The organism is Acidovorax sp. Root217, from assembly GCF_001428645.1.
Taxonomy (GTDB): domain Bacteria; phylum Pseudomonadota; class Gammaproteobacteria; order Burkholderiales; family Burkholderiaceae_C; genus Acidovorax.
This window is the reverse complement of sequence record NZ_LMIH01000023.1, coordinates 297,456-353,817: the sequence shown is the minus strand read 5'-3', so window position 1 is coordinate 353,817 and position 56,362 is coordinate 297,456. Positions and strand designations below refer to the sequence as shown.

Below are 56,362 nucleotides of genomic sequence, written 5' to 3'. Positions count from 1 at the left end.
GCCGTGGGCCTGCAGTTCGGCGTGGACTTCGGTGCGCGCGGTTCGGCCCAGGTGGGCGGGGCCGTGTCCACCAATGCTGGCGGCAACGGCGTGCTGCAGCACGGCATGGTGCGCGAGCAGGTGCTGGGCCTGGAGGTGGTGCTGGCCGACGGCACGCTGCTGCCCATGCTGCGGCCCATGCTCAAGAACAACACGGGCTACGACCTCAAGCAGTGGTTCATCGGCGCCGAGGGCACGCTGGGCGTGGTCACGCGCGCGCTGCTGCGCCTGCGGCCGCTGCCGCGCGCCAAGGCGACCGCGCTGGTGGCCTTGTCTGATTTCGATGCGGCGCTGGCGCTGCTGGCCCGGCTGCAGGGGCGCTTTCCGGGTGCGCTGTCGGCCTTCGAGCTCATGTGGCGCGATTTCGTCGAGGCCTCGCTGCGCTGGCAGACGCTGCGCGAGCCGTTCGAGGCGCCGCACCCGTTTGCTGCGCTCATCGACGTCGGCGGCCAGGACGAAGCCGGCCTGCGCGACGCGCTGGAAGAAGTGTTGGGCGAGGCCATGGAGGCCGGTGAGGCCATCGATGCCGCCATCGCCCAGTCGCAGTCCCAGGCGCAAGCCTTGTGGAAGATCCGCGAGGCCACGGCAGAGCTGCCCGCGCACATGCACCCCCCGATCAACTTCGACGTGAGCCTGCCGCAGGCCGATATCGGCCGTTTCGCCGAGGAATGCCGCACCGCGCTGTCTGCTCGCTGGCCCGGGCACCTCACGGTGTTCTTCGGCCATATCGGCGATGGCAACCTGCACCTGTCCACCGACGCCTCCACCGTGGGCGGTGACGAGGCTGCGGTCGAGGCACTGGTGTACGCCCAGGTGGCGGCCTTTGGCGGCAGCGTCTCGGCCGAGCATGGCATCGGCCTGCACAAGAAGCCCTACCTCCACGCCAGCCGCACCCCGGCGGAGCTGGCCGCCATGCGCGCCATCAAGCAGGCGCTGGACCCCCTCCATCTCATGAACCCCGGCAAGGTATTCGACCTATGAACGCTGCTGCATCTGCCACCCTGGCCTTGGCCCGCCCCGAGGTGCCCCCGCTGCCCGCCTACAACGCCGGCCTGTCGTCCGATGCCGTGCGCCAGCGCTACGGCGTGACCGAGATCGCGCGCCTGGCCAGCAACGAGAACCCCTTTGGCGCCAGCCCCGCCGTGGCGCGCGCGCTGGTGGGCCTGGCGGCGCGCGTGGGCACCTACCCCGATGCGAACTGCACGGCGCTGCGCGCCGCCATCGCGGCGCGCAGGGGTGTGGCGCCCGAGGGCATCGTCGTCGGCAATGGCTCCGAAGACATTCTGCAGATGCTGTGCCAGGCCTTTCTGTCGCAGGGTGATCACGTGCTCACCCAACGCCCGGCCTTCGGCCTGCACGAGATATACCCGCGCATGATGGGTGCGCAGGTCGAGCTGCTGGCGCTCACGCCCGAACTCGGCTTCGACGTGGATGCCTGGTGCGAAGCGCTGGCGCGCGGCCCCAAGATCGCCATGCTGGCCAACCCCTCCAACCCCGTGGGCTGCATGTTCACGGCGCAGGAATTCGAGCGCCTGCTGGCGTCCACGCCCGCGCACACCCTGCTCGTGGTGGACGAGGCGTACTACGAGTACGCCTGCCATGCGCCCGACTACCCCGATGTACTCGCCTTGCTGCGCACCCGCGCTGCGCCGTGGATCCTGCTGCGCACCTTCTCCAAGGCCTGGGGCCTGGCGGGTCTGCGCGTGGGCTATGGCCTGGCCAGCGACGCGGCCCTGGTGCAATTGCTCGACCGCGTGCGCACCCCGTTCAACGTGAACCATGCGGCCCAGGCTGCGGCACTGGCCGCCTGGGGCGACGAGGCCTTCATGCGCCAGAGCGTGGCCGAGACCGTGCGCCTGCGCGGAGTGTTGCTGGGGCGCCTGCAGGCCTTGGCGGGCGTTCGCATTGCGCCTTCGGCCACCAACTTCCTGTTCCTGGACATCGGCCGGCCCAATGGCCCGGTGAACGAGGCTCTGCTGGCCCGGGGCCTCATCGTCAAGCCCTGGAAGGAGCCGGGTTTCGAGACATTCATCCGCGTCTCGGTGGGCACCGAGGCCGAGAACGAGCGCTTTGCGCAGGCGCTGGCAGACATTTTGGGGGCGGCTGCATGAGCACTAATACGCTGTTTGTCGAACACGCACTGCTGCCCGGCGGCTGGGCCCGCGACGTGCTGCTGCAGTGGGACGCCACGGGCCGGCTGCAGTCCGTGACACCGGGCAGTGCGGCCGGCGCCGCACCGCGTGCGCTGGGGCCTGTGGTGCCAGGCATGCCCAACCTGCATTCGCACGCCTTCCAGCGCGCCTTCGCGGGCCTCACCGAGTACCGCGGAGAAAGCCAGGACAGCTTCTGGAGCTGGCGCAACCTGATGTACCGCTTTGCGGCGCAGATCACGCCCGAGTCGCTGGAGGCCATTGCCACCTGGCTCTACGTAGAGATGCTGGAGGCCGGTTACACCTCGGTTTGCGAATTCCACTACGTGCACCACGACCAGGACGGCCGGCCCTATGCCGACGATGCCACGCTGTCGCTCGCGCTGCTGCGCGCGGCGCGCAATGCGGGCATCGGCATCACGCTGCTGCCGGTGCTCTACCAGACCAGCGGCTTTGGCGCCAGGCCACCGCGTGCGGACCAGGCACGCTTCATCCGCAGCACCGACAACATGCTGGCTCTGCTGGAGCGCCTTGCGCCCCTGGCGAAGGCGCAGGGTGCTGGCCTGGGCCTGGCACCGCACTCGCTGCGCGCCGTGCCGCCCGACAGCCTGGCTGCCGCCGTGCAGGGCCTCACCGCCATCGATGCCCACGCCCCCATCCACATCCACATCGCCGAGCAGACCCAGGAGGTGGACGACTGCGTGGCCTGGAGCGGCCAGCGCCCCGTGCAGTGGCTGCTGGAGCACATGGCCGTGGACGCGCGCTGGTGCTTGGTGCACGCCACGCACATGACACCGCAGGAGTATGCCGATGCCGCGCGCAGCGGTGCCGTGGCCGGCATCTGCCCCACCACCGAGGCCAACCTGGGCGACGGCATCTTCGACATGCCGCAGTGGCTGGGCCATGGCGGTGCCTGGGGCGTGGGCTCGGACAGCCATGCCTGCGTGAACGCGGCCGAGGAATTGCTGATGCTGGAGTACAGCCAGCGCCTGTCGCTGCGCCAGCGCAATGTGCTGGCAAGCGCGGTGCAGCCCCAGGTAGGCACCGCCATGTGGCTCGCGTCCGTGCAGGGTGGGGCGCAGGCATCGGGCCGCCCTGTGGCGGGCCTGGCCGTGGGCCAGCAGGCCGATTTCGCGGTGCTGGACCCGGCGCACATTGCGCTGGCCGGGCTGCCTGTGGAATCCATGCTCTCGGCCCATGTGTTCGGCAGCCACCGCACGAGTGCGCTGCAGCAGTTGTGGGTGGGCGGCGTGCAGCGGGTTGCCGCCGGCCGCCATGCCTTGCATGAGAGTGCGGCTGCTGCCTTTGCCAAGGCCCGTGCGGCAACCATCGCGCCACAATGAAGAATTCTGAAAAGCGTCCCTTGAAACCCACGCCATGACCGTCACCACCCAACCCGCCTTCACCTTCCACCAGGGCACCGCGCCGCTGCTGATTTCCATGCCGCATGTGGGCACCTATGTGCCACCGGCCATCGCCGCGCGCTTCACCGACGAATGCCGCCAGGTGCCCGACACCGACTGGCACCTGGAGCGCCTGTACGATTTTGCCAAGGACATGGGCGCATCCATCCTCGTGGCCACGCATTCGCGCTACGTGGTGGACCTGAACCGCCCGCCCGATGGCGCCAGCCTCTACCCGGGCCAGAGCGTCACCGGCCTGTGCCCGGTGGACACCTTCGACGACACGCCCATCTACACCCGGGGCGACGTGCCCGACGACACCGAGGTGGCGGCGCGCCGCGATGCCATCTGGGCGCCGTACCACGCGCAGCTGCGCGCCGAACTCGATCGCATCCGTGCTGCCCATGGCGTGGCCGTGCTGTGGGATGCGCATTCGATCCGCTCGGTGCTGCCGCGCTTCTTCGAAGGCAAGCTGCCCGACCTGAACCTGGGCACGGCCAATGGCGAGAGCTGCGACCCAGCGCTGGCGCAGGAGCTGCTGGCCATTGCGCAGGCCGCACCCGGCTACGCCGCCGTGCTCAACGGCCGCTTCAAGGGCGGACACATCACGCGCCACTACGGCCAGCCCGCGCAGAACGTGCATGCGGTGCAGCTGGAGATGACGCAGTGCAGCTACATGCAGGAAGCCCTGCCTTTCGACTACCTGCCCGAGGTGGCGGCCGGCGTGCAGCCGCACCTGAAACGTATGCTCGAAGCCGCTCTGGCCTTTGCCCAGGCGCGGGCCAAAGGCTGAGGCCGCACAGGCTTTACCGTCGCTGCGGCCGTTGGGCCGGGGCTATCGGTGCTATCGGTGCTAGTATGGGCCGAGCGGTCCTCGCAGGGCCGCAGGTGCGCCCCTTGGCCACCATTGCGGAAGGAGCCGCACCCTCGTGGACCCAGCGGCCTATTACTACATGCCCTTGTTCAAGCCCGGCGCCTTCGTGCACCTGGGGTTGAGCCGCGAGACGGTGAGCCACATCGTGGTGCGCCGCGACGCCATGATGGTCTACCTTGTGGGGCACGAATCGCCTGTGCATCCCGATGCACTTCGGCTGGCGCCCACGGCCTTCCATCTCGCGCGCGTTCCAGACAGGATCTGAAAAGCACTGCCCGGATTGCTTTGCGTCCCGGTGCAGCCGCAGGAGGCGGCAGCTCTGGGGGCAAGCCAGGCACGCCTGCGCGGAGGCATTATTCCATTGGGTACTGCGCCATGGCCTCGCCCAGGCGCACGGGACGCGCCGGAGCCCATTCGGCGTTGAACTGGAACGGCCCCTTGGGGAACAGCATCACCACGGTGGAGCCGAGCAGGAAACGGCCCATTTCCTCGCCCTTTTGCAGCGACACCTGGCCGGCCGGGTAGTCCCAGTGGCGCAGCACGCCGGTGCGCGGCGGGTTCACCTGGCCATGCCAGACGGTGGCCATGCTGCCCACGATGGTCGCGCCCACCAGCACCAGCACGAAGGGCCCGTGCGCCGAATCGAAGAAGCACACCACGCGCTCGTTGCGCGCGAACAGGCCGGGCACGCCGCGCGCCGTGGTCGGGTTCACCGAAAACAGGTCGCCGGGCACATGCACCATGCGCGTGAGCTGGCCTGCGCAGGGCATGTGGATGCGGTGGTAATCGCGCGGGCTCAGGTACAGGGTGGCGAAGTAGCCATCGTCAAAGCGCGCAGCCAGCGACGAATCGCCGCCCACCAGTGCCGTGGTGGAGTACGAATGGCCCTTGGCCTGGAAGATCTGGTCCTTCTGGATGGGGCCGAACTGGCTGATGGCACCGTCCACGGGGCAGACCAGGTCGGCATCGGCCAGGGGTCGCGCGCCGGGCTGCAGGGCCCTGGTGAAGAAGTCGTTGAACGAGGCATAGGCCGCGATGTCCGGATTGGCCGCCTCCGCCATGTTCACCTGGTAGTGGGACACGAAGCCGCGGATGACTGCGGTGGTCAGTCCCCCCAGGCGGGCCGAGGCGAATTTTCCCGCCAGGGCGGTCATGGCCTGCTTGGGCATCAGGTACTGGGGGAGAACGGCGAGGCTGTCAGACACTGTGGGAACATCCTTGGAAAGGGGTGCGGGCCATTCTACTGATGGCGGGCGCTCAAAAATGTAGGTATGCAGCCTGTTGTGCGGGCTGTGTTGGCCAAGTAGCGGGGCGCGGTGCCCAGTCCTCGGATGCCTGCACCAGGGCGCCGACGAAACTGCCCAGGTCGATGCCCAGTGCGCTGGCCGCAGCCTCGGCGCCTGCATCGCCGCGGCGGGCGCTGGTTGCGAACCGGCTGAATGCGGGCCAGTCGCGCGCCAACTGCTCTACCGCGATGCGGGCGAGGTCATACGACAGCGCGTTGCCATCGTCCGTGCGGTGGAACGAGTCGCCCGACCAGAACTCCTGCACGCGCTCGGCATTCCAGAATGCCAGGTGGCGCTGGTGCATGGCCTGCGGCGTCTGGGCAGGGCGGCGCGCGCCTGTCAGGCGGTGCTCGGTGTTCACGGCCAAGCCTTCATCGAGCCAGGTGGGCAGGCGCAGGTACGACAGGGCGCTGTGCGTGAGCTCGTGCGCGATCACGGGCTCGATGGTGGACAGGTCGGCCTGCACCACCACGAAGTGCGGGCAGCCGTTGTGGATGAACATGCCGCCGCTGAAGGCGAACTCCCCGCCATCGGGGTAGAACTGGCCCACGTAGTGGTAGTAGAGCTCTTCGCTCTCGAGCACCAGCAGCACGCTTTTCTCGCCTGGGTTGAAGCGGGCCACGCCATCGAGCACGCGCGCGATGCGCTGGCGCGTTTTGGTGACGTAGCCCGCCATGGCCTGTGCCACTGGCGGCTCCAGAGGGGACAGGATGTGCACGTCCGCGCTCTCGTGCAGGTGCATGTGCGGGCCAATCGCATCGCGCAGGTGCAGCAGCCAGGCGCGGCGGCCCAGGGCGATGGCCTCTGTGGTGGCTTCGGGGGTGGGGGCTTGTCCGGCCCAGTGGTCGAGTGCCTGCCAGTCCATCAGGGGCAGGCCGGCGGGGGCGCTCAGGTGGTCCCGCACGGTGAAGGGTTCGAGGCCGGCCATGCGCAGCACCTGCGGCGCCGGGGGCTGTTCGCCGCCCTGGACCGGCAAGGCCAATGCTGCAGGCCGTGAATCCTCTGGCGGCGCAAACTGGTAGCGCGCCATGAACGCGCCGAGGAAGGGCAGGATCCAGATGCCCATCACCATCAGCGCCTTGCGGTTGCCGAACTCGTGGCTGCGCAGCACGCGCCGCGTGGCCCAGACGTTGGTCAGCACCAGGGCGGCAAGGAGCAACAGGAAGACGGCGAGGGCAGGGGACATGGACAGCTTGGCGGGGCGGGTGGACCGCCGGATGCTAAGGCAAGACGAGACGGGTCCCGCGCACCGGGAGAGGGCGGTTGTGTCAAACGCCCAGGTGCTGCTCCAGCAACTGCGGCTGGGAGCACAGGGTCTCTGAGCTGCCCTCGAACACCACCTGGCCCTTGACCAGGATGACGTTGCGGTCGGTGATCTGGGTGACGTGCTTCCAGTTCTTGTCGACGATCACGCTGCTGATGCCGCTGGCCTTGATGAGGCTGCAGATGCGCCAGATCTCGCGCGCGATCAGCGGGGCCAGGCCCTCGGTGGCCTCGTCGAGGATGAGCACGTCGGGATTCGTCATCAGCGCGCGGCCGATGGTCAGCATCTGCTGCTCGCCGCCGCTGAGCTGCTGGCCGCCATGGCCCAGGCGTTCCTTGAGGCGCGGAAAGGTCTCCAGCACACGCTCATAGGTCCAGTCGCGCTGGCCGCGCGTGCCGGCGCGGGCGGCCATCTGCAGATTTTCGACCACGCTCAGGTTGCCGAAGATGCCGCGCCCCTCGGGCACATAGGCAATTCCCAGGCGCGCCACCTCGTAGGGCGGGCGGCCCGTGGTGTCGCGTCCGGCCACGGCCACGCTGCCCGAGCGCGGCTTCACGAGGCCCATGAGCGACTTCAGCAGGGTGCTCTTGCCCATGCCGTTGCGGCCCATGAGGCCGATGGTCTCGGCCTGGCCCACGGTGAAGTCCACCCCGTGCAGGATGTGGCTGGCGCCGTAGAAGGTGTTGAGGCCCCGGGCCTCGATGAGGGGCGTGTTTTGCTGCGGTGCCATGTCAGTGTTCCTCACCCAGGTAGGCGGCCTGCACATTGGCGTCGGCGCGCACTTCGGGCGGCGTGCCGCTGGCGATGGCCTCGCCGTTGACCATCACCGTCAGGTGGTCGGCCAGGGCGAACACGGCATCCATGTCGTGCTCCACCAGCATCATCGCGTGGCCTGGCTTGATGCGCAGCAGCAGTTGCACCATGCGCTCGGCCTCGGCCACGCCCATGCCGGCCAGGGGCTCGTCGAGCAGCAGCACCTGGGGTTCGGTGGCCAGGGTCATGGCGATCTCGAGCTGGCGCTGCTCGCCGTGGCTCATGGTGCCGGCCACGGCATCGCGCCGCGCCTGCAGGCCCGCCAGTTCGATGGCCCGGTCCACACGCTCGCTGCTGGCGCGGTTGTGCGGGCCCTGGTCGCGCGTGTCACGCCACCAGCGCAGCGGGTTCCAGGGCTGCTGCGGGTCGCGCGACTGGGCGGCCAGGCGCACGTTCTCGTGCACGGTGAAGGGCAGAAAGATGTTGGTCTTTTGGTAGCTGCGGCCCAGGCCCTGGCGCGAGATGCGCTCGGGCGCCCAGCCCGTCACCTCGGTGGCGCCCAGCCGTATCTCACCGGCCGTGGGGGGCAGGTCGCCCGAGAGCAGATTGGTCAGCGTGGACTTGCCCGCGCCGTTGGGCCCGATCACCGCATGGATGCGCCCGCGCCACAGGTCCACCGAGACGCCGTTGACGGCAGCCAGGCCGCCAAAGCGCTTGGTGATCTTGTGGGCCGACAGCAGGACTTCGTGTTCAGCCATGGTCCGTGCCTCCCTTGGCGGCGCGCAGGCGCACCAGCATGCCCAGCAGCCCGCGCGGCGCCACCAGCACCACCAGCACGATGAAGCTGCCCATGAGCAGTTGCCAGTGCTTGGTGATGTCCTTGAACACATGCAGCAGGTACTCGAAGGCGAAGGCGCCGACGATGGCCCCTGCGAAGTTGCCCATGCCGCCCAGGATGACCATCATGATTGCGTGCGCGCTCATGTGAAAGCCCATGAGCTCGGGGTTCACGTAGCCCGTCTGCGCGCCCCACAGGTAGCCCGCCAGGCCGGCCAGGGCGCCGGCCACGGTGAAGGCCGTGAGCTTGTAGCCCTGGGTGGAAAAGCCCATGGCACGCATGCGGTGCTCGTTGACGCGGATGCCCGCCAGCGCCCGGCCCAGGGGGCTCCACAGCAGCCGGCGCAGCCCCGCGTAGACCAGCACCACCAGCGCCAGCGTGAAGTAGTAGAAGGTGCGCCGCCCTTCGAGGTCGAACAGCATCCAGCCGAACACCGAGGCATCAGGGCGCAGGTTGATGTAGATGCCGTCCGAGCCGCCCAGGATCTTGTTGTCGAAGAACAGGTAGAACACCATCTGCGCGAACGCCATGGTCACCATGATGAAGTAGATGCCGTGCGTGCGCACCACGAAGAAGCCGATGAACAGCGCCACCAGGGCCGAGCCCGCCACGGCGGCCGGCAGCGACCACCACAGGCTCACCGGGGCATCGGCCGGGGTGAGAAAGGCCAGCGCATAGCCTGCCACGCCGAAGTAGGCCGCGTGGCCCAGCGAGACCAGGCCGGTCACGCCCTGCAGCAGATCGAGGCTCATCGCGAAGATGGCCATGATCATCATGCGCGTGACCATCTGCACATAGAAATCGCTGCCCACGAACGGAAACGCCAGCAGCGCGACGAGGCCGAGCACGAGCACGAACTGCACGCTGCGCGGCAGCACCTCCAGGTTGGTGCGGGGTGTGCTCATGCGGGCCTCCGCGGGGCTGGCAGGGCAAGGATCACAGGAACGACTGTCATTGTTTGAAAAGACCTTCGGGTTTCCACAGCAGCACGGCCGCCATCAGCATGTAGACCAGCATGCCGGCCACGGAGGGCAGCAGCACCTTGCCGAAGGTGTCCACCAGGCCCACCAGCAGCGCCGAGATCAGGGCCCCGCGCACCGAGCCGATTCCGCCGATGACCACCACCACGAAGCACATGATCAGCACCGAGGAGCCCATGTTGGGGTAGACGCTGGAGACGGGGGCTGCCACCATGCCGGCCATGGCCGCCAGGCCCACGCCCAGCGCGAACACGATGGCGTGGATGAACTTGATGTTCACGCCCAGCGACTCGGCCATGTCGCGGTTGAAGGCACCGGCGCGGATCTTCATGCCCAAGCGGGTCTTGGAGATCAGCAGGTACAGGCCGATGGCCAGCACGATGCACACGCCCGAGATGAACAGGCGGTACACCGGGTAGGAAAGGGTGTCGGTGAGCGGGATCGACCAGTCCAGCAGCTTCGGGATGGCCACTCCGTGCACATCGTCGCCCCAGAGGATGGAGCGCAGCTCCTCGAAGATGTAGATCAGCCCGAAGGTGAGCAGCACCTGGTCCAGATGGTCGCGGTGGTAGAAGTGGCGAAACAGCAGCCACTCAAGCGCCAGCCCGAAGGCCACGGCCAGCACCGCACCGCCCAGTATGGCCAGCGTGAGGCTGCCGAAATACCCCGACAGCGAGTACGCCAGGTAGGCACCCAGCATGTAGAAACTGCCGTGCGCCAGGTTCACCACGCCCATGATCCCGAAGATCAGCGTGAGGCCGGCCGCCAGCATGAACAGCAAGAGGCCGTACTGCACGCCGTTGAGCAACTGGATCAGGAAGGTAGCGAAGTCCATGGCGTGCGGCAGGTGGATGTAGCGGGGTCAGGCCGCGCGGCGCGTGGCCAGCAGCAGCGAGCCCATCAGGGTGAACAGGCCACCCGAGACGCGGTTGAACCAGCGCATGCGGTTGCCCGAGCGCAGGGCTGGGGCCAGCCGGGCCACGCCCAAGGCGCACAGCGTGAGCACCGTGAACTCGAACGCTACGAAGGTGGCGGCCAGGATGGCGAACTGCGGCGCAAAGGACAGCGTGGGGTTCAGGAACTGCGGAAAGAAGGCCGTGAAGAACAGGATGGCCTTGGGGTTGCTGCCGCCCACGATCAGGCCCTGCAGGTACAGCCGGTGCGCGGGCACGGCGGGTGCCGCAGTGGCGCCCTCGGGCATCTGGTCGAACACGCTGCCCTGGCTGCGGAAGGTCTTGATACCGAGCCAGATCAGGTAGGCAGCGCCCGCTGCCTTGAGCACCCAGAACGCGGTCTCGGACGCGGCCAGCAGCGCGCCCAGGCCCAGGGCCGACAGCAGCATGGTGCCGAGCACGGCCGTCACACTGCCGGCGGCCGCCACGACGGCCTTGCGCGGGCCGTGCTGCAGCGAGGCGGTCATGCACATGAGCATGGTCGGGCCGGGCGAGAGCACCAGCAGGGCCACGGCGGCCAGGTAGAGCAGGTAGGTACTGAGGGTCATGGAAGAGGGTGATCCAAGGGGGTGGCCGCAAAGTCCGGGCGCACGGAGGACTGGCCTGCCGAGTTGGCAGGCGCTGCCATTGTGTCAAAACCCGCAGGGCCAGCGCTCCGCACGGCAGGCCGAGGCCCGCCGCTGCGCCAGGTGTGCGGTGGTGCTTAGGCCATGCGGCAGCCGGCGCCGCTGTCGGACAGGGCTTTTGCCGCAATGCCGACGACCTTGTTTTCCTTGTTCTCGACCACGCGCAGGTAGATGTCCTGCACCGGGTTGTGGGCCTTGCTCATGGTCCACTTGCCGCGCGGGCTGTCGATGACAGCGCTCTCCATCGCCTTGTACAGCGCGGGCTTGGCGGCCAGATCGCCCTTGACGGCGTTGGCACCCTGCACCAGCAGCAGGCCGGTGTCGTAGCCCTGCACGGCATACACGTCGGGCTGGCTGCGGAAGGCCTTGGCGTATTCCAGGCGGAACTGCTTGTTGCGCGGCGTGTCCAGCGAGTCGCTGTAGTGCATGGTGGTGATGATGCCGTCGGCTGCGGGGCCGGCCGCATCGAGCACGCCTTCGGTCAGGAAGCCCGAGCCGTACAGCGGAATCTTGTCCTTGAGGCCGGCGGCCGCGTAGTCCTTGATGAACTTGGCCGCACCGCCACCGGCGAAGAAGCAGGCCACGGCATCGGGCTTGAGGGCCGCGATCTCGGTCAGCAGCGCCTGGAACTCCACGTTCGGGAAGGGCAGGCCCAGCTCCTTGACGATGGTGCCGCCGGCTGCGGTGTAGCTTTGCTTGAAGCCTTCGAAGGCTTCCTCGCCTGCGGCGTACTTCCAGGTGATCCACACGGCCTTCTTGTGGCCCTTGTCCATCATCGCCTTGCCCAGGGCCAGCGTGGGCTGGGAGTTGCTGAACGAGGTGCGGAACACGTTGGGCGCGCACAGCCCCCGGGTGGCGGCATGCACGCCGGCGTTGGGGATCAGGTTGAGCACACCGGTGTCGCGCGCCACCTTCTGGATGCCCATCTGCACGCCCGAGTGCACGGTGCCGATCAACACGTCCACCTTGTCGCGCTGCACCAGCTTGCTGGCGTTTTCCACGCCCTTGCTGGGCTCGGACTCATCGTCCACCTTGAACCATTCGATCTCGCGCCCGCCGAGCTTGCCGCCCTGCTGGTCGATGGCCATGCGCACGCCGTTCTCGATGGCCACGCCCAGTTGGGCGAAGGTGCCCGTGTAGGGGAGCATGAAACCCACGCGCACCTTGCCGCTCTGGGCCCGCACGATGGAGGGCAGCAGCAGGCCCGTGGAAGCGGCGCCGACGAGGGCTGCGCTGCGGCTGATGACGAGGCGGCGAGTGGTCATGGGGAGTGTCTCCTTTGTTTAGGCTTAAAGTAATTTAACTCCAAGCCCTGTGGTGAAAACCTATGGCTTACCCGTACCGTTGCTGGCATGCCGGTGTCCTTCATGGCGCTCTGGGGCCTCGCTCCTGGCCTGTGGCCCGGGCAACATCAACGTGAAGTAAACTGCATTCATTGCGGTGTGCATGCAGTATAGAGCATGTTTTTCGGGCCGTGTGCCGCTGTTTACCTAGTGGAGATAGGTAGTTTCGAGCATGTGCCGGGCCTTTTGCCCACCTTGCCATGGCTGGGTTTGCACCCTGTTGGTGCATTGCATGCCGCCACCCGGCAAAATGGCGGCTGCATGCGGCCTGGCATGTGCCCCCATTGTCCTGCGGGGCATGGGCCGTGACCTTGTCCATCCCTATGTCCGAGCCGTCTTCGTTTTCCACTTCCCCGACCCCCGCTCCAGAGCCTGAGCCGCCCCCATCGCCCGCCCCGCGTGTGGCGGTGGCGAGATTGCCGACAAGGATGCGCATCGTGCGCTGGCTGTGCCATTTCTGGCCGGCCCCGCTGGGAATCGATGGCCGCGAACGCCTGCGCTTCATCGTGGGAGCCGTGCTGGGCATCTTCCTGACGGCGGTGCTCAGCCGCTGGTGGGCGGGCGGCGGCCATGCCCATGGGCCCTGGATGCTGGGCGCGCTGGGGGCCAGTGCCGTACTGGTGTTCGGCATGCCGTCGAGCCCTCTGGCCCAGCCCTGGCCGGTGCTGGGCGGCAGCACCTTGTCGGCGATGGTGGGGGCGGTGTGTGCCGCACTGGTGCCCGACCCGGCGCTGGCCGGTGCGCTGGCGGTGGGCCTTGCCATTGCGCTCATGGTGCCGCTGCGCTGCCTGCACCCGCCCGGTGGTTCCATGGCGCTGTACGTGGTGCTCACGGCGGGCGACGGCCTGCACCTGGCGGCGTTTCCTGTTCTCTTCAATGTGCTGGTGCTGTTGTTGGCGGGTGTGGTCTACAACAGCCTCACCGGGCGCAGCTACCCGCATCCGCAGCAATCGCCTGCGCGCACCGCCGTGGCCAAGGGCGCCTTTGCCGCATCGGACGTGGATGCGGCGCTGGCGCACTACAACCAGGTGCTGGACGTGAGCCGCGCCGACCTGGAAGGCCTGCTGCAACTGGCGGGCCGCGCGGCCTTCCAGCGCACGCTGGGCGAGGTGCGCTGCGCGGACATCATGTCCCGGCCGGCCATGGCGGTGGAGCAGGGCATCTCCCTCAAGGATGCGTGGACCCTGATGCGCAGCGAGAAGATCAAGGCCCTGCCCGTGGTGGATGCGGGCCGGCAGGTGCTTGGCATCGTCACGGTGGCCGATTTCATGCGCCTGGCCAACCTCGACCTGCACGAGGGCCTGGGCCAGCGCCTGCGCGCCCTCGTCAAGGGCCGCAGCGGCCAGCCCGCCAGCGTGGGCGAGATCATGTCGCACCCCGTGCAGGTGGCCCGGGTGGGCCAGCATGCCATGGACCTGGTGCCCCTGTTCTCGCAGGGCGGGCACCACCACATCCCCATCGTCGACGAGGGCGGGTACCTGGTGGGCATCATCACCCAGACCGACCTGGTGCGCACCCTGGCGGTGGCCGTGCAGGGCCAGGATACGGCTGCTTGAAGGGGCTCTGGGGGCCGCTGGAGAGGCTCTGGTGCCGTCCCGCGACACCGCTGCGCCACGTCCCATAGGCAAGCCCGGGTACATCGCGGTACAATCGACAGGCTATGCACAGCGCTCTGCCTGTCCATTGATACGGATTTGCCTTTAACCGTGTAGCGTCGTTGGTTCGCCTTGCCGTGCTACAGCACTGTCTGCGGCTCCCGCTTGACTACACGGTCAAATGCAAATCCGTATGAAGCCGTCTCCCCGGCCCTCTGCCTGATCTGCGCCCCGGGTGCAGCGACTCCCACCGCCCGCAATGCACCGTGTGTCGAGCCCGACCACGCTGCATAGGCCGTGGTGGATGCCCCAGCGTTCAGGCGCCGATCACCAGATTTTTTGATTTTTGAAAAGACAAGAGAACATGGCCAAAGAAGAACTGATTGAAATGCAAGGCTCCGTGACCGAAGTGCTGCCCGACTCGCGCTTTCGCGTGACGCTGGACAACGGTCACCAGCTGATTGCCTACACCGGCGGCAAGATGCGCAAGCACCACATCCGCATCCTGGCGGGCGACAAGGTCTCCCTGGAAATGTCGCCTTACGACCTCTCCAAGGGCCGCATCACCTTCCGCCACCTGGCCGGCCGCGGCCCAGGCCCGTCGAGCCGTTGATTGCCTGCCGCCATGCGGCCACGCAGGTGGCCGTGCGCTGGTGGCTGCTGGTTCGCCTTTGTGAGTTTCCCGTTGGTTGTTGATTGAGTTTCCCCCATCGCCGCAGTTTGCATCGCCCTGGATGCATGACAGCACTGCCGATGGAACCCTGGTCCGATGCAGTCGCTGCAAAAAATTCAAAAAAAGCGCGCATTTGGTCAGAACCCGAAATTTCCCGGGTTAGAATACGAGCTGTCGGAGCGTAGCGCAGCCTGGTAGCGCATCTGCTTTGGGAGCAGAGGGTCGCGAGTTCGAATCCCGCCGCTCCGACCATTATTGGCAAGGCCTGCAGAAGCAATTCTGCAGGCCTTTTGTCATTTCCGGGCCGCCATTGCACGCAAGCGTGTTCGCGCTGACGCTGCAAGCGAGGGTGCAACGGCTTGCCATTGCTTATCTCCCCCGCATCATCCTTTCCCCCGAGTTTTCTGCCGTGGTGGGCCATGAAGCCCGCGCAGCCTGGGCCAGAGCTCTGGCGGGTGCCAATGACCTGCAGGAATGCTCTGAAAAGCCACCACGTGGCCCGGAATCGGGTACGATAACTGGATGAAAACACAGTATTCGGCTTTCATCCCGGGCTCCATGCACAGGCATGCCCTGACCAGGGCCCTGGTGCGTCCGCAGCGGTTTTCCGCCGTCGCCTGACCTCTGCGCATGTCCCTCATTTGCCCCTCTCATGTCCGCCGTCCCCCTCCGTTCCCTGGCTGCCAGCGCACCGCCGCGCCTGGCAGGCGTGTGGCTGGCCGACCAACTGGGCACGTCCAGTGCGGCGCGGGTGCAGTCCACGGGGCATGCAGGGCTCGATGCGCAGTTGCCGGGCGGGGGCTGGCCTGTGGGCGCCATGACCGAGGTGCTGCAGCCGGCGGCGGGCCTGCATGTGTGGCGACTGGTGCTGCCAGCCCTGGCCCAGGCCACGGCCGCGCGGCCGGGGGCCGTGGTGCTGGTGGCGCCGCCCTATGAACCGTTTGCACCGGCCCTGCGTGCGGGTGGGTTGGATGCGGCGCGGCTGTGCCGCGTGCAGACCACTTCGGCCGCGCAGGCGCTGTGGGCGGCAGAGCAGGCGCTGCGCTGCCGCGACGTGCAGGCGGTGCTGGCCTGGCTGCCCCAGGCGGCACCCGAATCGCTGAGGCGGCTGCAGCTGGCGGCTGCGCAGATGGGGCAGCTGCTGTGGGTGTTCCGCCCGGCCAGGGCGCGCCAGCAGGCATCGCCCGCGCCGCTGAGGCTATGGGTCGAGGCCGTCGATGGCTCGGGTGGCGCGCAGATGCAGGTGCAGGTGCTCAAGCGCCGTGGGCCGCCCATGGAGCAGCCCCTGGCGCTGCCTGCCAGCCATGCGGCGCTGGCCCGTGTGCTGGCCGCGTCGGCAGCGCGCGGGGAGGGGCGGCGCGCCCCACAGCAGCCAGCACGGAATGCCGTGGTGCTGCCATTGGCGGCGTGGCGGGATCGCCTGCCAGGAGGAGGTGTTCAGCATGCACTGGATCGCATGGCCGTTGCCGCCAACCCCCACTGACAGCCATACCGACCCTGGCGTGGCATTGCTGTCGGCCACAGCCGGGCCGCGCCAGCCCTTGCCGCAGGCCCCGCACGAGCACTGGTGGGCGCTGCAGTTCACGCCGCGCGTGGCGAGCGTGGAGGGCGAGGCTTTGTTGCTGGAGGTCTCGGCCACCGAACGCCTCTGGGGCGGGCGCGAGGCATTGTTGGCACAACTGCAGCTGCGCAGCCCGCCATGGCCCGCCGAACCGCCCGCGGCAGCGGGCAATCCATCGCAAGGACCTGTACCGCAGGAATGCCCTGCTGCCAGATACCCAACCCCTTTTGCCGAGGCGCCCACCTCGCTGCAGGCCCTGGCCCTGCTGCGCCTGCAGCTGGCAGGCCAGCCCCTGCCCAGGCACCTGCCCGATGGCCTGCCGCTGCATACCCTGACGGCGCTGCACCCGCACCTGCCGAGCCTGGCACGCATGGGCTGCCGCACCTGGGGCGCCTTGCGCGCGCTGCCGCGCGACGGCGTGGCCCGGCGTCTGGGCGCGGCCGTGCTGCTGGCGCTGGACCGGGCTTACGGCCATATCGCCCACAACCACGCCTGGGTGGAGTTGCCCGAGCGTTTCGAGCTGACGGCCGAGCTGCCCGCGCTGGCCACCTCGGCCGATGCCTTGCTGTGGTCTGCCAGCCGCCTGCTCTCGGCCCTGCAGGCCTGGCTGCAGGCGCGCCAGCAGGGCGTGCTGGCGCTGGAGCTGGCCTGGCGGCACGACCTGCGCCGGGTCGATGGCGTGCCCATCGCCCCATGGCACGCTCTGCCCGTGCGCACGGCCCAGCCCACGCACGAGCTGGCCCACCTGCGCCGCCTGCTGGCCGAGAACCTGGCGCGTACGCCCCTGGCTGCGCCGGCCAACCAGATCACGCTGCGCGCGCTGGAGACCGCACCGCTGCCCCATGCCAGCGCCCACCTGCTGCCGCCCGACGGATCGTCGGCCGCCGGTGACCAGGAGGGCGAGGCCTGGCACCAGTTGGTCGAGCGCCTCTCCGCCCGCCTGGGGGCCGGGCAGGTGCAGTCCGTCACCCTGCTCGCAGACCACCGGCCCGAATGCATGCAGCGCTGGCAGCCCATGGCAGAAGCCGATCCAGTGCGAGCAGCAAAGCCCCCACAGGGCGAGCACGCGCCCGAGGCCGTGCTGTGGCCCACCTGGCTGCTGCGCACCCCACAGCGCCTGGTCATGCAGGGCCATCGGCCGTGCTACCAGGGCCCGCTGCGCATGCTGGCCGGGCCGCACCGGTTCGATGCCGCCTGGTGGGAAGAGGGGGCTTGCGCCCCATCAGCCTGTGAGAGCAATGGCGGCCCGTCTCGGCAAGGCCAAAGCGGACTGGTGCAACGTGACTACTTCGTTGCGCTGAGCCCTGAGGCTGGCCGCGTCTGGATCTTTCGCGAACGGCTGGCGCACAGGCCTGCAGGGGAATCCCGCGACCGCTGGTTCCTGCAGGGCCTGTATGCCTGAGGGGCTGAGCCATGAGCCACACCATTCCTGATCGCCCATCTGCCGCCGTTTCCGCCGCACCGCTGGCCTTGCCGGACTATGCCGAGCTGCACTGCATCTCCAACTTCAGCTTCCAGCGCGGCGCCTCGCAGCCCCAGGACTTGGTGGCGCGCGCGGCCGAGCTGGGTTACCGGGCCCTGGCGCTGACCGACGAATGCTCGGTGGCCGGCGTGGTGCGGGCCCATGGCCCGGCCAAGGCGCTGGGCCTGCAGTTCATACCGGGCAGCGAGTTCGCGTACCCCGGCTTTCGGCTGGTGGCGCTGCCGCGCAACATCGAGGGCTGGGGCAATCTGTGCGAGTTCATCAGCGCCGCGCGGCGCACCGCGCCCAAGGGCATCTACGAGCTGGGGCCGGTGTCCGACGTGGCCCAGCTGCAGCACTGCGAGCTGCTGCTCATGCCCGACCGCAGCGTGCAGCATGCGATGGACACCGCTGCACTGCTGGCCTGTGTGGAACAGGCGCAGGCGAACTTCGGCCAGCGCTTCTGGCTGGGGGTGGAGCTGCTGCTCGGGCCCGACGACGACCTGTGGCTGGCCACCTTGCAGCAGGTGTCGCGCCAGACCGGTGTGCCCCTGGTGGCAGCGGGCGACGTGCACATGCACCTGCGCTCGCACAAGCCGCTGCAGGACGTGATCACCGCCGTGCGCCAGGGCTGCACCGTGGCCGAATGCGGCTTTGCGCTGCAGCCCAATGCCGAACGCCACCTGCGCCAGCGCGTGCGCCTGGCCGGCATCTACCCGCCCGAGCTGCTCGCGGCCACGCTGGAGATTGCGGCGCGCTGCACCTTCAGCCTCGACGAGATCAAGTACCAGTACCCGCTGGAGGCTGTGCCTGAGGGGATGACGCCTGCGGAGGGCCTGGCCTGGCTGACCTGGGAGGGCGCGCGCAGCCGCTACCCGCAAGGCGTGCCGGACAAGGTGGTGGCGCAGATATTGCGCGAGCTCGCGCTGATCGCCGACTGCAAGTACGAGATGTACTTTCTCACCGTGCACGACATCGTGCGCTTTGCGCGCGGCGAGGGCATCCTGTGCCAAGGCCGCGGCTCTGCCGCCAACTCCGCCGTGTGCTACTGCCTGGGCATTACCGAGGTGGACCCCGAGCGCACCAAGCTGCTGTTCGAGCGCTTCATCAGCAAGGAGCGCAAGGAGCCACCCGACATCGACGTGGACTTCGAGCACAACCGACGCGAAGAGGTCATCCAGTACGTCTACACCAAGTACGGCCGCGACCGTGCCGCCATTGCCGCCGTGGTCACCAGCTACCGCACCCGCAGCGTGCTGCGCGACGTGGGCAAGGCCCTGGGCGTGCCTGCGGCGCTGGTCGATTCGTTTGCCAAGGAGCACCACTGGTTCGACGAGGAATTCGCTGCGCACCGCCTGCAGGAGATGGCGCAGGACATGGGCGAACCCATCAGCCTGCATACCGCCGAGTTGTGGCTGCAGTTGTCGGTGCAGCTCAAGGGCTTTCCGCGCCACCTGAGCCAGCATGTGGGGGGCTTCGTGCTCACGCAGGGGTTGCTCACGCGCATCGTGCCGGTAGAGAACGCCGCCATGGTCGACCGCTCCATCATCCAGTGGGACAAGGACGACCTGGACGACATGGGCCTCATGAAGGTGGATGTGCTGGCCCTGGGCATGCTCAGCGCGCTGCGCCGCTGCCTGGACTTGCGTGCCGACCTGCGCGGCGAGCGCTGGGAGTTGCCCCAGATTCCGTCCGAAGACCCTGCTACCTACGACATGATCTGCGCCGCCGATACGGTGGGGGTGTTCCAGATCGAGAGCCGTGCCCAGATGAGCATGCTGCCGCGCCTGCGGCCGAAGGTGTTCTATGACCTGGTGGTGGAGGTCGCCATCGTGCGGCCGGGGCCCATCCAGGGCGGCATGGTGCATCCCTACTTGCAGGCACGCGAAAAGCAGCGCAAGGGCGAGCCCTTGAGGCTGGAGAGTGAAGAGCTCGGCGAGGCATTGGAGCGCACGCTGGGCATTCCGATCTTCCAGGAGCAGGTGATGCAGATCGCGATGATCGCCGCCAAATTTTCCGCATCCGAGGCCGATGCGCTGCGCCGGTCCATGGCCGCATGGAAACGCACGGGCGGGGTACACCATTTCGAGAAGCGGCTGATCGACGGCATGGTGGACAACGGGTACAAGCTGGATTTCGCCCAGCGCGTTTTCAAGCAGATGCTGGGCTTCGGCGAATATGGCTTCCCCGAAAGCCATGCCTTCAGCTTTGCCCTGCTGGCCTACAGCAGCAGCTGGCTCAAATGCCACGAGCCCGCCTGCTTTCTGGCGGCGCTGCTCAACTCGCTGCCCATGGGCTTCTACACCGCCTCGCAACTGGTGCAGGATGCACGGCGCCATGGCGTGCGCGTGCTGCCCATCGACGTGACCTGCAGCGACTGGGAATGCACGCTGGAGGGCACGCCCGAAATGCTGCAACCCGCCAAAGGCCTGCCCGCACCACCGCTGCCCCAGCCCGCAGTGCGCCTGGGCCTGCGCCTGGTGAGCAGCCTGGAGACAGCCGCGGCAGAACGTTTGGTCGAGGCCCGCGTGCAGGGCGGCCCCTTTGCCAGCACCGAAGACCTGGCCCTGCGCGCGCGCCTGAACCACCAGGACATGCAGGTGCTGGCCGCAGCCGACGCGCTGGCCCGCCTGTCGGGCCACCGGCGCCAGCAGATGTGGGACGCCTCTGCCCAGCACACCGCACCCGCCCTGCTGCGCGATGTGCCGGTGCACGAGGCCCCGCTGCAGCTGCCCGAGGCGCCCGAGGGCGAGGAGATCCTGTTCGACTATGCGGCCACCGGCCTCACCTTGCGCCGCCACCCGCTGGCGCTGCTGCGCAACCGGCTCGCGCGCTGGCGCCTGCTCACGGCGCTGCAACTGCGCAATGTGCCCGATGGCCGGCAGGTGCGCGCCTGCGGCATCGTCACCGTGCGCCAGCGGCCGGGCTCGGCCAAGGGCACCATGTTCGTCACGCTGGAGGACGAGACCGGCCCCGTCAACGTCATCGTCTGGCCAGCGATGGTGGAGCAGTGGCGCGATGCCATCCTGCGCTCACGCCTGCTGGCGGTGCAGGGGGTGTGGCAATGCAGCCGGCATGGTGAGGATGAAGAAAAAGGAAAGGATGCTGCAGGCGAAGCCTTCGTGGTGCGCCACCTGGTGGCCCAGCGCTTCAAGGACCTGACGCCGCTGCTGGGCCGCATGGCCGGGGCACTCGATGGCAGCCGGGACTTCCATTGAGACGGATTTGCCTTTGACCGTCTAGCGTCGTTGGTTCGCCTTGCCATACGATCAAATGCAAATCCCTATGAGCGCTGCAGCTACTGCCCTTTCAGATAAGCGCCCGGGTCCATGAAAAAGGCCTTCTTGGTCCCCTGGGTCGCCCCATCGATCTTCCACGGCGCGGGCAGCAGCCGCACGATGGAGTAGTGCAGGTGCGGCGGCTTGCCCTGGGCATTGCCGCTGGCCCCCACGGTGCCGATGGCGCTGCCCGAGGCCACGGGCGCCAGCGCATGGGTGCTGATGCGGTCCAGGTGGGCGAAGTAATGAAGCCGCCAGCGGGGGCCGAGCACCAGCACCACCTTGCCGCCTTTGGCGATCTCACCGGTGAAGAGCACGATGCCGTCCGTGGTGCTGAGCACCGGCGTCCCCGTCTTGCCGAAGATGTCGATGCCCTTGTGCACGCCCGACGTGCCCCAGGGCTCGAACCAGAACGACTGGGCATTCCAGTCCTTCGTGGAGGCTCCGGCCACGGGGATGCGGATGCGTTCAGGGATGATCAGGCCCATGAGCAACAGCCCGAGCAGGGCCAGGCCCACGGATTGGAGAGTCTTCATGCAGGGGGGCGCACCGCATCGACCATGCAGCGCGCCGGCGGGCAAAAGGGAGGATTATTCCCGCATTGCGCCTGTCCAGTGACCGCAGGCTGGCTCAGCGCGCTGGTCGCTGCCGGCTGGCGGCATCCCGCGCGGGCTGCGATGCCGTGCCTGCAGCGCCCTGGGCACCCGGCTTCACAGGCTCCTTGGCCAGGTCCAGCAGCGGCTTGCAGTAGGTGTCGTCATCGGCGGCCGGCACGGTGACCGGTATCAGCGCCAGGGCCACCGGTGCCGCTACCGCCGCCACCACCGCAGCGCCCGCGCGCAGCAGCAGCGGTCCGGGTTCCACCCCTACATCCGGGTTGCCAAAGGTGCCCTTGACATACAGCGGGGTGCGCAGCGAGAAGAACTTCCACTCCAGCGACTCGGGCTTGATGCGCAGGTTCATGGCTTCCGTACCCAGGTCAATGGTGCCGGTGGCCTCGATCACCGCATCGTCGGTGCTCATCTTCACCACGCGCGTCTGCGCCAGGCCATCGACCACGGTGAAGTCGGCCACCGCGCAGCGCAGGCGTACCTCCTTGTCATCGCCGAACAGCTTGCCCACGATGATGCTGCCCACGTTCAGGGATGCCAGGTCCAGCATCTGCTTGCTCAGCGTGCCCTCGCGCACGTACAGGCGCGCCTCTCCCGTGCCCTTGCCCAGGAGGTCGGCCACGTTGTTGCCGCTGCTGCGCAGTGCCACGGCGCCATCCATGCGACCAAAGCTTTTTTTCATCAGTTCCACCTTGGGGAACAGTGCGGACAGCTGAAGTCCTTCCACCTTGCCGCGTATCTGTGCCTTGAGGGGGGGCGTGCGGCCATCGATGATGACCTCCGATTCGATCTTGCCCTTGGCCACGCCAAAGGTCAGCGGCGCGAGCCTGAGTTGCGCGTTGTCCATCACCGCCCGCAAGCTCAGGTCTTCCAGCGGCAGGCTTTCGGATCGGATGATGTGCTCTCCCTTGAACGCGATGTCCATGTCCATGGCACTCCAGCGCTCGGCCGCAAAGTTGGCGTCCGGCAGCACCTTGCCATCGGTTTTGCCACGGTGGGTGTTGCTGGCTTTGGCGGTTCCCAGCGCCGGCCCCAGGTCGGCCAGGCGCAACTGGCTGGATGTGACCTTGCCCGTGAGCTTGGGGCGCGGCTTGCCCGAGGTGTACTTGAGGTCGCCCTGCAGGTCGCTCTGGCCCACCTTGCCCCGAAAGTCGCTGTAGCTCCACACGGCGCGCTCGGGCTCCAGGCTGCCGGTCAGGTGCCCGCGCGTTTCGAACGGCGGCGTGCTGGGCAGCACCAGGCCCGTTACCTCGTACAGGTCGGCCATGCTGTCGGCCTTGAGCATCACATCGAAGTCCATGCCTGACAGCGCCCCGGGATTGGCCAGGATGCCCTCGGCCGACAGTGCTGCGCTGCCCGCAGTGGCTTCGATCTGCAGCGGGTAGTTGACCACCTTGTCGCGCAGGCTGATCACCTGGCCGGCCCGGCCGCTGCCCTCAACCTGTGCCTTGGCAATGCGGCCCTGCAGCTCGAATTGCAGGCCATAGGGCACAGCCGTGCCGTTCGTGCTGCTTTTGCGGGCCACCATATCGCGCGAAGCCGCAGCCTCGGCTGAGGAAGCAGCCGCCGACGCCGGAAGAATGGATGCCTTGGCCGCCTTCGCGCTGCCTGCCTGGGCCGGATCCACCGGCTCCGTGGTGTTCACCTGCGCCTGCAGGTCCACGTCCTTCTGGGCATCGGCATAGGCCAGCAGCCCCTGGTTGACCACCAGCCGGCCCACGTCGAAAGTCCAGGGGCTCTTGGGGGCGTCCTCGTCCTTGTGCTTAAAGGTCCAGTTGTTGCTGCCGTCCTTGGTGCGGGCCAGGGCGATCTCCGGGTCGGTCAGAGCCACGGTGTCGATGGCCAGGTGGCGCGAGAGCAGCGGCAGCAGGCTGATGGAGGCGCTGACGCTGCCGATGCGGGCCATGGTCGCGGTGCCGGGCTGGGTGGCCGGGGGCGGCGCTGTGGATGCCGATCCCTCCGATGCAGCACTGGCAGGGGCTCGTGCCGCAGTGGTGCTTGCCCCCTTGTCCTTGCCTTTATTCTTGTCATCGCCACTGAACGGGGGCTCGAACCCTGCCGGGTTGTCCATCGCCAGGCGCTCGGCCTTCACCGTCACGCCGGGTACCCAGCGGCGCCAGCCTTCTTCCAGCGGCTGCGGCCAGCGCCAGGCAGCCGACAGATCGCCTTCGATCTCGAAGCGCCGGCCAGTGGCCTCGCTGACCTTTTCATTGACTAAAGGCTTGTAGCGGTTCCAGTCCATCAGCGACAGCACCACGCCGATCAGGATGGCCAGGCCCACGAGCAGACCTGCCAGCACAAGCACCCACTTCACCGCCCGGTGCAAAGGCTTGCGGGCAGGGCGGCCGGCCGCCGGGGGCGGGGTGGGCATGTCGGTCGATGGCGTAGCGGGCATGGGGGGCAGGTGTCATCCAAAAGCGCGAAGATCGGAGCACTTGCTGCAGGCCATCGGCCTGTTGGGTGCGGTTGGGCCGATGCTAGCCCGCAACGGCCCTGCCAGGTCGCCCGTGTAACCAACTGCAGCCCTTGTCCTACAGCCCTGGCGCGGCGCTGGCTGCGCGGGCCGTGGACGCCTTGCTGCTGCGGGCCTCCGCCTGGACGGCGTGAAAAGACTGGCGGCTGTAACGGGCCGGCGGTGGGGAAGGCCTTCTAGAATGCGCCACCATGCACAGCCCCCGCCATCATTTCGCCCCGCCCATGCGCGACGGCGTAGGCGCCAGTTGCGTGGTGCTGCCCACCCACGGGCAAGGCAGCATGCTCGACTTCCTGGCCGAGCGCCTGCCCGCGGTGGACCGCGCCGCATGGCAGGCCCGCATGCAGGCCGGCGACGTGGTGGACGAGCGCGGTGCCACGGTTGAACCCGCCCGCCCCTTCGAAGGCGGGCTGCGCGTGTATTACTACCGCCACCTCGACGACGAGCCCGAGATCCCGTTCACCGAAACCGTGCTCTACCAGGACGAGCACCTGCTCGTGGCCGACAAGCCGCACTTCATGCCCGTCACGCCATCGGGCCGCTACCTGCAGCACACGCTGCTGGTGCGCCTCAAGCGCCGTCTGGGCCTGCCTGAACTGTCGCCATTGCACCGCATCGACCGCGACACGGCCGGGCTGGTGCTGTTCTCGGTGCAGCAGCGCACGCGCGGCGCCTACCAGGCGCTGTTCCGCGACCGCACCATCACCAAGCACTACGAGGCCGTGGCGCCCTGGCGCGACGACCTGGTCTTTCCGCGCGAGCACCGAAGCCGCATGGAAGAAAGCCCCCAGTTCTTTCGCATGCACGAAGTGCCCGGCACGCCAAACAGCCACACCCACATGCAGGTGCTGCAGCACAGCGGCGACTGGGCGCTGTACCGCCTGTCGCCCATCACCGGCAAGCGCCACCAGCTGCGCGTGCACATGGCCGCGCTGGGTCTGCCCCTGCGCAACGACCCGTTCTACCCGGTGGTCAATGATCCGCCGGAGGGCGACTACTCGCGCCCGCTTCAGCTGCTGGCACGCTCGCTGGCATTCACCGATCCGCTCACGGGCGATGGCCGGCAATTCGCCAGCCGGCTGCAGCTCAATACACTGGATTGATCAGCCGCGCGGCACGCTGCCCCGGGCCACGGCATCCACGTAGACGTTGCCGCCGCTCGAGATGTGCCGGCACATATGGCGGTCGGCCGCATCTTCGTCACCATCGAGGATGGCCTTCATGATGTCCTGGTGCTCGGCCAGCGAGTTGCGCACCCGGTTGGGCCGGTCGAACAGCGAGCGCTGCGGGTGTCGCATGCGCAGGCGCATCTGGCGCAGTTGGCGCGACAGCACCTCGTTGAGGCTGCCGTCGTAGATGGTCTGGTGGAACCAGCGGTTGGCCTCTTCGTAGGCCACGGAGTCGTCTTTGGCGGCTGCAGTCTCGCAGGCCTGGAAGGAGGCCTGCAGGTCCCGGCGCAGCGCCGCCGGCATGCGCCGCGCGGACAGGCGCGCGGCCAGGCCTTCGAGCTCGGTGAGCATCTCCAGCATGGCCACGTACTCGGTGAGCGAAAGGGTCGCGACCACCGCGCCGTGGCGCGGCACCATCTCCACCAGGCCAGCGGTGGCCAGTTGCTGGATGGCTTCGCGCGCCGGGGTGCGCGAAACGTCGAAGCGCTCCATCAGCTCCTGCTCGTCGATGCTGCAGCCGGCATAGAGCTTGCCGGAGATGATCTCTTCCTCCAGGGCCTCGCGGATCTTGTCGCTGAGGTTGACGCGGGGCGGTGTCGTGGTAGTGGTGGCCATGTTCGTAGTGGCCGAATGATAATGCGCGGGCGGTCGCATCTTGGCCGGGCTCAGGTGCTTGTGGTGGCCGCGCGTTGCCGCTCCTGCAGCACCTCGCCGAACAATTGCAGGCGCGCTGCGGCAAACGCCGGGCGCTGCTGCATGGCCTGCCACCAGCGGTGCACGCGCGGGTGGGCAGATTCGGCCAGGGCAGCGGGCTCGATCTCCGCGATGCGCGCGATGAAGGGCGCGGCGGCAATGTCCGCCAGCGAGTAATTTGCGCCCATCAGCCATGGCGAAGAGGGTGCCAGCATCCCTTCCATCCGGTCCACCAGCAGCAGCAGCTTGCGCAGGGCTTCTGCCTTTTCCTCCTCGGTGTAGGGCTTGCGGGCAATGCGCACCCAGGCCTCGCGCCGCTCGGCGGTCGGGATGCGTGCCAGCTTGTCCTGCAACTCCTGGTCGCTCCACTGCTGTGCGGTGGACTGCAGCATCAGGCTCCAGTTCAGGATCAGCAGGTGGGGCAGCGACTTCTCGTCGGTCCAGCGCACGAAATTGCGCATCTGCGCCAGTTCGTACGGGTCTGTGGGGCGCAGCGGGGGCTCGGGCGCGATATCGTCCAGGTACTCGCAGATCGTCGAGCTCTCGTGCAGGAAGCGGCCAGGCGCGATCTCCAGCGCCGGCACCACGCCGTTGGGGTTCATGGCCAGGAATTCGGGCGCGTGCTGTTCCTGCCGGCTCAGGTCCACGGCCACGCTGTCGTAGGGGATGTTCTTTTCGGCGAGGCACAGGCGCACGCGGCGCGAGGCGCTGGACAGCCAGGCATGGAAGAGTCTCATGGGAAGGGTCCAGTGCGTCAGGGGATGAGGACGGGGGCGCCGGTGGTGGCGCGGCTTTCGAGGTCGCGGTGTGCGCGCTGCACCTCGGCCAGCGGGTAGCGCTGGCCTGTGCCCAGCCGCACATGGCCGTCGCGCACGGCGTCGAAGAAGGCCTGGGCCGACGAGCGCAGTTCGGCCGGGTCGGCCACGAAGCTGCGCAGGGTGGGGCGGCACACGCTGAGTGACTTCGCATGCAGGATCTGCAGGTCGAAGGCTTCCACGTCGCCCGAGGCCGTGCCGTAGTTGACCGCCAGGCCGCGCGGGCGCAGGCACTGCAGCGAGGGCAGAAAGACGTCCTTGCCCACCGCGTCGTACACCACGCCCACCCCCACGCCGCCGGTCAGCTCCAGGGTGCGCGCCACGAAGTCTTCGCGGCGGTAGTCGATCACGTGGTGGCAGCCATGCGCCAGCGCCACCTCGGCCTTGGCGGCCGAACCCACGGTGCCGATCACCGTGGCGCCCAGCGCGCGCGCCCACTGCGACAGGATGAGCCCCATGCCGCCTGCGGCCGCATGCACCAGCACCGCCTCGCCGGGGCGCACCACGTACAGGCGGCGCAGCAGGTACTCGGCCGTCAGGCCGCGCAGCAGGTTGGCGCCCGCAATGTCCTCGGGTATCCAGTCCGGCAGCGCCACCACGCGGTGTGCCGGCACGTTGCGCGTGACTTGGTAGGCGCCCGGGTGCAAATAGGCCACTGCCTGGCCCGCCGTGAAGGCCGTGACGCCCGGGCCCACCGCCTGCACCACGCCCGCGCCCTGGGCACCAGGGGTGATGGGGAAGGGCGTGGCCGAGTGCGGGCCGTGGCCGCCGCGGCGCTGGTAGATGTCCGCGAAGTTCAGGCCGATGGCCGTCTGGCGGATCTGGACTTCGCCTGCGGCGGGGGGAGGAACGTCGACCTGCACAGGTTCGAGTACGTCGGCTTCCCCGTGGCGATGGATGTGGATGGAAAGGCTTTTTGTCATGGCAGCGCCATTAGAGCCTTCGGCATGCTCTAAAAAAATACATACAAACCATTAGTGTATTTTTATAAACATCATGTGCATACTGAAAAAAGGCCGACACCGATCGGTCACCAACGATCAGGAGACAACCCATGTTCTTGCGCAGACGAGAGTTCGGTGTGATGGCGGCCAGCGCACTGGCCTTTCCCGCGATAGTCCGGGCACAGGCCCCCGCCCTGGCAGCCCTGCACGATGCTGCCCGCAAGGAGGGCGAGCTCACCTGGTACACGGTGCCCCAGACCTCCGAGGTGGCTGAGAAGATGGGCCGCACCTTCACGGCGCGCTACCCGGGCATCAAGGTCAACGTGGTACGCACCACGGCGCAGGTGGCCTACCAGCGCCTGAACCAGGACCTCAAGGCCGGCACGCCCAACTGCGACGTGTTCACCTCCACGGACCTGGCGCACTACGTGGACCTCAAGGGCCGCAACCTGCTGCTCAAGTTTCTGCCGGCCGCCGTGGCCCGGCAGGACAAGCGCGTGCAGAACATGGACCCGGACGGCTACTTCCACGCATCAAGCTGCTTCATGATGGGCCTGGTCTACAACACCCAGAAGGTCTCGGCCGCCGCAGCGCCCAAGAGCTGGGCCGACCTGCTCGACCCCAAGTGGAGCGGCGCTGCCCTGGTGGCGCACCCTGCCTACAGCGGCGCGGCCGGTGCCTGGTGCATCGAGATGCGCAAGCTCTACGGCGACGACTTCTTCAAGAAGCTGGCCGCGAACAAGGCGCACGTGAGCCGCTCGACCATCGACGCGGTGACGGCGGTGATTTCCGGCGAGTCATCGGTCTCCGCCGGGCCGATGAGCCTGGCCGCACGGTCGGCCGCCAAGGGCAACCCGGTGGCCACGCTGGTGCCCAAGGAGGGGCCGGTGCTGATCCTCTCGCCCACGGGCATCCTGGCCAACACGCGCCGGCCCAATGCCTCCAAGCTGTTCATGGAGTGGATGCTGGGCAGCGAAGACACCGAACGCATCTCGGTCGAGGAGTTCAGCGTGCCGCTGCGCGCCCACGCCAAGCCCGCCCCTGGCGTGATCGGCCTGGGCGACGCCAATCCGCTGCTGGCGCCCACGCCGCCGCAGATGGTCGCGCAGATCCCCAAGGTGATCGATGCCTGGCGGGAGGCCTTCGGTGTCTGACGCCATGGCCCTCCATCCTCCGGCTGTGCGCCGGGTCTCCGGCCGCCTGGGTGATCCTTCGGTCTGGCTGTTCGGTGCCCTCGTCGTGGTACTGGTCCTGCTGGTGGCCAACCCCATCCTGCGCCTGGTGTGGGACAGCTTCCACACGGCAGATGGCCAATGGTCGCTGCAGAGCTATGTGCAGGCACTGGGCCGTGGCCGCAACCTGCAGGCGCTGCTCAACTCCCTGTACCTGGGTGTTGCCGTCACGGCCATCGCGCTGGCCTTGGGCGTGCCGCTGGCGCTGGCCGTCTCGCGCACCAACATGCCGGGGCGCGGCTTCACGCACCTGAGCGTGCTGGCAGCGTTCGTCATGCCCAACTTCCTCGGCGCGATTGCCTGGATCCTGCTGGCCGGCCCCAATGCCGGCTGGCTCAACCGCCTGGTCGTCGAGCTCACCGGGCTGCAGAAGGGGCCGTTCAACATCTTCAGCTTCTGGGGGCTGGCCTTCGTCATCGCGCTGTACACCTACCCGCTGATCTACGTGTTCACCAAGTCGGCGCTCGACCTGGTGTCCACCGAGCTGGAGGATGCCGCGAGCATCCACGGGGCCGGCAAGTTCCAGACCATGGCGCGGGTGACCTTGCCGCTGGTGCTGCCCTCGATCATCGGCGCTGCCATCCTGATCTTCCTGGAGGCGATTGCCCTGTACGGCACGCCCGCGCTGATCGCGATCCCCGCGCGCATCAACCTGGCCACCACGCAGATCGTCTCGTTCTTCCAGTACCCGCTGCAGGTGGAGCAGGCGGCGGCGTTCTCCATGCCCATCCTGCTGCTCACCATCGTGATGCTCATGCTGCAGCGCAGGCTGCTGGCGCGGCGCGGCTATGTCTCGGTGTCCGGCAAGGGCGGCGAGCGGCGGCCTTTCGACATCGGCTGGTGGAAGTGGCTGCTGCTGGCGTACTCGGGGCTGGTGGCCCTGCTCTCGGTGGTGATGCCGCTGGCCATCCTCCTGCTGGCATCGGTGTCCAAGGCCTGGGGCAAGGGTCTCGCGCTCGACAACCTCACTTGGGACAACTTCTACGGCATCTTCTTCGAGCAGCTCACGGTGCGCTCGGCCATCCTCAACACGGTGCTGTACTCGGGCGCCACGGCACTGGTGTGCGTGGGCATGGGCATCTGCATTGCCTATGCCACGCAGCGGCGCATCACTCCGTTCCCGGTGTTCGTTCAGTTCCTGGCACTGGCGCCCGTGGCCGTGCCGGGGCTCATCCTTGCCATCGGTCTCTATGCCGCGTATGCCGGGCCGCCGTTCTCGCTGTATGGCATGGGGGTGCTGATCGTGATCGCCTTCACCACGCGCTTTTTGCCCATCGCGGTGGCGGCCAGCTCGGCGGGGGTGCGCGCCCTCAACCCCGAACTGGAAGAGGCCGTGCGCATCCTGGGCGGCAGCCGCATCACCGTGCTCACCCGGGTGGTGGCGCCGCTGCTCAAGAAGACGCTGCTGGGTGCATTCGTGCTCGTGTTCGTGATCTGCACCAAGGAGCTGTCCACGGCGGTGTTCCTCACCGGGCCGGGCTCGCGCGTGGTCTCGGTGCTCACGCTGGACCTGAGCGAGCAGGGCAACTACGAGACGCTGGCCGCCATGGGCGTGGTGCTGGTGGTGATCGTCACCGTGGTCGTGGCCATCGGCATGAAGCTCGCCGGGCGCGACTTCATGCTGCGCCGGGGCTGAAGAACTGAGGAATCAAAAAATATGTCCAAACTCGAACTCAAAGACCTGCGCAAGAACTACGGCAGCGCCTCCGTGGTGGACGGCGTCTCGCTGCAGCTGCGGCGCGGTGAACTCGTCACCTTGCTCGGCCCCTCGGGCTGTGGCAAGACCACCACCTTGCGCATGATCGCCGGCTTCATCGAGCCCAGCGCCGGTGCCATCCTGGTGGACGGGCGCGAAGTCTCCACCCCCACGCGCTCGGTGCCGCCCGAGCACCGCGGCATGTCCATGATCTTCCAGAGCTATGCCATCTGGCCCAACATGACCGTGGCCGAGAACGTGGGCTTCGGCCTGCAGGTGCGCAAGACGCCCGCCGCCGAGACCGCGCAGCGCGTCAAGGAGATGCTCGATGTGGTGAAGCTCGGCCCTTACGCGCAGCGCTATCCGGCCGAACTGTCGGGCGGCCAGCAGCAGCGCGTAGCCCTGGCCCGGGCCATGATCGTGCGGCCCGAGGTGCTGCTGCTCGACGAGCCGCTGTCCAACCTCGATGCCAACCTGCGCGAAGAGATGGCCGCCGAGATCCGCCGCCTGCACGATGAGTTCCGCTTCACCACGGTCTACGTCACGCACGACCAGACCGAGGCCATGGCCATCTCCGACCGCATCGCCGTGCTGCACCAGGGCCGCCTGGAGCAGATCGACACGCCCTGGAACCTCTACAACCGGCCGCAGACGCCCTTCGTCGCGGGCTTCATCGGCAAGACCAACCTGGTGCAAGGGGCGGTGCAGGGCGGGCGCATGCGGCTCGACGGTCTGCCCGAAGGCATTCCGCTGCAGGCCGATGCGGCAGTGGGTGACCGGGCCAGTCTGCAGGCCTCCATCCGCCCGCAGTCGCTGTACCTGGGCTCCGGGCCCGATGGTGCCGTGCCGCTGGGTGCCGTGTCGGTCGTGGGCCGCACCTACCTGGGGGAATACTGGCACTACCTGGTGCAGCCCAGCGCGGGCGGCGCGCCGCTGAAGGTCCACGCGGCGCCGTCCCTGGTGCTGGAGGTCGGGCAGCAGTCGATGATGTACGTGGATCCTTACGCCGTGGCGGCGGTGCAGTGATGTCTTCGAGAAACGAATTGCCCATGCAAGCCAACCCTGCCAATACCACCTTGCCACTGTCGGGCTACCGCGTGCTCGACCTCACCATCGCGCGCGCCGGCCCCGTGGCCGTGCGCCTGCTGGCCGACTGGGGCGCCGACGTGGTGCGCATCGACCCGCCCGACCGCAAGCCTACGCTGGGGCCGCGCCGCGGCTCCGACGAGCAGAACCTGCACCGCAACAAGCGCAGCCTGAGCCTGAACCTCAAGACCCCCGATGGCATGCGCGTGCTGCGCAAGCTCGTGGAGCGCAGCGACGTGGTGGTGGAGAACTTCCGCTCCTCCGTCAAGCAGCGCCTGGGCCTGACCTACGAGGCCCTTTGCGCCGTGAACCCGCGCATCATCCTGGCCAGCATCTCGGGCTTTGGGCAGACCGGCCCGTATGCCGAGCGGCCGGGGCTCGACCAGATCGTGCAGGGCATGAGCGGGCTGAGCTCCGTCACCGGCGAGCCCGGGCGCGGCCCGTACCGCACGGGCATCGCCATCTCGGACACCACGGCCGGCATGTTCCTCGGCCAGGGCATCCTGCTGGCGCTGCTGCACCGCGAGCGCACTGGCCAGGGCCAGTGGGTGCACACCTCGCTGCTGGAGGCCATGCTCAACAAGCTCGACTTCCAGGGCGCGCGCTACACCGTGGACGGCCACGTGGCGCGCCAGGAGGGCAATTCGCACCCCACGCTGGTGCCCATGGGCACCTTCGAGGCTCGCGACGGGCAGGTCAACATCTGCGGGCCTGGCGCCGCCATGTGGGCCAAGCTGTGCGACTTTCTGCAGGCGCCGCACCTGGCGCAGGACGAGCGCTACAAGGACCAGCCCTCGCGCCTGGCCCACCGGCGCGAGCTGGAGGAGGCCATCAGCGCGATCACCCGCCAGTTCGGCGTGGCCGACCTGGTGGAGCGCCTGAACCAGGCCGGCGTGCCCTGCGGGCCGGTGTATGACATCGGCCAGGCCTTCGAGGACGCGCAGGCAAAGCACCTGCGCATGACGCGGCCCGCGCTGCACGCCGAGATGGGCCCGCTGCAGCTGCTGCGTTCGCCCATCAACCTGTCGGCCTGCGCGCATGCCGAGGCCTTCCACCGCGCCGCGCCCGATGCCGGCGAGCACACCGACGACGTGCTGCGCGAACTGGGCTACAGCAACGAGTCGATCACCGCCATGCGTGGCGAGGGAGCCGTGGCATGAGCGCGCTGGACCTGGGAACGCCGCGCATCCTGGCCGAGGTGCAGGGTGGCGTGGGCTGGATCACCTTCAATCACCCCGAGCGGCGCAATGCCATGTCGCTGGACATGTGGCAGGGCCTGGGCATCGCGGCCGAGGCCTTCGAGCGCGACCCGGCCGTGCGTGCCGTGGTCATGAAGGGCGCAGGCGGCAAGGCCTTCGTCTCGGGTGCCGACATCTCGGAATTCGAGCAGCACCGGGCCGACGCGCAGCAGAAGCAGACCTACGACGCCATCGCCGCACGCGGCCATGCCGGGCTGGCTGCGCTGAGCAAGCCTCTGATTGCGATGATCGAAGGCTACTGCGTGGGTGGCGGGCTGGCGATCGCGCTCGCGGCGGACGTGCGCTTTGCTGCTTCATCCTCGCGCTTTGCCATCCCCGCCGCCCGGCTGGGCCTGGGCTATGACTACCGGGGCGTGGCCGCGCTGGCGCGCCTGGTGGGGCCGTCCACCGCCAAGGACATCCTCTTCAGCGCACGCTTTCTGGAGGCCGACGAGGCGCTGCGCGTGGGCCTCGTCAACTTCGTGGTGGATGCCGAACTGCTTGGCGAGCGCGTGGCCGCCTATGCCGCACAGATCGCCGCCAATGCGCCTCTGACCGTGCATGCGGCCAAACAGGCGCTGCAGGCTTTCGAGCACTATTCCGACGCAGCCGAAGGCGCCGATGCGGTGGCCGCCCTGGTGCTGCGCTGCTTTGACAGTGAAGACTACCGGGAGGGACGCCGCGCCTTCCTGGCCAAGCGCACCCCCCAATTCCATGGCCGATGAAATTACCCATGAACGCACTTCCCGAACTCACCACCGACGGTGCCATAGCCACCATCACCCTGCGCCGGCCCGAGCAGGCCAACCGGCTAACCGCCGATGACCTGGAGCACCTGGCCGCACTGATCGATGAGGTCAACCAGCGCCCCGACATCCTGGTGCTGCAGCTGCGCAGCACCGGCAAGTACTTCTGCAGCGGCTACGACATCGGCAGCATCGGTGCCCCGCGCAAGATCGATTTCGCGGGCATGGTCGATGCGCTGGAGATGGCACGGCCCGTGACCATCGCCGTGCTGCACGGAGGCGTCTACGGCGGGGCCACCGACCTGGCACTGGCCTGCGATTTCCGCGTAGGGGCCGAGGGCATCGACATGTTCATGCCGGCCGCGCGGCTGGGCCTGCATTACTACCGCTCGGGCATGGAGCGCTATGTGAGCCGGCTGGGGCTGGACCATGCCAAGCTGCTGTTCCTCACTGCGCGCAAGATCGGCGCGGCGCAGATGCTGCGCATCGGCTACCTCACGCAACTGGTGGAGGCGGCGCAGCTGGAGGACGAGGTGGCCGGCCTGGCGAGCGACTGCGCCAGCATGGCGCCGCTGGCCCTGGTGGGCATGAAGCGCCACCTGAACCGCATGGCCCGGGGCACGCTGGACGTGGACGAGTTCAACGCCGATACCCTGCGCGCCTACCAGTCGGCGGACCTGCGCGAGGGCCAGGCGGCCTGGGCGCAAAAGCGCCCACCCCAATTCACCGGCCAGTGATGAACGGCCTGCACCGGAGACCCACCGCCATGAAACTGCACTGCATCGCCTGGGCCCTGCTGCTCGGCCTGGCGGTCCCCGCCCTGGCCGGCGACTACCCCGCCAAGCCCATCCGCCTCATCGTGGGTTATTCGCCCTCGGGCGCGGGCGACGGCATCGCGCGCATCGTCGCCGAGGCCATGGGCAAGGAACTCGGGCAGGGCATCGTAGTGGACAACAAGCCCGGGGCGGGCAGCACCCTGGCCTCCACGCTGCTCTCGCGGGCCCCTGCGGACGGCTACACCATCGGCCTGGCCACGGGCACGCTCTACGGCATCGACCAGCATCTGTACACCGTGCGCTACACCCCGGCAGACTTCACGCCCATCAACCGCCTCACCGTCTCGCCCCTGGTGCTGGCGGTCAGCCCCAAGAGCGGCATCACCCAGCTCAAGGACCTGATCGCAACGACCAAGGCGCGGCCGGGCCAACTCAACTATTCCTCTTCGGGTATCGGTGGCTCGCCGCACCTGGCGGCGCTGTCCTTCGAGAAGGCCATTGACGCCACCATGGTGCACATCCCCTTCAAGGGCGGCGCGCCCGCGCTGCAGGCCGTGGCCACGGGCGAGGTGGACCTGTCGTTCGGCACGGCGGCCTCGGTGCTGCCCCTGGGCCGCCAGGGCGTGGTGAAGATGCTTGGCGTGACCACGCAGCAGCCCTCGGCCGTGGCACCCGGTGTGCCCACACTCGACTCGCAGGGGCTGCCGGGTTTCGAGTTCTCGTTCTGGTTCGGGCTGTTCGGCCCGGCGAAGCTGCCCCCTGATGTGCAGGCCCGGCTGGTCGCCGCATCCAGCAAGGTGCTGGCCGACCCGCAGGTGCAGGAGAAGCTGCTGTCCACCGGCAACGAGGCCGCGCCGTTTGCCACGCCGGCCGCATTCAATGCCTGGGCGGCGGATGCCGGCAAGGCGCAACTCGAGCGCGTGAAGAACGCCAACGTGAAGGTGGAGTGATCGATGATCGACGTCTATTCCTGGGCCACGCCCAATGGCCACAAGGTCCACATCCTGCTGGAGGAGTGCGGCCTGGCGTACCGCGCCCACCCCGTGAACATCGGCGCGGGCGCACAGTTCCGCCCCGAGTTTTTGGCCATCAGCCCCAACAACAAGATCCCCGCGATCCGCGACCCCGAAGGGCCGGACGGCCAGGCCATCACGCTGTTCGAGTCAGGGGCCATCCTGCTGTACCTCGCAGGCAAGACCGGTCGCTTCCTGCCACCCGACGACCGGGGCCGCTACGAGGTGCTGCAGTGGCTCATGTTCCAGATGGGCGGCGTGGGCCCCATGCTCGGGCAGAACCACCATTTCAGGCTCTATGCGCCCGAGAAGATCCCCTACGCCATCGACCGCTACACCAACGAGGCCCGGCGCCTCTACGGCGTTATAGAGCGGCGGCTGGCCGCCAGCCCCTGGCTGGGCGGCGAGGACTACTCCATTGCCGACATGGCCGTCTGGCCCTGGCTGCGCAACTGGGAAAAGCAGGGCATCACCCTGTCGGACCACCCGCACCTCGAGCGCTGGTTTGCCGCTGTGGGCAGCCGCCCGGCGGTGCAGCGCGGCATCGCCGTGCTGGCCGACCTGCGCAAGCCCGCACACGATGCGCAATCGCGCGAGGTGCTGTTCGGGGCGCAGCAGTACGCGAAGCGCTGACCAGTCGTGCTCAGGTAAAAGTCACCGACAGCCGCGACAGCGGTGCGTCGAAGTCCGCGCTCCAGCGCTGGCGGGCCTGCACAGGGCAGGCGCGCAGTTCCTTCGGGAAGTAGTGCAGGGCGCTCAAGGGGCCGGCCAGCACGTTGGCGCCTTTGCCCTGCTACATCACCCCCGTCGCGCAGCAGCATTGCAAGGTCAGGCAGGCTGAATGCGGGCTGCATAGCGCTTGCTGCAGTGTGTGCATGCTGCGCAATGCTGTTTGCACGCTTGCGGCGCTGGCCTTTATGCGTCACAAAGACGCAAGATGCAGACAGATGGCCCCAGGCTATGCCGGGCCAATGCCAGCGGATGGTCATCGACGATTACATTTGGATAGATAAAAAAACCTATTGACATTCTATTTTTTTGAGGGATAAGTGCCATGACATCTTTTGCCTCCCGATCCATAGCGTTCAAGCTGTCCTTCGTGGCCCTGGCCAGCCTTCTGGTCGTCTTGCTGACCACCATGGCACTGGTGAGCAGCATGGTCTGGAGCAGCTTCGGCGCCGCATCGCGTGGCGATGCGCGCCAATATGCATCCCAGGTCAGCACCCTGGTGAAGACCATGGACGAATCGGCGCAGCAACTGGCACTGCGCGACTTCGGCTTGCTCAAGGCCAACTTCCCGGGGGCCTTCAGCCTGGCAGAGCAGCCGGGCGCGGACGGCAAGCCCGAAGCCGTGCTGAGCTTTCAGGGCGCCCCGGTCAATGGCGACTTTGAGGTGGTGGACCGTTTTTCCGCAGATGCCAAGGGGGCGGTCGCCACCATCTTTGCCCGCACGGGTGACGATTTCATCCGTGTCACGACCTCGCTCAAGAAGCAGGACGGCGAGCGCGCCTTCAATACCCTGCTGGACCGCAAGCACCCGGCCTATGCCCTCATGGCCGAAGGCAAACCCTACATCGGCCGCGCCAACCTGTTCGGCCGCGACTACATGACCGTGTACGAGCCGATTCGCGAGGGCAACCGCACCATCGGCATCCTGTTCATCGGCTCCGACATCGCGCCCATCCTCAGCAGCCTGGGCGAGTTGATGGCCAGCCGCAAGCTGTTCGACACGGGGGCCGTCTACGCGGTCGATGTTTCTTCGGGGCCGGCGCGGGGTCGCATCGCAGGCCTGGGGGGCTCTGGCCCGGCACTGGTCGTTGACGAGAAGGTCGATGAGGGCAAAGCCTGGCTGGCGGCGCTCACCAGCTCGGAGCAGGCCAGCGATTTCGAGGCCACCTGGTCACCGCGCCCCTCCGGCGAAGCCACTGCGCGCCGCTTTGTCGCCGTGGAGCGTTACAAGCCCTGGAACTGGGCCATCGTGGCTGAAGCGCCGGTTGCTGAGCTCATGGGCGAGGCACGCAGCGCATTGACCTGGCTTTGGTTGGGCGTACTGGTGGCGCTGGTGCTGCTGGCCGTGGTGCTGGTGCTGGCCACGCGGCGCCTGGTGGGCGCACCGGTGCAGCAACTGAGCACCGCGCTGGGCTACCTCGCGCAGGGCGACCTGACGCATGGCGTCAGCATCCAGTCGCGTGACGAGATCGGCACCTTGGCGCAGGCCATGGAAGGCTTTCGCGTGCGCTTGCTGGAGAGCCTGGGCACGGTGCGCGCCAGCGCCGAGAGCGTATCGGCCGCGAGCTCCCAGATCGCCCATGGCAACCAGGACCTGTCGGCCCGCACCGAGAGCCAGGCCAGCTCGCTGGAGCAGACCTCGGCCAGCATGGAGGAACTGGGCGCCACCATCCGCCACAACGCGGACGGTGCCGCCCAGGGCAACCAGTTGGCCGTGCGGGCCAGCCAGGTCGCTACCGACGGTGGCAAGGTGGTGGCCCAGGTGGTCAGCACCATGCACGGCATCAACACCAGCAGCCAGAAGATCGCCGACATCATCGGCGTGATCGATGGCATTGCCTTCCAGACCAACATCCTGGCGCTCAATGCCGCCGTGGAAGCGGCGCGTGCCGGCGAGCAGGGCCGCGGCTTTGCCGTGGTGGCAGCCGAAGTGCGCAACCTGGCACAGCGCACGGCGGCCGAAGCCAAGGCCATCAAGGAGCTGATCGTCGCCAGCAGCACCATGGTGCAGCAGGGCTCGGTGCTGGCCGACCAGGCCGGCGCCACCATGCAGGAGGTGGTGCAGTCCATCGGGCGCGTGGCCAGCATGGTGGCCGAGATCAGCGCCGCCAGCGGCGAGCAGACCGCCGGCGTCGGCCAGGTGGGAGAAGCCGTTACCAAGCTCGACCAGGCCACCCAGCAGAACGCGGCCTTGGTCGAGGAGATGGCGGCCGCCGCGAGCAGCCTGCGCAGCCAGGCCGAGCAGATGGTCGGGGCCGTGGCGCAGTTCAACCTGGGCAGCAGCGGCACGCATGCGGGCACGCCAGCACCGGCATTGCGTGCCAAGCCCCAGGCGCGCCTGGGTGCAACGCGTTAGCGGGCGGCCACCGGCTGCGGTGGCAGCAGCCATGTCGCATGCCAGGTATGTAGTAGCCGGCTAACACCCACCGCCGGCGCCGCAGTCCAACAATGAACTCCCCATACCCCTGAGGAGACAAAAGACATGGCTGCGAAGAAGATACTCATGCTGTGCGGCGACTACTGCGAGGACTACGAGACCATGGTGCCGTTCCAGGCCCTGCTGGCCGTGGGCCACACCGTGCACGCCGTGTGCCCCGACAAGAAGGCCGGCGACCACATCAAGACGGCGATCCACGACTTCGAAGGCGCGCAGACTTACAGCGAGAAGCCGGGACACAACTTCACACTGAACGCCACGTTTGAAGGCCTGGACGTGGCCAGCTACGACGCCCTGGTGATCCCCGGCGGGCGCGGCCCTGAGTACCTGCGCACCTACCCGGCGGTGATCGCTGCCGTGAAGCACTTCTTCGACACCAACAAGCCCGTGGCAGCGGTGTGCCACGGCGCCCAGTTGCTGGCCGGCGCTGGGGTGCTCAAGGGCCGCACCTGCTCCGCCTACCCGGCCTGCAGGGCCGAGGTCGAGATCGCAGGCGGCACCTATGCCGAGATCGCCATCGACGCCGCCGTGACCGAGGGTAACCTGGTGTCCGCCCCGGCATGGCCGGCGCATCCGGCCTGGATTGCGCAGTTCCTGGCGCTGATGGGCACGCGCATCAGCCTGTAGGCACCATTTGACGCCGCAGGGGCGGTCTTCCATGATGGAGGCCGTTCTGAAAGGCGAAATCCCATGTGCCAGGTATTCATCAGCGCCGACCCCGCCCTGTACGAAAGCCGCGCCCGCTCTGTGCGCCTGCACGGGGTGGCCACCAGCATCAAGCTGGAAAACCTGTTCTGGCAGGTGCTCGAGGAGATCGCCCAGCGCGACGGCATGGGCGTGCCCCAATTGTGCGCCCGGCTGTACGACGAACTGGTCGCGGAGCGCGGCGAGGTGGACAATTTTGCCTCGTTCCTGCGCGTCAGCTGTGGCCGCTACCTGGCCTTGCAGCTGTCGGGCGGCATACCGCAGGACGCCTCCATTTCCATCCGCAGCCTGAATGCCCGTCAGGTGCTTGCCACCGAAGGGCGCAGCCGCGTGCTGGCCAGGGCTGCCTGACGGGCCCGGCAACCCCCTATAATCCGGCGCACTGCGGGTGTAGCTCAATGGCAGAGCTGTTGCTTCCCAAGCAACTGACGAGGGTTCGATTCCCTTCACCCGCTCCATCCCCCTGCGCCATCGCGCAACGCTGTTCCAGCTTCTCCCCCCGTCTTTTGTGCCTGTTGATGCCCTGGTGTGGGGCAGCCGTGCCGTTTTTCGCATAACAAAGCACGTTTTGCTTTGTTCCCTGGATGGCACGGCTCCTCTAAATTCTGTCCATCGGTTGCCGCAATGGTTGCAGCACCGGCCACCCGACGACAAGGATGACCCGCATGAGCCAGCCGCAGCACACGACGACGATCCACCCCACCCAGCCCCTGGGCCGGCGCCTGTGCGCATGGGTGCTGGGCGCCGGCATGGCACTGGGCGCATCGGTGGCCTTTGCTGCCACGCCCATCCCGGCGGGCCCGCTGGTCAGTACCGAGTGGCTGGCGCAGAACCTCGACAACACCCAGGTGCGCGTTGTCGAGGTCAGCGTGAACCCGGGCCTCTACGAGCGCAGCCACGTGCCCGGCGCCGTCAACTTCTCCTGGCACCAGGACCTGAACGACAAGGTGCGCCGCGACATCGTCAGCAAGGAAGCCTTTGAAGCGCTGCTGTCCAAGGCCGGCGTGGCGCCCGACACCACGGTGGTGCTCTACGGCGACACCAACAACTGGTTTGCCGCCTGGGGCGCCTGGGTGTTCGACATCTACGGCGTGAAGAACGTCAAGCTGCTCGACGGCGGCCGCAAGAAGTGGGAGGCCGAGAACCAGCCGCTGAACAACCGCGTGCCCGAGTTCGCGGCCACCAGCTACAAGGTCACGCAGGTCAACACCCAGCTGCGCGCGCGCCTTACCGACACCCTGGCCGCGGCCGAGGGCAAGAGCAACGCCAAGCTGGTGGACATCCGCTCGGCCGATGAATACACCGGCAAGATCTTTGCGCCGGCGGGCGTGCCCGAGCTGAGCATCCGCGCCGGCCACATCCCCGGCGCCGCCAACGTGCCCTGGGGCCAGGCGGTCAAGGAAGACGGCACCTTCAAGTCGGCCAACGACCTGAAGAAGCTCTATGCCAACGTGGGCATCGACGGCAGCAAGCCGGTCATCACCTACTGCCGTATCGGCGAGCGCTCCAGCCACACCTGGTTCGCGCTGTCCAAGATCCTGGGCTACAGCGTGAAGAACTACGACGGCTCATGGACCGAATACGGCAACGCCGTGGGCGTGCCCATCAACAACCCGGCCGGCACGGTCTGGGCAGCCAAATAAGGCGTACCGGGTTTTTTGGTAGGGGTCTCTTTACAGCCCGCTTCGGCGGGCTTTTTTTCGTTCCGGTGCCACACATGACGACGACAACCACAAGCAATCACCCAATCAAGTTCCTGTCTCCCATCGCCGCCGTGGCCCTGCTGACCGCGCTGGCCCTGTCCACCCGCTGGGTCGAGGGCCTTGCCGGTGGGCGCACGCTGGTCTTTGCCCTGGTGACTGGCGCCGTGCTGGGCCTGGTGCTGCAGCGCTCGCGCTTTTGCTTTTACTGCCATGCACGCGACTGGTTCGAGGGCGGCAACCCGCGCGGGCTGCTGGCCATCGTGCTGGCGCTGGCCGTGGGCCTGGTCGGCCATACGGTGGTGCTGGGCGGCTGGCTGCCGGTGCCACAGCCGGGCAAGCTGCCGCCGGACATGCACATCGGCCCCGTGAGCTGGGTGCTGGTGGCCGCCGGCCTGTCGTTCGGTGCCGGCATGGTGGTCTCGGGCTCGTGCATCAGCGCGCACTGGTACCGGCTGGCGGAGGGCTCGGCGGTCTCGCCGTTTGCGCTGCTCGGTTCGGCGCTGGGTTTCATCCTCGGGTTCAAGACCTGGAACGGCCTGTACAGCCTGAGCGTGGCCGATGCGCCCGTCGTGTGGCTGCCTGCGCACCTGGGCTATGGCGGGGCGCTGCTTGTGCAACTGGCGGTGCTGGCCGCGGTGGCGGCATGGCTGTGGCGCGGGTTTGCGCGCGAGCAGGTGCCAGAGGACGTGCGCGCGGCGGGTGTCCCGGGCCTGCGTGCCGTGTGGCAGCGGTTGTGGAGTGGGCGCTGGAGCTACTGGGTGGGCGGCCTGGCCGTGGGGCTCATCGGCGCGCTGGCCATCGTGCGCATGCGCCCGCTGGGCGTGACGGCCACGCTGGGCAGCGCGGCGCGCCAGTGGGCGCAAGGGCAGGGCCTGATACCGGACCGGCTCGACGGGCTCGATGGCTTTGCCGGTTGCGCCACGCTGCCCCAGTCCACCTGGCTCACGCCCAATGCGCTGCTGCTCGCGGGGCTGGTGGCCGGCGCCTTCATCGCCGCGCTGGCCAGCCGCCAGTTCGCACCACGCTGGCCCACCTGGCGCGATGCTGCGCGGGGCCTCTCGGGCGGCGTGCTGCTGGGCTGGGGCGCGATGACGGGGCTGGGCTGCACCATCGGTACTCTGCTCTCGGGCGGCATGGCCGGGGGGCTGTCCGCTTGGGTGTTCGCCGCATCGCTGTTCTTCGCCGTGTGGGCCGGGCTGCGTGCCAAGGCCTTGCTTGGCAAGACCTCAAAGACCTGATCGGCCTGGGGCCATCTCAAGGCATTGGCTGACGCCGCCGCGCCGCAGCATGGGGCACGATGCCCCTTCAGCCCCGTGTGCGGGCCCCATTGCATGAGGGAATGAATGGCTTCCAAGGACAAAGACAAGGACACGAAGGCCAAGAAAGCCACGCCTGACAAGCCCAGTGCGGCGCAGGAGGAAAAGGACGCCAAGGCCCAGCGCGAGCTGGGCATCGTCGGCCCGCATGGCGACATGCGCCTGGCCTCGGTGGTCATCGAGGGCTACAGCCTGGAGCTGCGCGATGGCGATGGCTTCGTGGGCGACGTGGCCAGCCGCACGGCGTTTCGCCACATGCTCGACGCCTGGCGCAAGCTCTTCACCTCCATGGCAGGCAAGGACCCGATGGGGGACAAGCCCACGCGCGAACTCAGCAAGCACCAGATCGATGCCATGCTGGAGAAGGACGGAGCGGCTGCGCAAGCCATCGAGGCGGCATCGGAAGACTATGCGCTGCAGTTGGCACACGTGGTGCAGCGCTTTCTCAAGCACAAGACCTGGAAAGGCATGGAGCGCATCATCATCGGTGGGGGCTTTCACCAGAGCGAGGTCGGCGGCATGTCCATCGCGCGTGCCGGCAAGATCCTCAAGGCCGAGAAGGTGCCCGTGGAGCTGCGCACATTGCATCACCATTCGGACGAGGGCGGGCTGATCGGCTGGGTGCACCTGGCGCCTCCCGCTCTGCTGCAGAGCTACGACGCCATCCTGGCGGTGGACATCGGCGGCACCAACGTGCGCTGCGGCATCGTGCAGACCCACCTGCACAAGGCGCCCGACATGTCTTTGGCCGAAGTGGTGCGCCGCGAGAAGTGGGCCCATGCGGATGACGAGCCCAAGCGCGACGAGCTGGTGGAAGGCATCGCCACCATCCTCGAAGACCTGATCGCCTACGCGGAGAAAAAGGAGATTCGCCTGGCCCCCTACATCGGCGTGGCCTGCCCCGGGCTGATCGTGGAAGACGGATCGCTGGCCGGCGGCACGCAGAACCTGCCCGGCAACTGGGAGAGCACGCGCTTTCACCTGCCGCGCGACCTGTGCGAGCGGCTTCCGCACATCGGCGATGGCCGCACCCAGGTGTGCCTGCACAACGATGCGGTGGTGCAGGGCCTGTCGGAGATGCCCTTCACCAACGACGTGGAGCGCTGGGCCATCCTCACCGTGGGCACGGGGCTGGGCAATGCCAGCTTCACCAACCGGCGCGATGCGCCGGGGCAGGGGTGAGTCTGCCTTGCAGGCTCAACGCTGGTAGCAGCGGCTGGCGTTCTTCACCATCTTGCAGTTGAAGAGAATGCCCTCGGTAGCGCCTCCGTAGCCGCGCATGTATTCAGCGAGCTGGTTTTCGTCGTACCGGGTGTGGTGGGGCTGGCCCGTGGGCTTGTCCAGGCTGTCGGACCAGATCTTCACGCGGCAGCTGCCCTTGTTCTGGTCCTGGCAGAACTTGTAGGCTGCCCGCTCCAGGTACTGCGTGTCCTGGGCCTTGTCGGTGGGCACCATGGCGTAGTGCATGTTGCCATGCGACTCGAAGACGTCGAGCGTTTGCGCATGCGCTACGGCAGTCGCTGCACTCAGCAGCGCAAGGATCAAGGCTTTCATGGTGGTGGCTTCCCTCTGGGTACGTGCAGCCGGTGGGCGATCCTGAAGTGGACGCCTCTTGGTGGTGGAATGCAGTGCAGCCCCGGATGGGGCTGCCTGTGTTGCCGAATGCACGCCGGCGATTGTGCCCCAGCCCGAGCGCCTCCTGGGGCATCGGCGCCGGCTGGGCTTAGAGCGGATAACAAAACTCAGCGAAGCGGTTCTGGCTAGGCGCTGCGCCGCAGGCAGTACGTTGGTACGACAAGGCGCAGCAACGACGCCAGAAGAGTTTTGTTAGCCGCTCTTACTTCTGGATGTCGCCCAGGCAGAGGTACTTGATCTCCACATAGTCATCGATGCCGTGGTGCGATCCCTCGCGCCCCAGGCCCGATTGCTTGACGCCGCCAAAGGGCACATGCTCGGTGGCCAGAATGCCCACGTTGATGCCCACCATGCCGTATTCCAGCGCCTCGGCGACGCGGAAGATGCGGCCCACGTCGCGGGTGTAGAAATAGCTCGCCAGGCCGAATTCGGTGGCATTGGCGGCGTCCACGGCCTCCTGCTCGGTCTTGAACTTGAACACCGGGGCGAAGGGGCCGAAGGTTTCCTCGCGCGCGCACAGCATGTCTTGTGTGGCATTGGCAATCACCGTAGGCTCGAAGAACTGGCCCGCCAGGCGCTTGCCGCCGGCCACCACGGTGCCACCTTTGGCCACGGCGTCGTCCACATGGCGCTGCACCTTGACCAGCGCGGCTTCCTCGATCAGCGGGCCCTGGTTCACACCGTCCTCAAAGCCATTGCCCACCTTGGCCGTCTTCACCTTGGCGGCGAACTTGGCGACGAACGCGTCGTACACACCTTCCTGCACGTAAAAGCGGTTGGTACACACGCAGGTCTGGCCGGCGTTGCGGTACTTGCTGGCAAAGGCGCCTTCCACGGCGCTGTCGATGTCGGCGTCGTCGAACACCAGGAAGGGCGCATTGCCACCCAGTTCCAGTGACATCTTCTTCACGGTGGGCGCCGACTGCGCCATCAGGATGCGGCCCACCTCGGTGCTGCCCGTGAAGCTGATGTGGCGCACCACTTCGCTGGCACACAGCACCTTGCCGATGGCAATGGAGTTGTCGCTGTCGGCCGGCAGGATGTTGAACACGCCCGCAGGGATGCCTGCGCGGATGGCCAGCTCGGCAGCGGCCAGTGCGGTCAGCGGCGTCAGTTCGGCCGGCTTGATCACCACCGGGCAGCCGGCGGCCAGCGCCGGCGCCACCTTGCGCGTGATCATGGCCAGCGGGAAGTTCCACGGCGTGATGGCTGCGCACACGCCGATGGGCTGCTTCAAGACCATCAGCCGGCGGCTGTTGTCGAACTGGGGCAGGGTCTCGCCATTGATGCGCTTGGCCTCTTCGGCGAACCATTCCACGAAGCTCGCCCCATAGGCCACTTCGCCCTTGGCCTCGGGCAGGGGCTTGCCCTGCTCGGCCGTCATGATGCGGCCCAGGTCGTCCTGGTTGGCCATCAGCAGGTCATACCACTTGCGCAGGATGATGCTGCGCTCCTTGGCGGTCTTGGCCTTCCAGGCGGGCCAGGCGGCGTTGGCGGCGGCAATGGCCGCCTCGGCGTCCGCAGGGCCCAGGTTGGCCACGCTCGCGAGTTTCAGGCCCGTGGCCGGGTCGTTCACGTCGAAGCGGCTCGCACCCGCCACCCACTGGCCGTTGACGAGGCCATCGGTCTTGAGCAGGCTCGGGTCCTTGAGCAGGGAAAGGGGCGAAGTCTTCATGTCCATGGTGTGGTGTCTCGTCGGTTTGTAGTGGGGGCACCAGGGCCGCCGCTGTGCAGCGCATGCCCGGGGCGCCAAGGGCCAAAAATGAATATACACGCGAGGTGATGGCGCTGCAGGCAGCGCAGTCACCTCCCTGACAGCGTCATCGGTATGCCTGGCAGCCCGGGTTCAGGCGACGGCGGCAAAGCTGTCGGCCAGGATGGCCAGGCCTTCATCGAGCAGTTCGTTGGAGGCCGTGAGCGGCACCAGGATGCGGATGACGTTGCCGTTGGTACCGCATGACAGCAGGATCAGCCCGCGGCGCGCGGCCTCGGCCACCACCTTTTTCGTGAGGGCCGCATCGGGCCGGGCGAGGTCGCCGCCCTCGAACAACTCGATGGCCACCATGGCCCCCAGGCCGCGCACGTCGCCGATGGGCGGCACCTTGGTCGCCAGGTCCTTGAGCGCGCGCACCAGCAGGGCGCCCATGTCCTGGCTGCGCGCGAGCAGGTGCTCCTTCTCGAAGGCGTCGATCACGGCCAGTGCCGCAGCGCAGGCCACGGGGCTGCCGGCATAGGTGCCGCCCAGGCCTCCAGGCGCCGGGGCGTCCATCACCTCGGCGCGGCCCACCACGCCCGCCAGCGGAAAGCCGCCCGCCAGCGACTTGGCGGTGGTGATCAGGTCGGGGGCCACGGGCCATTGCTCGCAGGCGAACCAGGTGCCGGTGCGGCCGGCGCCGGTCTGTACCTCGTCGGCGATCAGCAAAATGCCGTAGCGGTCGGCCAAGGCCTTGAGGCCACTGATGAATTCGCCGGGCGCAATGTAGAAGCCGCCTTCGCCCTGCACGGGCTCGATGATGAAGGCCGCCACGCGCTCGGGCTCAATGTCGTTCTTGAAGATCAGCTCCACCGAGTGCAGGGCCTGCTCCACGCTCACGCCGTGCAGCGCGTTCGGGAACAGCGCGTGGTACACCTCGCCGGGGAAGGGGCCGAAGCCGATCTTGTACGGCGCCACCTTGCCCGTGAGGCCCAATGTCATGTTGGTGCGGCCGTGGTAGCCACCGGTGAAGGCGATCACGCCCGGGCGGCCGGTGTGGGCGCGGGCGATCTTCACGGCGTTCTCCACCGCTTCGGCGCCGGTGGTCAGCAGCAGCGTCTTCTTGGTGAAAGCGCCGGGGGCCAGGGTGTTCAGGCGCTCCGCCACTTCCACATAGGGCTCATAGGCCACCACCTGAAAGCAGGTGTGGGTGTACAGGTCAAGCTGGGCCTTGACGGCGGCGATCACGCCGGCATGCAGGTGGCCGGTGTTCAGCACGGCGATACCGCCGGCAAAGTCGATGTAGCGGCGACCTTCCACGTCCCACAGTTCGGCATTCAGCGCCCTTTGGACGAAGATCTCGTGGGCCTGGCCCACGCCGCGCGCCACGGCGGCGTGGCGGCGGGCGATGAGGGCGGCATTGGTGAAGTGGCGGTCGTGCTGCATGGCGTTGGCGTTCAGGCGTGGTGAAGAATGGCGCCATTCTGGAAGCCCGGCTGCACACCGTCCATGTACACCGGCATGCTGATTCATGTGCACTGTGCAGGTCTAGAATCCAGTACACCTGCTCTGGCACACCCTCTGTTCCTCTTTCCATCGATGCTCACACTCAACCAGGACCTGCCGACACCCCTGGTCAGCCAGATCGTCGACGGGCTCAGGGACCTGATCACCGCGCAGTCGCTCAAGCCCGGCAGCAAGCTGCCCTCCATCCGCGGCTTTGCCGCCAGCCATGGCGTGAGCGTGTTCACGGTGGTGGAGGCCTACGACCGCCTGGTGGCCCAGGGCTGGCTGGTGTCGCGGGCCAATGCCGGCTTCTTCGTGAAACGGCGCGAGGCCGCCACACCCGGCGCCGCGGCCCCCGAGCGGGCCGCGCCCACGTTCGATGCGCACTGGTACCTCAAGCAGATCTTCGAGAACCGCAACCTGCCCATGAAGCCCGGCTGCGGCTGGCTGCCCAACGATTGGTTGTTCGGCGACGCCGTGCGCCGCAGCATGCGCCAGCTGTCGTCCGACGGGGCCGAACTCGACGGCTATGGCCTGCCGCACGGCCACCTGGGTCTGCGCACGGTGGTGGCCGAGGCCATGGCCGAGCGCTACATCACCGTGGATGCCGAGCGCATCATGCTCACCCAGGGCTCCAGCCAGGCGCTCGACCTGGTGGTGCGCCGCCTGGTCAAGCCCGGCGACGTGGTGCTGGTGGACGACCCCGGCTACCCCAACCTGCACTTCATCCTGCGCTTTGCCGGGGCCCATGCCGTGGGCGTGCCGCGCACGGCCACGGGCTACGACCTCGCGGCGCTGGAAGCGCTGCTGACCCAGCACCGCCCCACGGCCTTCTTCACCCAGCCGCGGCTGCAGAGCCCCACCTGCTCGGTCGCGTCCATGGCGCACCTGCACCGCCTGCTGCAGCTGGCAGAACAGCACGGCTTCATGCTGGTGGAAAACGACATCTATGCCGACATGGAAACCGGCGTGCGCCCCTCGCTGGCCAGCCTGGATCAGCTCAAGCGCGTGGTCTACCTGGGCAGCTTTTCCAAGACCATATCGCCCAACCTGCGCACGGGCTACCTGGCGGCGCGGCGCGACCTGGTGGATGAACTGGTGCAACTCAAGATGGTCTCGGGCCTGACCTCGTCGGACATCACCGAGCGCATCACCTTCGGCGTGGTGACCGATGGTCGCTGGCGCAAGCACCTCAAGTCGCTGCGCGAACGCCTGGCCGAGGCCCACCGCACGGTGGGGCGGCGGCTCGAAGGCCTGGGGTTCGAACTGTTCCACGAGCCCGAAGCGGGCATGTACCTCTGGGCCCGCCACCCCGACCTGCCCGACAGTGCCCTGCTCACACAGGACGCCACGGGGGAGGGCATCATGCTCGGCCCCGGCGCCCTGTTCCTGGTGGAGCCGCGGCCCACGGGCTGGCTGCGCTTCAACGTGGCGTTCTGCGCGGACGAGCGCATGTGGCGCTTTCTGGAGCAGCGCATCGCGCTGGGGCACCAAGCCTCCTAGCAGCCTTGGTACAGCGCTGTGTACCGATTTGGATTCAATCGGGTAACTAGGCGGGAAGCCGCAGACAGTGCTGTAGCACGGCAAGGCTTCCCAACGACGTTAGCCGGTTGAAGGCAAATCGGTATCACCTGTCGATGATGCGCCGCGCGAACTGCTCCAGGTAGTCCATCAGCTGGTTGGCGCCGGCCACGGCATGCGCCTCGTCGCCGCTGGCGATGCCCTGGGCCAGGTGCATGTGGGCGCGCGCGCCCTCGGTCACGTCGCCTTCGTGCTGGTAGGCATACCAGAAGCGGCGGCACTGCACGATCAGCGGCGCCACGGACTTCACAGCCGACTGGTTCTGGCAAGCCAGGTGCACGATCTGGTCGAGCCCGTGGTCGGCCAGCATGTAGCCATCGAGCTCGCCGCGCTCGGCAGCGCGCACCATCTCTTCGGCGCAGCGCACGATGGCCTGGCGCTGCGGCGCGGTGGCGCGGCGGGCCGCGCACGACGCGATCAGCCGCTCCAGCACGCGGCGCGTCTGGATCACGTCCAGGTGGTCTGCCAGGTCGATGTTGGAGACCTGCAGCCCGCGGCGCGGCTGCTGCACGATGAGCCCGATGGAGACCATGCGCAGCAGGGCCTCGCGCACGGGCGTGCGGCCCAGGCCGGTGCTCTCGGCGATCTCGGCCTCCACCACCGGGCTGCCGGGCTGCAGCTGCAGGGTGGAGATCATGGCCTCGATGGCGTCATAGGCCACGTCCGCCGCGCGCCGCTTGGGGCCGGTGTCTTTGCGGGGGGCGGGGCTGCTGCTGCTCGTTGTCATCGGGGGAAAGGTGCTTGGTAGGTCATGGCCCCCGGGCTGGGGACCATGGGGTCTGCACCATCTTAAATCACAGGCTGGCACCGGCCTTGCGCAGCTCGGCGATCTGCGGCGCCTTGGGCAGCCACAGCTTGTCGAACTCCTGGATGGTGGCCTCGGGGTTGAAGGACGACGCAGTCTTGAAGGCGATGGAGGTGCCCTTGAACTTCTCGATCAGGCCCGCCTCGGTGGTCACGATGTCGTTGATCTGCGCGTCCAGCGACTGGGCGGTCAGCTTGCGGATGAGGTCCTTGTCCTTGGCGTCCAGGCCCTGCCAGATACGGCCCGACACCAGTGGAGCGAAGGGCATGAACAGCGCGTTCATCTGCAGCAGTGTCTTTGCGACCTTGTCGAAGCGCTGGTTCCACGAGAACTCGATGTCCGCCTCCAGTCCATCCACCTGGCCGTTGCTCATGGCGTCGAACACCTGGGGTGTCGGAATGGGCGTGGGCGCGGCGCCCAGCATCTGGTAGAAGTCGCGGTACACCGGCGTGGGGTTGATGCGCAGCTTCATGCCCTTGAGGTCGGTGGGCACGGAGATGTCCTTGGTGGAGAACACCGCGCGCATGCCGGTGATGCCCCAGCCCAGGCCGATGGTGCCGGTCTCGCGCGGCAGCACATCCAGCAGTTTGGTGGCCGCAGGGTGCTTGACCAGCTTGGCCACGCTGGGCGTGGAGCGCACCAGGTAGGGTGCATTGATGGCGGCGATGCTGGCCACGCGCGAGCCCAGTTCGGCCGCCTGGATCCAGCCCATGTCGAGAGCGCCGGACTGCAGCTGCTGCATCATCGCCGCCTCGTTGCCGAGCTGGCCCGAGTGGAACACGGTCAGGCTCAAACGGCCATCAGTCTCCTTCTTGAGCGCCTCGCCGAACTGCAGCGCGGCGCGGTTCCACGAGTGGCCGGCAGGGGTGATCAGGCCCAGGCGGAATTCCTTGGCGCCCGCACCCTGCGCGAATGCCGGCATTGCGAGCGGGACGCCCACGGTGGCAGCGGCGGCAGCCATGGCGTGGCGCTGGATGAAATGGCGGCGGGAGACGGACGTAGTGGTCATGGTGAACTCCGTGTTGGAAGGGATGGGACGTGAGAGGGCTGAAAAGGACGCTGCCGGCTACTTGAGCAAGGCCAGCGACAGGCTGGGGAACAGGGACAGCAGCACCAGCGCCACGCAGCTGATGATGAAGAACGGCAGGGTGACGATGAACATCTTTCCGGGCTTGGCCCCGGTCACGGCCGATGCGACAAAGAAGCTCAGGCCCACGGGTGGCGTCATCAGGCCCAGTACCAGGTTGATGACTACCACCACGCCGAAGTGGCGCGGGTCGATGTGGTAGACCTCGGTGGCGATCGGCAGCAGGATGGGCACGGTCATGATCAGCCCGGGAATGCCGTCGATGACCGTGCCGATGACCAGCAGGATCAGGTTGGCCAGCAGCAGGAAGGTGACCGGGTCGTGTGCCACGGTCTGTATCCACGCCGCCACCATCTGGGGCACCTTGCCGTAGATCAGCAGCCACGAGAACACGGCGGCGGCGGCCACCAGGAACAGCACCACGGCCGAGTAGATGGCCGAACGCAGCAGGATGGCGGGCATGGCCTTGAGCTTGAACTCCTTGGTGACGTATCGGCCCACAAGCGCCGAGGCGAGCGCACCCACGGCCGCAGCTTCGGTGGGGTTGGCCAGGCCACTCAGGATGGAGCCGACGATCACCAGGGGGATCAGCAGCGTTGGGCTGGCATGCACGATGGTGCGTGCGCGCTGGGCCAGCGTGCGCTTTTCACTGCGCGGGTAGTCGTAGACGAAGAAGCCCATGAGGGCGATCACGACGAAGAACAGCAGCGTGAGCAGCACGCCGGGGATGATGCCGGCGATCAGCATGTCGCCCACGGCCACCTGGGCCAGCACGCTGAACACGACAAACATGACCGAGGGCGGGATGATGGGCCCGAGCATGCCGCCGTACACCGTGAGGCCGGCGGCAAAGGTCTTGTCATAGCCCTGCTTTTCCATCTCGGGCACCATCACCTGCGACATGATGGCCACCTGCGCGGTGGCCGAGCCGATGATGGACGAGACCAGCATGTTGGCCAGGATGTTGACGTAGGCCAGGCCCCCCTTGACGGAGCCGATGAAGGCCATCGACAGGTCCACCAGCCGGCGCGTGATGCCGCCGCTGTTCATGATCTCGCCGATCAGGATGAACAGCGGGATGGCGATGAGCCCATAGCTGTCCACCCCCGCGAACATCTGCATGGGAAACGACTGGAACAGCACCGTGCCGCCGGTGGCGAAGATGTAGACGATGCCCGAGAGGCACAGGCACACGCCGATGGGCACGCCGACCAGCAGCGCAACCAGGAAGAAGAGGGAGGTGATCATGGAGGGGCCTTCGGGAGTCTTCAGTTCACGGCGTCGGCGTTGACCACGTCAAAGCCCGGGTGCGTGCGCCGCTCGGCCGCGCCCAGGTCTTCGAGCAGGTTGGCCAGCGCATGCACGCTGAAGGTGGCCGAGAAGATCGGCAGGATCAGCTGCAGCACCCAGGTGGGCCAGTTGAGCGTCTGCGTGCGCTCGGTGTAGAGAAAGTTGAAGCTCTCGGCCGCGTACTCCTTGGCGTCGAAGCCGTAGCGCGCGATGCCGATCGGGTCCATCCACTGCCAGCACATCCACAGCATGGCCGCGCCGAACAGCAGCACACATGCTGTGGCCACGCCCTTGATGGCCTTCGCGGCGCGTGCACCCAACTGGTCCGTGAGCATGGTCACGGCAAAGTCCATGCGCAGCCGCGTCATGACCGAGGCGCCCACAAAGGTCAGCCAGACCACCGTGTACACCGCCGCCTCGTCGATCCAGTAGATGGGCATGCCGCTGTAGCGCGTCACCACGTTGAGCAGGATCAGCGCCACCAGCAGGGTCATGAGGGCGGTGAGCAGGTGGCGCTCCATGCGCAGCAGCCAACTGGAGAAATCCAGCAACCAGCGGATGGGGGCGCGTGGTGGCGCCACGGGAGGGGTGGCTGAGGTGGAAGCGGAGGGCATGGGGGTGGCTCTGTTGGAGTGGTTATGGAGGAGGGATCGACGGCACCAAAATAAATATCTTCTTAATATATGTAGAAGCAAGATGAGTGCCCGTAGCGGAGGGTGGGAGTGCCCAGATCGGGTGCTTCCTGCAGCGGAGGCTCAGCCGGAGGGGGCGTCGTCGCCAGCCGCCGCCAGGGTGGCGATGCGTGCCGGTGCCAGCAGATGGCGCGGCGGCGCCGGCGTCCAGCCGAACAGGTGCTGCGTGGCGGCGCTGCAGATGCGCCCCTGGCAGGCACCCATGCCGCAGCGCGTGTGCAGCTTGGCGTCGATCCAGCCGGTGCGGCCTGCCAGTTCGGCGTGCGGCACGTCCTCGCAGCGGCACACCAGGGTGTCTGGCCGGGCCAGGGTCTTGAGTGATTCGTTCAGTGCGAAGGACTGCTGCAGTGCCTGGGCAAAGCCTTCCCAGCGGCGCAGTGTGGCCTGCAGCGCGTGCACCGGGGTGGTGTTGCCTGCAGCGGCATGGCCGGCGATGGCGCCCTGGGCCAGTGCACGCTCGCTGCCGCCAAAGCCGGTGCACTCGCCAGCGGCATAGACCCCGGCCACGCTGGTGCGCATCTGTGCATCGACCTGCAGGCCCAGGCCGCCACTCAAGGGTCCGCCCAGCGCGCAGCCCAGCAGCTGTCCCAGGTGCGTGTTGGGCACCAGGCCGAAGCCGCACGCCAGGCGCTCGCAGGCAATGGTTTCTTCACCACGCCCCGTGCGCAGGCGCACGGACTGCACCTGGCCTTCACCGACGGCTTTGAGCACATGGCTGCCTGCACGAAGTTGCGGGTGCAGCAGCGTGAATGCCTGCACGGCCTTGGCGGGCCAGCGCGGCAGCTGCGCGGCAAAACCTGCGAGCGCGCGCCAGCCGGCCTGCTCGGCCACCCGCACCACCTGGGCGCCGGCCTGGGTGGCGGTGGCAGCGGCGGCCAGCAGCAGCGGGCCTGTGCCCGCGATCACGATGCGCTGGCCCCGCACGGGCAGCCCGGCCTTAATGAGGGCCTGCAAGGCGCCCGCACCGGTCACACAAGGCAGCGTCCAGCCCGGAAAGGGCAGCAGCAGCTCGCGCGCACCATTGCACAGCACGATGCGGTGGCTGTGCTGGGTCCAGCCCCGGTCGGCGTCTTCGAGAAGCAGGGCAGGGGCATGGTCGGCCCGTTGCCGCTCGCCCAGGCCCACCACGCGCGTGCCGCACAGCAGCCGGATGTTGGCGTGCCGCGCCAGGGCCTCGCGGTGCTGGCGGGCCAGGGGCGGCAGCGTGGCACCGGGGCCGTCGCGCCAGATCTGGCCGCCGGCTGCGGGGTTGTCGTCCACGATGGTGATGGCAGCGCCGCTGGGCGCTGCGGCCAGCGCTGCGGCCATGCCTGCGGGGCCGGCACCGATGATGAGGATGTCGCAGCGCTCATGCGTCGGCGAGGGGCTGGAAGAGGTCATGGGCATGGCCTGCCGGTATCGGTGTGGACCTGCATGCCTTCGGTGCACACGGTCTGGCAGGCCAGGCGCGTGCGGCCGTCGATGCGTACCCGGCACTCGTGGCACACGCCCATGCCGCACAGCGGCGCGCGCGGCTGGCCGGTGGTGGAGGTGCGCGTGCGGCCCGGCGGCACCTGGGCCAGAGCTGCAGCCACGCTCGTGCCGGGGGCGACCTGCAGGGGCGTGCCATCGGCGTGGATCCGTACCGTGGGGGCAGTCATGCAATCAGGCTTCCGGAAAAGCGCTCGGGCGAGTAGGGGGTGGGATCAAGCGGCAGCGTGGCACCGGTGATCTGCGCGGCGAGCAACTGGGCCGTGGCCGGCGCCGTGGTCACACCCAGGCCCTCGTGGCCCACGGCCAGCCACAGGTCGCTGTGGTGCGGGTGGCGGCCGATGATCGGCAGGCCATCGGGCGTGGCCGCGCGAAAACCCGTCCAGGTGCGGATGGCGTTGAGCTCGGCCAGGCCCGGCACGTACTCGAGCGCGCGGCGCAGCATGCGCGCCAGCACGGCGTTGTCGATGGCCGGGTCGGTGGTGTCGAACTGGCGCGACGAGCCGATCAGCAACTGCCCCGTGGGCCGCGGCTGCAGGTTGAAGGCGACCGAGGTGCCGTCGCTCTGGTGTGCGTTGGTGATGTAGCCCAGCTCCACCAGTTGGTGGCGCACCGTGCCGGGGTAGCGGTCGGTGATGGCCAGGTGCCCCTTCTTGGGGCGTATCGGCAGGCCGGGGCACAGTGCCGTGGCATGGATGCCGGCGGCCAGCAGCACCGCACCGCCCTCGCGCACGCTGCCATCGGCCAGGTGCACGCGCCGGCCATCGATGCGCGCCACCTGGGCATGCTCGACCGGAAAGGGCCGCGCCGCATGCGCCAGCAGCCACTGCGCGGCGTTGGGGGCGTAGACCACGCTATCGCCACCGACCTTCAAGGCGCCGTGCAGGCCGGGGCGCAGCGCGGGCTCCAGCCGGGCCAGCGTGGGGGCGTCCAGCAGCTCGCAGGCGATTCCGTGCGCGCGCAGGCCGTCGGCCTTGGCTTCGGCGCCGGCCATTTCTTCGGCATTGGCCGCGATCCAGAGCGTGCCGCAGTTGGCATACGCGCAGCCGGGCAGGTCGGCATTCATGCGCGGGCCCCAGGCGTGCCATTGGTCCAGCGAGGCCTGGCTCAGCGCCAGTTCGGCCGCGTTGTCGTCCATTACCACCAGGTGGCCCATGCCGGCCTGCGTGGCACCGCCCCGGCGGGCATCAAGCACCAGGACCGACAGCCCGGCGTTGGCCAGCAGGTGGGCACAGGCGGCACCCACCATGCCGGCACCGATGACGATCACGTCCGCAGCTTGCATGGGGTGGCTGGCTTAGAGGCGGATGCCCCAGCCGAAGGGGTCGTTCGGCTCGATGAGCAAGGTGGCTTCGGCGCTCATGTGGGCCGTGCCGCGCAGCGTGGGGATGATCCTGCCTGGGGTGGCGTCCTGCTCGTAGCGGGCCTCGAAGCTGCTGCCGATGATGCTGGCCTGGCGCCACACCTGGCCGGGCTGCAGCTTGCCATCGGTCGCCAGACAGGCCAGCTTGGCGCTGGTGCCGGTGCCGCAGGGCGAGCGGTCGTAGGCGCCGCCGGGGCAGAGCACGAAGTTGCGGCTGTCGGCCACATCATCGTCGGCAAAGAGTTCGATGTGGTCGATATCGCCGCCGTTGTCCCCGCAGATGCCCTGGTGCTTGAGCTCCTGCTGCACGGCGCTGGTGTAGGCGGTCAGCGCTGGCAGGTTGTCGCTGGCCACGCGCTGGCCGTGCTCGCTCATCAGAAAGAACCAGTTGCCGCCCCAGGCCACGTCGCCCGTGACGGTGCCGATGCCCGGCACTTCAAGGGACAGGCCCTGGTGCAGCCGGTAGGCGGGCACGTTGCGCACGCTGACCGAGCCGTCCTCGTGCAGCGTGGTCATCACCGTGCCCACGGGGGTCTCGATGCCGTGCTCGCCCGGCTGTATGCGACCCAGGTAGGCCAGCGAGGCCACCAGGCCGATGGTGCCGTGGCCGCACATGCCCAGGTAGCCGGTGTTGTTGAAGAAGATCACGCCCGCCGCGTTGGCCGGGTCCTGCGGCGCGCACAGCAGCGCGCCCACGATCACGTCGTTGCCGCGCGGCTCCAGCACCGTGGCCGCGCGCCAGGCATCGTGCTGGCTGGCCAGCAGGGCGCGGCGCTCGGC

Annotated in this window: 51 protein-coding genes and 2 tRNA genes (2 of these 53 only partly in view); 28 read left to right on the top strand and 25 right to left on the bottom strand. The window is 68.0% G+C overall.

Annotation, left to right across the window (positions count from 1 at the left end; genetic code table 11):
* The 5 genes from ASE31_RS21525 to ASE31_RS21505 all read left to right on the top strand — a co-directional run.
* Positions 1-1,020, top strand: partial view of an FAD-binding oxidoreductase gene (locus tag ASE31_RS21525; protein WP_057203816.1) — the 3' portion only. Its footprint begins 372 nt before the window's first position; only the last 1,020 of its 1,392 coding nucleotides appear in the window; its start codon lies off the left edge, out of view; its stop codon occupies positions 1,018-1,020.
* Complete coding sequence (locus ASE31_RS21520; protein WP_057203815.1) at positions 1,017-2,150, top strand: histidinol-phosphate transaminase; 1,134 nt, start codon at positions 1,017-1,019, stop codon at positions 2,148-2,150. Before ASE31_RS21525 ends, ASE31_RS21520 begins: the two co-directional genes overlap by 4 nt.
* The gene (locus ASE31_RS21515; RefSeq protein WP_057203814.1) at positions 2,147-3,532 is read left to right on the top strand and encodes a formimidoylglutamate deiminase; all 1,386 of its coding nucleotides are present in this window, start codon (positions 2,147-2,149) and stop codon (positions 3,530-3,532) included. Before ASE31_RS21520 ends, ASE31_RS21515 begins: the two co-directional genes overlap by 4 nt.
* A 34-nt stretch (positions 3,533-3,566) precedes the next feature.
* Positions 3,567-4,385 carry an N-formylglutamate deformylase gene (hutG, locus tag ASE31_RS21510; RefSeq protein ID WP_057203813.1) on the top strand — a complete coding sequence of 273 codons (819 nt, stop codon included), beginning with the start codon at positions 3,567-3,569 and terminating at the stop codon, positions 4,383-4,385.
* Positions 4,386-4,521: 136 nt separating this feature from the next.
* The gene (locus ASE31_RS21505) at positions 4,522-4,731 is read left to right on the top strand and encodes a hypothetical protein (RefSeq protein WP_057203812.1); all 210 of its coding nucleotides are present in this window, start codon (positions 4,522-4,524) and stop codon (positions 4,729-4,731) included.
* An 88-nt stretch (positions 4,732-4,819) separates the two neighbouring features.
* On the opposite strand, the gene asd is transcribed toward ASE31_RS21505, so the two are convergent.
* The 8 genes from asd to ASE31_RS21465 form a co-directional block, all read right to left on the bottom strand.
* A complete protein-coding gene (gene asd / locus ASE31_RS21500) occupies positions 4,820-5,671 on the bottom strand; it encodes an archaetidylserine decarboxylase (protein ID WP_057203811.1) in 852 nt (283 codons plus the stop codon).
* 52 nt (positions 5,672-5,723) lie between these two features.
* Complete coding sequence (locus ASE31_RS21495; protein WP_057203810.1) at positions 5,724-6,938, bottom strand: hypothetical protein; 1,215 nt, start codon at positions 6,936-6,938, stop codon at positions 5,724-5,726.
* Between the two features lie 82 nt (positions 6,939-7,020).
* Entirely contained in the window at positions 7,021-7,746 is a 726-nt protein-coding gene (locus tag ASE31_RS21490; RefSeq protein ID WP_057203809.1) for an ABC transporter ATP-binding protein, read from the bottom strand.
* A gap of 1 nt (position 7,747) precedes the next feature.
* A complete protein-coding gene (locus ASE31_RS21485; protein ID WP_057203808.1) occupies positions 7,748-8,527 on the bottom strand; it encodes an ABC transporter ATP-binding protein in 780 nt (259 codons plus the stop codon).
* Complete coding sequence (locus tag ASE31_RS21480) at positions 8,520-9,512, bottom strand: branched-chain amino acid ABC transporter permease (RefSeq protein WP_057203807.1); 993 nt, start codon at positions 9,510-9,512, stop codon at positions 8,520-8,522. The genes ASE31_RS21485 and ASE31_RS21480 overlap by 8 nt, the downstream gene beginning before the upstream one ends.
* Positions 9,513-9,558: 46 nt before the next feature.
* Positions 9,559-10,422: a branched-chain amino acid ABC transporter permease gene (locus tag ASE31_RS21475; RefSeq protein ID WP_057203806.1), complete on the bottom strand. Its 864-nt coding sequence runs from the start codon at positions 10,420-10,422 to the stop codon at positions 9,559-9,561.
* A gap of 27 nt (positions 10,423-10,449) precedes the next feature.
* Positions 10,450-11,088, bottom strand: coding sequence for a LysE family translocator (locus tag ASE31_RS21470; RefSeq protein ID WP_057203805.1), 639 nt, complete (start codon positions 11,086-11,088; stop codon positions 10,450-10,452).
* Positions 11,089-11,243: 155 nt separating this feature from the next.
* Complete coding sequence (locus ASE31_RS21465; protein ID WP_057203804.1) at positions 11,244-12,431, bottom strand: ABC transporter substrate-binding protein; 1,188 nt, start codon at positions 12,429-12,431, stop codon at positions 11,244-11,246.
* 506 nt (positions 12,432-12,937) lie between these two features.
* Between ASE31_RS21465 and ASE31_RS21460 the strand changes: the two genes are divergently transcribed.
* The 6 genes from ASE31_RS21460 (at position 12,938) to ASE31_RS21435 (ending at position 21,018) form a co-directional block, all read left to right on the top strand.
* Positions 12,938-14,065, top strand: a complete 1,128-nt coding sequence (locus tag ASE31_RS21460) for an HPP family protein (protein WP_057203803.1) — start codon at positions 12,938-12,940, stop codon at positions 14,063-14,065.
* 403 nt (positions 14,066-14,468) lie between these two features.
* Positions 14,469-14,717 carry a translation initiation factor IF-1 gene (infA, locus tag ASE31_RS21455; RefSeq protein WP_007856902.1) on the top strand — a complete coding sequence of 83 codons (249 nt, stop codon included), beginning with the start codon at positions 14,469-14,471 and terminating at the stop codon, positions 14,715-14,717.
* A gap of 235 nt (positions 14,718-14,952) precedes the next feature.
* Positions 14,953-15,029: transfer RNA gene (locus tag ASE31_RS21450), tRNA-Pro, on the top strand.
* Positions 15,030-15,429: 400 nt separating this feature from the next.
* Positions 15,430-16,260, top strand: a complete 831-nt coding sequence (gene imuA, locus ASE31_RS21445) for a translesion DNA synthesis-associated protein ImuA (RefSeq protein WP_057203802.1) — start codon at positions 15,430-15,432, stop codon at positions 16,258-16,260.
* Positions 16,220-17,740, top strand: coding sequence for a DNA polymerase Y family protein (locus ASE31_RS21440; protein ID WP_057203801.1), 1,521 nt, complete (start codon positions 16,220-16,222; stop codon positions 17,738-17,740). Before imuA ends, ASE31_RS21440 begins: the two co-directional genes overlap by 41 nt.
* An 11-nt stretch (positions 17,741-17,751) precedes the next feature.
* On the top strand, positions 17,752-21,018 hold the full coding sequence (locus tag ASE31_RS21435) for an error-prone DNA polymerase (RefSeq protein WP_057203800.1): 3,267 nt from the start codon (positions 17,752-17,754) through the stop codon (positions 21,016-21,018).
* Positions 21,019-21,098: 80 nt separating this feature from the next.
* On the opposite strand, the gene ASE31_RS21430 is transcribed toward ASE31_RS21435, so the two are convergent.
* Together ASE31_RS21430 and ASE31_RS21425 are read right to left on the bottom strand one after the other, a co-directional pair.
* Positions 21,099-21,614 carry a M23 family metallopeptidase gene (locus ASE31_RS21430; protein ID WP_057203799.1) on the bottom strand — a complete coding sequence of 172 codons (516 nt, stop codon included), beginning with the start codon at positions 21,612-21,614 and terminating at the stop codon, positions 21,099-21,101.
* A gap of 94 nt (positions 21,615-21,708) precedes the next feature.
* The gene (locus ASE31_RS21425) at positions 21,709-24,084 is read right to left on the bottom strand and encodes an AsmA family protein (protein WP_057203798.1); all 2,376 of its coding nucleotides are present in this window, start codon (positions 24,082-24,084) and stop codon (positions 21,709-21,711) included.
* A 269-nt stretch (positions 24,085-24,353) separates the two neighbouring features.
* Between ASE31_RS21425 and ASE31_RS21420 the strand changes: the two genes are divergently transcribed.
* A complete protein-coding gene (locus ASE31_RS21420) occupies positions 24,354-25,265 on the top strand; it encodes an RluA family pseudouridine synthase (protein ID WP_057203797.1) in 912 nt (303 codons plus the stop codon).
* On the opposite strand, the gene ASE31_RS21415 is transcribed toward ASE31_RS21420, so the two are convergent.
* Genes ASE31_RS21415 through ASE31_RS21405 form a run of 3 tightly spaced genes read right to left on the bottom strand, consistent with a single transcriptional unit; the run spans position 25,266 to position 27,762 of the window.
* Positions 25,266-25,946 (bottom strand): GntR family transcriptional regulator, encoded by a 681-nt coding sequence (locus ASE31_RS21415; protein ID WP_057203796.1) that lies wholly within the window; start codon positions 25,944-25,946, stop codon positions 25,266-25,268.
* 50 nt (positions 25,947-25,996) lie between these two features.
* Complete coding sequence (locus ASE31_RS21410; protein ID WP_057203795.1) at positions 25,997-26,761, bottom strand: glutathione S-transferase family protein; 765 nt, start codon at positions 26,759-26,761, stop codon at positions 25,997-25,999.
* Between the two features lie 17 nt (positions 26,762-26,778).
* The gene (locus tag ASE31_RS21405; protein WP_057203794.1) at positions 26,779-27,762 is read right to left on the bottom strand and encodes a quinone oxidoreductase; all 984 of its coding nucleotides are present in this window, start codon (positions 27,760-27,762) and stop codon (positions 26,779-26,781) included.
* 131 nt (positions 27,763-27,893) lie between these two features.
* Between ASE31_RS21405 and ASE31_RS21400 the strand changes: the two genes are divergently transcribed.
* Genes ASE31_RS21400 through ASE31_RS21365 form a run of 8 tightly spaced genes read left to right on the top strand, consistent with a single transcriptional unit; the run spans position 27,894 to position 36,203 of the window.
* Complete coding sequence (locus ASE31_RS21400; RefSeq protein ID WP_057203793.1) at positions 27,894-28,937, top strand: ABC transporter substrate-binding protein; 1,044 nt, start codon at positions 27,894-27,896, stop codon at positions 28,935-28,937.
* 4 nt (positions 28,938-28,941) lie between these two features.
* On the top strand, positions 28,942-30,651 hold the full coding sequence (locus ASE31_RS21395) for an iron ABC transporter permease (protein WP_057203792.1): 1,710 nt from the start codon (positions 28,942-28,944) through the stop codon (positions 30,649-30,651).
* Positions 30,652-30,672: 21 nt separating this feature from the next.
* Positions 30,673-31,737, top strand: coding sequence for an ABC transporter ATP-binding protein (locus tag ASE31_RS21390; protein ID WP_057203791.1), 1,065 nt, complete (start codon positions 30,673-30,675; stop codon positions 31,735-31,737).
* Between the two features lie 23 nt (positions 31,738-31,760).
* Positions 31,761-32,957, top strand: a complete 1,197-nt coding sequence (locus ASE31_RS21385; RefSeq protein ID WP_162261427.1) for a CaiB/BaiF CoA-transferase family protein — start codon at positions 31,761-31,763, stop codon at positions 32,955-32,957.
* Positions 32,954-33,760 carry an enoyl-CoA hydratase gene (locus ASE31_RS21380; RefSeq protein WP_057203789.1) on the top strand — a complete coding sequence of 269 codons (807 nt, stop codon included), beginning with the start codon at positions 32,954-32,956 and terminating at the stop codon, positions 33,758-33,760. The genes ASE31_RS21385 and ASE31_RS21380 overlap by 4 nt, the downstream gene beginning before the upstream one ends.
* Before the next feature lie 8 nt (positions 33,761-33,768).
* The gene (locus ASE31_RS21375; protein WP_057203788.1) at positions 33,769-34,518 is read left to right on the top strand and encodes an enoyl-CoA hydratase/isomerase family protein; all 750 of its coding nucleotides are present in this window, start codon (positions 33,769-33,771) and stop codon (positions 34,516-34,518) included.
* A 29-nt stretch (positions 34,519-34,547) separates the two neighbouring features.
* Positions 34,548-35,507, top strand: coding sequence for a tripartite tricarboxylate transporter substrate binding protein (locus tag ASE31_RS21370; RefSeq protein ID WP_057203871.1), 960 nt, complete (start codon positions 34,548-34,550; stop codon positions 35,505-35,507).
* 3 nt (positions 35,508-35,510) lie between these two features.
* Positions 35,511-36,203 carry a glutathione S-transferase C-terminal domain-containing protein gene (locus tag ASE31_RS21365; protein ID WP_057203787.1) on the top strand — a complete coding sequence of 231 codons (693 nt, stop codon included), beginning with the start codon at positions 35,511-35,513 and terminating at the stop codon, positions 36,201-36,203.
* Positions 36,204-36,213: 10 nt separating this feature from the next.
* Here ASE31_RS21365 and ASE31_RS32970 read toward each other — a convergent pair whose 3' ends face one another.
* Positions 36,214-36,345 (bottom strand): hypothetical protein, encoded by a 132-nt coding sequence (locus tag ASE31_RS32970; RefSeq protein WP_255357699.1) that lies wholly within the window; start codon positions 36,343-36,345, stop codon positions 36,214-36,216.
* Between the two features lie 279 nt (positions 36,346-36,624).
* Here ASE31_RS32970 and ASE31_RS21360 point away from each other — a divergent pair, with 279 nt between their 5' ends.
* The 7 genes from ASE31_RS21360 to ASE31_RS21330 all read left to right on the top strand — a co-directional run bounded on the left by ASE31_RS21360 (position 36,625) and on the right by ASE31_RS21330 (position 43,642).
* Positions 36,625-38,655: a methyl-accepting chemotaxis protein gene (locus tag ASE31_RS21360; protein ID WP_057203786.1), complete on the top strand. Its 2,031-nt coding sequence runs from the start codon at positions 36,625-36,627 to the stop codon at positions 38,653-38,655.
* Between the two features lie 126 nt (positions 38,656-38,781).
* A complete protein-coding gene (locus ASE31_RS21355; protein ID WP_057203785.1) occupies positions 38,782-39,363 on the top strand; it encodes a DJ-1/PfpI family protein in 582 nt (193 codons plus the stop codon).
* Positions 39,364-39,426: 63 nt separating this feature from the next.
* Positions 39,427-39,792: a ribbon-helix-helix domain-containing protein gene (locus tag ASE31_RS21350; protein ID WP_057203784.1), complete on the top strand. Its 366-nt coding sequence runs from the start codon at positions 39,427-39,429 to the stop codon at positions 39,790-39,792.
* Between the two features lie 33 nt (positions 39,793-39,825).
* Positions 39,826-39,899 (top strand) — tRNA-Gly (locus ASE31_RS21345).
* Positions 39,900-40,190: 291 nt separating this feature from the next.
* A complete protein-coding gene (locus ASE31_RS21340; protein WP_200961150.1) occupies positions 40,191-41,084 on the top strand; it encodes a sulfurtransferase in 894 nt (297 codons plus the stop codon).
* Between the two features lie 74 nt (positions 41,085-41,158).
* Positions 41,159-42,382 (top strand): YeeE/YedE family protein, encoded by a 1,224-nt coding sequence (locus ASE31_RS21335; RefSeq protein ID WP_057203783.1) that lies wholly within the window; start codon positions 41,159-41,161, stop codon positions 42,380-42,382.
* A gap of 105 nt (positions 42,383-42,487) precedes the next feature.
* The gene (locus ASE31_RS21330; RefSeq protein WP_057203782.1) at positions 42,488-43,642 is read left to right on the top strand and encodes an ROK family protein; all 1,155 of its coding nucleotides are present in this window, start codon (positions 42,488-42,490) and stop codon (positions 43,640-43,642) included.
* 15 nt (positions 43,643-43,657) lie between these two features.
* Here the strand turns inward: ASE31_RS21330 and ASE31_RS21325 are convergent, their stop codons facing one another.
* The 3 genes from ASE31_RS21325 to gabT all read right to left on the bottom strand — a co-directional run bounded on the left by ASE31_RS21325 (position 43,658) and on the right by gabT (position 47,234).
* Positions 43,658-44,014, bottom strand: coding sequence for a hypothetical protein (locus tag ASE31_RS21325; protein WP_082604297.1), 357 nt, complete (start codon positions 44,012-44,014; stop codon positions 43,658-43,660).
* Between the two features lie 283 nt (positions 44,015-44,297).
* A complete protein-coding gene (locus ASE31_RS21320; protein WP_057203780.1) occupies positions 44,298-45,776 on the bottom strand; it encodes an NAD-dependent succinate-semialdehyde dehydrogenase in 1,479 nt (492 codons plus the stop codon).
* Positions 45,777-45,941: 165 nt separating this feature from the next.
* Positions 45,942-47,234: a 4-aminobutyrate--2-oxoglutarate transaminase gene (gabT, locus tag ASE31_RS21315; protein ID WP_057203779.1), complete on the bottom strand. Its 1,293-nt coding sequence runs from the start codon at positions 47,232-47,234 to the stop codon at positions 45,942-45,944.
* Positions 47,235-47,387: 153 nt separating this feature from the next.
* Here gabT and ASE31_RS21310 point away from each other — a divergent pair, with 153 nt between their 5' ends.
* The gene (locus tag ASE31_RS21310; RefSeq protein ID WP_057203778.1) at positions 47,388-48,797 is read left to right on the top strand and encodes a PLP-dependent aminotransferase family protein; all 1,410 of its coding nucleotides are present in this window, start codon (positions 47,388-47,390) and stop codon (positions 48,795-48,797) included.
* Between the two features lie 124 nt (positions 48,798-48,921).
* Here ASE31_RS21310 and ASE31_RS21305 read toward each other — a convergent pair whose 3' ends face one another.
* The 8 genes from ASE31_RS21305 to ASE31_RS21270 all read right to left on the bottom strand — a co-directional run.
* Positions 48,922-49,602, bottom strand: a complete 681-nt coding sequence (locus tag ASE31_RS21305; protein ID WP_057203777.1) for a GntR family transcriptional regulator — start codon at positions 49,600-49,602, stop codon at positions 48,922-48,924.
* A gap of 67 nt (positions 49,603-49,669) precedes the next feature.
* A complete protein-coding gene (locus ASE31_RS21300; protein ID WP_057203776.1) occupies positions 49,670-50,689 on the bottom strand; it encodes a TRAP transporter substrate-binding protein in 1,020 nt (339 codons plus the stop codon).
* 57 nt (positions 50,690-50,746) lie between these two features.
* Positions 50,747-52,015, bottom strand: a complete 1,269-nt coding sequence (locus ASE31_RS21295) for a TRAP transporter large permease (RefSeq protein ID WP_057203775.1) — start codon at positions 52,013-52,015, stop codon at positions 50,747-50,749.
* A 20-nt stretch (positions 52,016-52,035) separates the two neighbouring features.
* Positions 52,036-52,671, bottom strand: coding sequence for a TRAP transporter small permease (locus ASE31_RS21290; protein WP_057203774.1), 636 nt, complete (start codon positions 52,669-52,671; stop codon positions 52,036-52,038).
* 141 nt (positions 52,672-52,812) lie between these two features.
* Entirely contained in the window at positions 52,813-54,129 is a 1,317-nt protein-coding gene (locus ASE31_RS21285; RefSeq protein ID WP_057203773.1) for an FAD-dependent oxidoreductase, read from the bottom strand.
* Positions 54,126-54,389, bottom strand: coding sequence for a (2Fe-2S)-binding protein (locus ASE31_RS21280; RefSeq protein WP_057203772.1), 264 nt, complete (start codon positions 54,387-54,389; stop codon positions 54,126-54,128). The genes ASE31_RS21285 and ASE31_RS21280 overlap by 4 nt, the downstream gene beginning before the upstream one ends.
* Positions 54,386-55,504 carry an FAD-binding oxidoreductase gene (locus ASE31_RS21275; RefSeq protein ID WP_057203771.1) on the bottom strand — a complete coding sequence of 373 codons (1,119 nt, stop codon included), beginning with the start codon at positions 55,502-55,504 and terminating at the stop codon, positions 54,386-54,388. The genes ASE31_RS21280 and ASE31_RS21275 overlap by 4 nt, the downstream gene beginning before the upstream one ends.
* Before the next feature lie 12 nt (positions 55,505-55,516).
* Positions 55,517-56,362 carry the 3' portion of a 4-hydroxyproline epimerase gene (locus tag ASE31_RS21270; protein WP_057203770.1) on the bottom strand. It continues 93 nt past the right edge of the window, so the window shows 846 of its 939 coding nt (coding positions 94-939); its start codon lies off the right edge, out of view; the stop codon is at positions 55,517-55,519.

Bases quoted from the DNA above. Each gene is read 5' to 3' on its own strand.
- ASE31_RS21400 (WP_057203793.1), top strand. From the start codon at position 27,894: ATGTTCTTGCGCAGACGAGAGTTCGGTGTGATGGCGGCCAGCGCACTG.
- ASE31_RS21275 (WP_057203771.1), bottom strand. From the start codon at position 55,504: ATGCAAGCTGCGGACGTGATCGTCATCGGTGCCGGCATGGTGGGTGCC.
- ASE31_RS21295 (WP_057203775.1), bottom strand. From the start codon at position 52,015: ATGATCACCTCCCTCTTCTTCCTGGTTGCGCTGCTGGTCGGCGTGCCC.
- ASE31_RS21405 (WP_057203794.1), bottom strand. From the start codon at position 27,762: ATGACAAAAAGCCTTTCCATCCACATCCATCGCCACGGGGAAGCCGAC.
- ASE31_RS21520 (WP_057203815.1), top strand. From the start codon at position 1,017: ATGAACGCTGCTGCATCTGCCACCCTGGCCTTGGCCCGCCCCGAGGTG.
- ASE31_RS21370 (WP_057203871.1), top strand. From the start codon at position 34,548: ATGAAACTGCACTGCATCGCCTGGGCCCTGCTGCTCGGCCTGGCGGTC.
- ASE31_RS21355 (WP_057203785.1), top strand. From the start codon at position 38,782: ATGGCTGCGAAGAAGATACTCATGCTGTGCGGCGACTACTGCGAGGAC.
- ASE31_RS21280 (WP_057203772.1), bottom strand. From the start codon at position 54,389: ATGACTGCCCCCACGGTACGGATCCACGCCGATGGCACGCCCCTGCAG.
- ASE31_RS21475 (WP_057203806.1), bottom strand. From the start codon at position 10,422: ATGGACTTCGCTACCTTCCTGATCCAGTTGCTCAACGGCGTGCAGTAC.
- ASE31_RS21440 (WP_057203801.1), top strand. From the start codon at position 16,220: ATGCACTGGATCGCATGGCCGTTGCCGCCAACCCCCACTGACAGCCAT.
- ASE31_RS21375 (WP_057203788.1), top strand. From the start codon at position 33,769: ATGAACGCACTTCCCGAACTCACCACCGACGGTGCCATAGCCACCATC.
- ASE31_RS21340 (WP_200961150.1), top strand. From the start codon at position 40,191: ATGGCACTGGGCGCATCGGTGGCCTTTGCTGCCACGCCCATCCCGGCG.
- ASE31_RS21380 (WP_057203789.1), top strand. From the start codon at position 32,954: ATGAGCGCGCTGGACCTGGGAACGCCGCGCATCCTGGCCGAGGTGCAG.
- ASE31_RS21330 (WP_057203782.1), top strand. From the start codon at position 42,488: ATGGCTTCCAAGGACAAAGACAAGGACACGAAGGCCAAGAAAGCCACG.
- ASE31_RS21480 (WP_057203807.1), bottom strand. From the start codon at position 9,512: ATGAGCACACCCCGCACCAACCTGGAGGTGCTGCCGCGCAGCGTGCAG.
- ASE31_RS21515 (WP_057203814.1), top strand. From the start codon at position 2,147: ATGAGCACTAATACGCTGTTTGTCGAACACGCACTGCTGCCCGGCGGC.
- ASE31_RS21285 (WP_057203773.1), bottom strand. From the start codon at position 54,129: ATGACCTCTTCCAGCCCCTCGCCGACGCATGAGCGCTGCGACATCCTC.
- ASE31_RS21465 (WP_057203804.1), bottom strand. From the start codon at position 12,431: ATGACCACTCGCCGCCTCGTCATCAGCCGCAGCGCAGCCCTCGTCGGC.
- ASE31_RS21495 (WP_057203810.1), bottom strand. From the start codon at position 6,938: ATGTCCCCTGCCCTCGCCGTCTTCCTGTTGCTCCTTGCCGCCCTGGTG.
- gabT (WP_057203779.1), bottom strand. From the start codon at position 47,234: ATGCAGCACGACCGCCACTTCACCAATGCCGCCCTCATCGCCCGCCGC.
- ASE31_RS21325 (WP_082604297.1), bottom strand. From the start codon at position 44,014: ATGAAAGCCTTGATCCTTGCGCTGCTGAGTGCAGCGACTGCCGTAGCG.
- ASE31_RS21415 (WP_057203796.1), bottom strand. From the start codon at position 25,946: ATGGCCACCACTACCACGACACCGCCCCGCGTCAACCTCAGCGACAAG.
- ASE31_RS21460 (WP_057203803.1), top strand. From the start codon at position 12,938: ATGCGCATCGTGCGCTGGCTGTGCCATTTCTGGCCGGCCCCGCTGGGA.
- ASE31_RS21385 (WP_162261427.1), top strand. From the start codon at position 31,761: ATGCAAGCCAACCCTGCCAATACCACCTTGCCACTGTCGGGCTACCGC.
- ASE31_RS21470 (WP_057203805.1), bottom strand. From the start codon at position 11,088: ATGACCCTCAGTACCTACCTGCTCTACCTGGCCGCCGTGGCCCTGCTG.
- ASE31_RS21350 (WP_057203784.1), top strand. From the start codon at position 39,427: ATGTGCCAGGTATTCATCAGCGCCGACCCCGCCCTGTACGAAAGCCGC.
- ASE31_RS21305 (WP_057203777.1), bottom strand. From the start codon at position 49,602: ATGACAACGAGCAGCAGCAGCCCCGCCCCCCGCAAAGACACCGGCCCC.
- ASE31_RS21300 (WP_057203776.1), bottom strand. From the start codon at position 50,689: ATGACCACTACGTCCGTCTCCCGCCGCCATTTCATCCAGCGCCACGCC.
- ASE31_RS21335 (WP_057203783.1), top strand. From the start codon at position 41,159: ATGACGACGACAACCACAAGCAATCACCCAATCAAGTTCCTGTCTCCC.
- ASE31_RS21320 (WP_057203780.1), bottom strand. From the start codon at position 45,776: ATGGACATGAAGACTTCGCCCCTTTCCCTGCTCAAGGACCCGAGCCTG.
- ASE31_RS21395 (WP_057203792.1), top strand. From the start codon at position 28,942: ATGGCCCTCCATCCTCCGGCTGTGCGCCGGGTCTCCGGCCGCCTGGGT.
- ASE31_RS21485 (WP_057203808.1), bottom strand. From the start codon at position 8,527: ATGGCTGAACACGAAGTCCTGCTGTCGGCCCACAAGATCACCAAGCGC.
- ASE31_RS21410 (WP_057203795.1), bottom strand. From the start codon at position 26,761: ATGAGACTCTTCCATGCCTGGCTGTCCAGCGCCTCGCGCCGCGTGCGC.
- ASE31_RS21490 (WP_057203809.1), bottom strand. From the start codon at position 7,746: ATGGCACCGCAGCAAAACACGCCCCTCATCGAGGCCCGGGGCCTCAAC.
- ASE31_RS21430 (WP_057203799.1), bottom strand. From the start codon at position 21,614: ATGAAGACTCTCCAATCCGTGGGCCTGGCCCTGCTCGGGCTGTTGCTC.
- infA (WP_007856902.1), top strand. From the start codon at position 14,469: ATGGCCAAAGAAGAACTGATTGAAATGCAAGGCTCCGTGACCGAAGTG.
- ASE31_RS21435 (WP_057203800.1), top strand. From the start codon at position 17,752: ATGAGCCACACCATTCCTGATCGCCCATCTGCCGCCGTTTCCGCCGCA.
- ASE31_RS21310 (WP_057203778.1), top strand. From the start codon at position 47,388: ATGCTCACACTCAACCAGGACCTGCCGACACCCCTGGTCAGCCAGATC.
- ASE31_RS21290 (WP_057203774.1), bottom strand. From the start codon at position 52,671: ATGCCCTCCGCTTCCACCTCAGCCACCCCTCCCGTGGCGCCACCACGC.
- ASE31_RS21365 (WP_057203787.1), top strand. From the start codon at position 35,511: ATGATCGACGTCTATTCCTGGGCCACGCCCAATGGCCACAAGGTCCAC.
- hutG (WP_057203813.1), top strand. From the start codon at position 3,567: ATGACCGTCACCACCCAACCCGCCTTCACCTTCCACCAGGGCACCGCG.
- ASE31_RS21390 (WP_057203791.1), top strand. From the start codon at position 30,673: ATGTCCAAACTCGAACTCAAAGACCTGCGCAAGAACTACGGCAGCGCC.
- imuA (WP_057203802.1), top strand. From the start codon at position 15,430: ATGTCCGCCGTCCCCCTCCGTTCCCTGGCTGCCAGCGCACCGCCGCGC.
- ASE31_RS21360 (WP_057203786.1), top strand. From the start codon at position 36,625: ATGACATCTTTTGCCTCCCGATCCATAGCGTTCAAGCTGTCCTTCGTG.
- ASE31_RS21420 (WP_057203797.1), top strand. From the start codon at position 24,354: ATGCACAGCCCCCGCCATCATTTCGCCCCGCCCATGCGCGACGGCGTA.
- ASE31_RS21425 (WP_057203798.1), bottom strand. From the start codon at position 24,084: ATGCCCGCTACGCCATCGACCGACATGCCCACCCCGCCCCCGGCGGCC.